62 protein-coding genes and 1 tRNA gene (1 of these 63 running past the window's edge) are annotated in these 55,628 nt (G+C 48.0%); 9 read left to right on the top strand and 54 right to left on the bottom strand.

All coding sequences use genetic code 11. The features are described from left to right. Positions 1-212: 212 nt before the first annotated feature. Positions 213-289: transfer RNA gene (locus tag IJG50_00005), tRNA-Met, on the top strand. A gap of 328 nt (positions 290-617) precedes the next feature. On the opposite strand, the gene IJG50_00010 is transcribed toward IJG50_00005, so the two are convergent. After that, positions 618-1,310, bottom strand: a complete 693-nt coding sequence (locus tag IJG50_00010) for a hypothetical protein (GenBank protein ID MBQ3378230.1) — start codon at positions 1,308-1,310, stop codon at positions 618-620. Between the two features lie 114 nt (positions 1,311-1,424). Continuing rightward, on the bottom strand, positions 1,425-1,772 hold the full coding sequence (locus IJG50_00015) for a hypothetical protein (GenBank protein MBQ3378231.1): 348 nt from the start codon (positions 1,770-1,772) through the stop codon (positions 1,425-1,427). A gap of 252 nt (positions 1,773-2,024) precedes the next feature. Here IJG50_00015 and IJG50_00020 point away from each other — a divergent pair, with 252 nt between their 5' ends. The 3 genes from IJG50_00020 to IJG50_00030 are packed head-to-tail and all read left to right on the top strand — an operon-like array spanning position 2,025 to position 4,006. Further along, positions 2,025-2,561, top strand: coding sequence for a hypothetical protein (locus IJG50_00020; GenBank protein ID MBQ3378232.1), 537 nt, complete (start codon positions 2,025-2,027; stop codon positions 2,559-2,561). Continuing rightward, positions 2,561-3,379 (top strand): hypothetical protein, encoded by an 819-nt coding sequence (locus IJG50_00025; GenBank protein MBQ3378233.1) that lies wholly within the window; start codon positions 2,561-2,563, stop codon positions 3,377-3,379. The genes IJG50_00020 and IJG50_00025 overlap by 1 nt, the downstream gene beginning before the upstream one ends. A gap of 33 nt (positions 3,380-3,412) precedes the next feature. Beyond that, a complete protein-coding gene (locus IJG50_00030) occupies positions 3,413-4,006 on the top strand; it encodes a hypothetical protein (GenBank protein MBQ3378234.1) in 594 nt (197 codons plus the stop codon). Positions 4,007-4,174: 168 nt separating this feature from the next. On the opposite strand, the gene IJG50_00035 is transcribed toward IJG50_00030, so the two are convergent. The 4 genes from IJG50_00035 to IJG50_00050 all read right to left on the bottom strand — a co-directional run bounded on the left by IJG50_00035 (position 4,175) and on the right by IJG50_00050 (position 8,498). Continuing rightward, positions 4,175-4,348 (bottom strand): hypothetical protein, encoded by a 174-nt coding sequence (locus tag IJG50_00035; GenBank protein MBQ3378235.1) that lies wholly within the window; start codon positions 4,346-4,348, stop codon positions 4,175-4,177. A 403-nt stretch (positions 4,349-4,751) separates the two neighbouring features. Beyond that, positions 4,752-5,435 (bottom strand): hypothetical protein, encoded by a 684-nt coding sequence (locus tag IJG50_00040; GenBank protein ID MBQ3378236.1) that lies wholly within the window; start codon positions 5,433-5,435, stop codon positions 4,752-4,754. A gap of 45 nt (positions 5,436-5,480) precedes the next feature. Next, on the bottom strand, positions 5,481-6,389 hold the full coding sequence (locus tag IJG50_00045; GenBank protein MBQ3378237.1) for a glycyl-radical enzyme activating protein: 909 nt from the start codon (positions 6,387-6,389) through the stop codon (positions 5,481-5,483). A gap of 15 nt (positions 6,390-6,404) precedes the next feature. After that, positions 6,405-8,498: a hypothetical protein gene (locus IJG50_00050; protein MBQ3378238.1), complete on the bottom strand. Its 2,094-nt coding sequence runs from the start codon at positions 8,496-8,498 to the stop codon at positions 6,405-6,407. 196 nt (positions 8,499-8,694) lie between these two features. Here IJG50_00050 and IJG50_00055 point away from each other — a divergent pair, with 196 nt between their 5' ends. Continuing rightward, positions 8,695-9,060 (top strand): ACT domain-containing protein, encoded by a 366-nt coding sequence (locus IJG50_00055; GenBank protein MBQ3378239.1) that lies wholly within the window; start codon positions 8,695-8,697, stop codon positions 9,058-9,060. 58 nt (positions 9,061-9,118) lie between these two features. Here IJG50_00055 and yunB read toward each other — a convergent pair whose 3' ends face one another. Further along, positions 9,119-9,838, bottom strand: a complete 720-nt coding sequence (yunB, locus tag IJG50_00060; protein MBQ3378240.1) for a sporulation protein YunB — start codon at positions 9,836-9,838, stop codon at positions 9,119-9,121. 85 nt (positions 9,839-9,923) lie between these two features. On the opposite strand from yunB, the gene IJG50_00065 reads away from it, so the two are divergent. Further along, a complete protein-coding gene (locus IJG50_00065; protein ID MBQ3378241.1) occupies positions 9,924-11,099 on the top strand; it encodes an SAM-dependent methyltransferase in 1,176 nt (391 codons plus the stop codon). 46 nt (positions 11,100-11,145) lie between these two features. Here the strand turns inward: IJG50_00065 and raiA are convergent, their stop codons facing one another. The 27 genes from raiA to hprK form a co-directional block, all read right to left on the bottom strand. Beyond that, on the bottom strand, positions 11,146-11,676 hold the full coding sequence (raiA, locus tag IJG50_00070; protein ID MBQ3378242.1) for a ribosome-associated translation inhibitor RaiA: 531 nt from the start codon (positions 11,674-11,676) through the stop codon (positions 11,146-11,148). Positions 11,677-11,806: 130 nt separating this feature from the next. Next, the gene (locus IJG50_00075) at positions 11,807-12,649 is read right to left on the bottom strand and encodes a fumarate hydratase (GenBank protein MBQ3378243.1); all 843 of its coding nucleotides are present in this window, start codon (positions 12,647-12,649) and stop codon (positions 11,807-11,809) included. 12 nt (positions 12,650-12,661) lie between these two features. Further along, positions 12,662-13,831, bottom strand: a complete 1,170-nt coding sequence (locus tag IJG50_00080; GenBank protein ID MBQ3378244.1) for an amidohydrolase — start codon at positions 13,829-13,831, stop codon at positions 12,662-12,664. Between the two features lie 9 nt (positions 13,832-13,840). Further along, the gene (trxB, locus tag IJG50_00085) at positions 13,841-14,758 is read right to left on the bottom strand and encodes a thioredoxin-disulfide reductase (protein MBQ3378245.1); all 918 of its coding nucleotides are present in this window, start codon (positions 14,756-14,758) and stop codon (positions 13,841-13,843) included. A gap of 86 nt (positions 14,759-14,844) precedes the next feature. Beyond that, entirely contained in the window at positions 14,845-15,348 is a 504-nt protein-coding gene (locus tag IJG50_00090; GenBank protein ID MBQ3378246.1) for a S1 RNA-binding domain-containing protein, read from the bottom strand. A gap of 49 nt (positions 15,349-15,397) precedes the next feature. Beyond that, entirely contained in the window at positions 15,398-15,694 is a 297-nt protein-coding gene (locus IJG50_00095; GenBank protein ID MBQ3378247.1) for a septum formation initiator family protein, read from the bottom strand. Positions 15,695-15,745: 51 nt separating this feature from the next. Beyond that, on the bottom strand, positions 15,746-16,228 hold the full coding sequence (locus IJG50_00100) for a spore cortex biosynthesis protein YabQ (GenBank protein MBQ3378248.1): 483 nt from the start codon (positions 16,226-16,228) through the stop codon (positions 15,746-15,748). A gap of 4 nt (positions 16,229-16,232) precedes the next feature. Beyond that, positions 16,233-16,526, bottom strand: a complete 294-nt coding sequence (yabP, locus tag IJG50_00105) for a sporulation protein YabP (protein ID MBQ3378249.1) — start codon at positions 16,524-16,526, stop codon at positions 16,233-16,235. A 59-nt stretch (positions 16,527-16,585) separates the two neighbouring features. Next, positions 16,586-17,821, bottom strand: coding sequence for a CCA tRNA nucleotidyltransferase (locus IJG50_00110; protein MBQ3378250.1), 1,236 nt, complete (start codon positions 17,819-17,821; stop codon positions 16,586-16,588). A gap of 94 nt (positions 17,822-17,915) precedes the next feature. After that, positions 17,916-18,941: a zinc-binding dehydrogenase gene (locus IJG50_00115; protein ID MBQ3378251.1), complete on the bottom strand. Its 1,026-nt coding sequence runs from the start codon at positions 18,939-18,941 to the stop codon at positions 17,916-17,918. 87 nt (positions 18,942-19,028) lie between these two features. Continuing rightward, positions 19,029-20,330, bottom strand: coding sequence for an MFS transporter (locus IJG50_00120; protein MBQ3378252.1), 1,302 nt, complete (start codon positions 20,328-20,330; stop codon positions 19,029-19,031). Between the two features lie 163 nt (positions 20,331-20,493). Continuing rightward, a complete protein-coding gene (locus IJG50_00125) occupies positions 20,494-21,537 on the bottom strand; it encodes a zinc-binding dehydrogenase (protein ID MBQ3378253.1) in 1,044 nt (347 codons plus the stop codon). Between the two features lie 441 nt (positions 21,538-21,978). Next, positions 21,979-23,022 carry a zinc-binding dehydrogenase gene (locus IJG50_00130; GenBank protein MBQ3378254.1) on the bottom strand — a complete coding sequence of 348 codons (1,044 nt, stop codon included), beginning with the start codon at positions 23,020-23,022 and terminating at the stop codon, positions 21,979-21,981. 121 nt (positions 23,023-23,143) lie between these two features. Then, on the bottom strand, positions 23,144-23,620 hold the full coding sequence (locus IJG50_00135; protein MBQ3378255.1) for a tryptophan-rich sensory protein: 477 nt from the start codon (positions 23,618-23,620) through the stop codon (positions 23,144-23,146). A 124-nt stretch (positions 23,621-23,744) separates the two neighbouring features. Next, the gene (locus tag IJG50_00140) at positions 23,745-24,788 is read right to left on the bottom strand and encodes an alcohol dehydrogenase catalytic domain-containing protein (GenBank protein ID MBQ3378256.1); all 1,044 of its coding nucleotides are present in this window, start codon (positions 24,786-24,788) and stop codon (positions 23,745-23,747) included. A gap of 147 nt (positions 24,789-24,935) precedes the next feature. Beyond that, positions 24,936-25,979 (bottom strand): zinc-binding dehydrogenase, encoded by a 1,044-nt coding sequence (locus tag IJG50_00145; protein MBQ3378257.1) that lies wholly within the window; start codon positions 25,977-25,979, stop codon positions 24,936-24,938. A gap of 203 nt (positions 25,980-26,182) precedes the next feature. Beyond that, positions 26,183-27,226, bottom strand: a complete 1,044-nt coding sequence (locus tag IJG50_00150) for an alcohol dehydrogenase catalytic domain-containing protein (protein MBQ3378258.1) — start codon at positions 27,224-27,226, stop codon at positions 26,183-26,185. Between the two features lie 198 nt (positions 27,227-27,424). Then, on the bottom strand, positions 27,425-28,468 hold the full coding sequence (locus IJG50_00155) for an alcohol dehydrogenase catalytic domain-containing protein (protein ID MBQ3378259.1): 1,044 nt from the start codon (positions 28,466-28,468) through the stop codon (positions 27,425-27,427). 121 nt (positions 28,469-28,589) lie between these two features. Further along, positions 28,590-29,384: a sporulation transcription factor Spo0A gene (spo0A, locus tag IJG50_00160; protein MBQ3378260.1), complete on the bottom strand. Its 795-nt coding sequence runs from the start codon at positions 29,382-29,384 to the stop codon at positions 28,590-28,592. Between the two features lie 124 nt (positions 29,385-29,508). After that, the gene (gene spoIVB, locus IJG50_00165; GenBank protein MBQ3378261.1) at positions 29,509-30,588 is read right to left on the bottom strand and encodes a SpoIVB peptidase; all 1,080 of its coding nucleotides are present in this window, start codon (positions 30,586-30,588) and stop codon (positions 29,509-29,511) included. A gap of 168 nt (positions 30,589-30,756) precedes the next feature. Continuing rightward, a complete protein-coding gene (locus IJG50_00170; protein ID MBQ3378262.1) occupies positions 30,757-31,743 on the bottom strand; it encodes a 6-phosphofructokinase in 987 nt (328 codons plus the stop codon). Positions 31,744-31,804: 61 nt separating this feature from the next. Beyond that, positions 31,805-35,326 (bottom strand): DNA polymerase III subunit alpha, encoded by a 3,522-nt coding sequence (locus IJG50_00175; GenBank protein ID MBQ3378263.1) that lies wholly within the window; start codon positions 35,324-35,326, stop codon positions 31,805-31,807. A gap of 10 nt (positions 35,327-35,336) precedes the next feature. Beyond that, on the bottom strand, positions 35,337-36,227 hold the full coding sequence (whiA, locus tag IJG50_00180; protein ID MBQ3378264.1) for a DNA-binding protein WhiA: 891 nt from the start codon (positions 36,225-36,227) through the stop codon (positions 35,337-35,339). Next, positions 36,205-36,633 carry a hypothetical protein gene (locus IJG50_00185; GenBank protein MBQ3378265.1) on the bottom strand — a complete coding sequence of 143 codons (429 nt, stop codon included), beginning with the start codon at positions 36,631-36,633 and terminating at the stop codon, positions 36,205-36,207. The genes whiA and IJG50_00185 overlap by 23 nt, the downstream gene beginning before the upstream one ends. Continuing rightward, positions 36,602-37,540, bottom strand: a complete 939-nt coding sequence (murB, locus tag IJG50_00190) for a UDP-N-acetylmuramate dehydrogenase (protein MBQ3378266.1) — start codon at positions 37,538-37,540, stop codon at positions 36,602-36,604. The genes IJG50_00185 and murB overlap by 32 nt, the downstream gene beginning before the upstream one ends. Next, positions 37,533-38,249, bottom strand: a complete 717-nt coding sequence (locus IJG50_00195) for a phosphatase (protein MBQ3378267.1) — start codon at positions 38,247-38,249, stop codon at positions 37,533-37,535. The genes murB and IJG50_00195 overlap by 8 nt, the downstream gene beginning before the upstream one ends. A 12-nt stretch (positions 38,250-38,261) precedes the next feature. Next, a complete protein-coding gene (hprK, locus tag IJG50_00200; protein ID MBQ3378268.1) occupies positions 38,262-39,218 on the bottom strand; it encodes an HPr(Ser) kinase/phosphatase in 957 nt (318 codons plus the stop codon). 214 nt (positions 39,219-39,432) lie between these two features. Here hprK and IJG50_00205 point away from each other — a divergent pair, with 214 nt between their 5' ends. After that, entirely contained in the window at positions 39,433-39,621 is a 189-nt protein-coding gene (locus IJG50_00205) for a 50S ribosomal protein L28 (protein MBQ3378269.1), read from the top strand. 115 nt (positions 39,622-39,736) lie between these two features. Here IJG50_00205 and IJG50_00210 read toward each other — a convergent pair whose 3' ends face one another. Continuing rightward, entirely contained in the window at positions 39,737-41,791 is a 2,055-nt protein-coding gene (locus IJG50_00210; protein ID MBQ3378270.1) for a bifunctional 4-hydroxy-3-methylbut-2-enyl diphosphate reductase/30S ribosomal protein S1, read from the bottom strand. Between the two features lie 201 nt (positions 41,792-41,992). Between IJG50_00210 and IJG50_00215 the strand changes: the two genes are divergently transcribed. Together IJG50_00215 and IJG50_00220 are read left to right on the top strand one after the other, a co-directional pair. Next, entirely contained in the window at positions 41,993-42,352 is a 360-nt protein-coding gene (locus IJG50_00215) for an S-layer homology domain-containing protein (GenBank protein MBQ3378271.1), read from the top strand. A gap of 33 nt (positions 42,353-42,385) precedes the next feature. Then, positions 42,386-43,837: a trypsin-like peptidase domain-containing protein gene (locus IJG50_00220; GenBank protein ID MBQ3378272.1), complete on the top strand. Its 1,452-nt coding sequence runs from the start codon at positions 42,386-42,388 to the stop codon at positions 43,835-43,837. Between the two features lie 84 nt (positions 43,838-43,921). Here the strand turns inward: IJG50_00220 and IJG50_00225 are convergent, their stop codons facing one another. The 19 genes from IJG50_00225 to rpsE all read right to left on the bottom strand — a co-directional run. Continuing rightward, positions 43,922-44,716, bottom strand: coding sequence for an ABC transporter ATP-binding protein (locus IJG50_00225; protein MBQ3378273.1), 795 nt, complete (start codon positions 44,714-44,716; stop codon positions 43,922-43,924). After that, positions 44,709-45,629, bottom strand: coding sequence for an ABC transporter permease (locus IJG50_00230; protein MBQ3378274.1), 921 nt, complete (start codon positions 45,627-45,629; stop codon positions 44,709-44,711). Before IJG50_00230 ends, IJG50_00225 begins: the two co-directional genes overlap by 8 nt. 31 nt (positions 45,630-45,660) lie before the next feature. After that, complete coding sequence (locus IJG50_00235; protein ID MBQ3378275.1) at positions 45,661-46,758, bottom strand: ABC transporter substrate-binding protein; 1,098 nt, start codon at positions 46,756-46,758, stop codon at positions 45,661-45,663. A gap of 216 nt (positions 46,759-46,974) precedes the next feature. After that, a complete protein-coding gene (locus IJG50_00240) occupies positions 46,975-47,811 on the bottom strand; it encodes a tRNA 2-thiocytidine biosynthesis protein TtcA (protein ID MBQ3378276.1) in 837 nt (278 codons plus the stop codon). A gap of 32 nt (positions 47,812-47,843) precedes the next feature. Then, the gene (locus IJG50_00245; GenBank protein MBQ3378277.1) at positions 47,844-48,485 is read right to left on the bottom strand and encodes an L-fuculose-phosphate aldolase; all 642 of its coding nucleotides are present in this window, start codon (positions 48,483-48,485) and stop codon (positions 47,844-47,846) included. Between the two features lie 90 nt (positions 48,486-48,575). Then, entirely contained in the window at positions 48,576-48,917 is a 342-nt protein-coding gene (rplQ, locus tag IJG50_00250; protein MBQ3378278.1) for a 50S ribosomal protein L17, read from the bottom strand. 38 nt (positions 48,918-48,955) lie between these two features. Next, entirely contained in the window at positions 48,956-49,912 is a 957-nt protein-coding gene (locus tag IJG50_00255; protein ID MBQ3378279.1) for a DNA-directed RNA polymerase subunit alpha, read from the bottom strand. Between the two features lie 161 nt (positions 49,913-50,073). Next, positions 50,074-50,685 (bottom strand): 30S ribosomal protein S4, encoded by a 612-nt coding sequence (rpsD, locus tag IJG50_00260; GenBank protein ID MBQ3378280.1) that lies wholly within the window; start codon positions 50,683-50,685, stop codon positions 50,074-50,076. A gap of 17 nt (positions 50,686-50,702) precedes the next feature. Beyond that, positions 50,703-51,101 (bottom strand): 30S ribosomal protein S11, encoded by a 399-nt coding sequence (rpsK, locus tag IJG50_00265; protein ID MBQ3378281.1) that lies wholly within the window; start codon positions 51,099-51,101, stop codon positions 50,703-50,705. Between the two features lie 17 nt (positions 51,102-51,118). Further along, the gene (gene rpsM / locus IJG50_00270) at positions 51,119-51,487 is read right to left on the bottom strand and encodes a 30S ribosomal protein S13 (GenBank protein ID MBQ3378282.1); all 369 of its coding nucleotides are present in this window, start codon (positions 51,485-51,487) and stop codon (positions 51,119-51,121) included. A gap of 24 nt (positions 51,488-51,511) precedes the next feature. Beyond that, the gene (gene rpmJ, locus IJG50_00275) at positions 51,512-51,625 is read right to left on the bottom strand and encodes a 50S ribosomal protein L36 (GenBank protein MBQ3378283.1); all 114 of its coding nucleotides are present in this window, start codon (positions 51,623-51,625) and stop codon (positions 51,512-51,514) included. A 60-nt stretch (positions 51,626-51,685) separates the two neighbouring features. Then, a complete protein-coding gene (infA, locus tag IJG50_00280; protein MBQ3378284.1) occupies positions 51,686-51,904 on the bottom strand; it encodes a translation initiation factor IF-1 in 219 nt (72 codons plus the stop codon). A gap of 2 nt (positions 51,905-51,906) precedes the next feature. After that, complete coding sequence (locus IJG50_00285) at positions 51,907-52,212, bottom strand: KOW domain-containing RNA-binding protein (GenBank protein ID MBQ3378285.1); 306 nt, start codon at positions 52,210-52,212, stop codon at positions 51,907-51,909. An 8-nt stretch (positions 52,213-52,220) separates the two neighbouring features. Then, positions 52,221-52,970 (bottom strand): type I methionyl aminopeptidase, encoded by a 750-nt coding sequence (gene map, locus IJG50_00290; GenBank protein ID MBQ3378286.1) that lies wholly within the window; start codon positions 52,968-52,970, stop codon positions 52,221-52,223. A gap of 6 nt (positions 52,971-52,976) precedes the next feature. Next, positions 52,977-53,609: an adenylate kinase gene (locus IJG50_00295; GenBank protein ID MBQ3378287.1), complete on the bottom strand. Its 633-nt coding sequence runs from the start codon at positions 53,607-53,609 to the stop codon at positions 52,977-52,979. A gap of 12 nt (positions 53,610-53,621) precedes the next feature. Beyond that, positions 53,622-54,905, bottom strand: coding sequence for a preprotein translocase subunit SecY (secY, locus tag IJG50_00300; GenBank protein ID MBQ3378288.1), 1,284 nt, complete (start codon positions 54,903-54,905; stop codon positions 53,622-53,624). 3 nt (positions 54,906-54,908) lie between these two features. Continuing rightward, the gene (gene rplO, locus IJG50_00305; GenBank protein MBQ3378289.1) at positions 54,909-55,349 is read right to left on the bottom strand and encodes a 50S ribosomal protein L15; all 441 of its coding nucleotides are present in this window, start codon (positions 55,347-55,349) and stop codon (positions 54,909-54,911) included. Positions 55,350-55,367: 18 nt separating this feature from the next. Further along, a complete protein-coding gene (gene rpmD, locus IJG50_00310; GenBank protein ID MBQ3378290.1) occupies positions 55,368-55,550 on the bottom strand; it encodes a 50S ribosomal protein L30 in 183 nt (60 codons plus the stop codon). Between the two features lie 13 nt (positions 55,551-55,563). Further along, a protein-coding gene (gene rpsE, locus IJG50_00315; protein ID MBQ3378291.1) for a 30S ribosomal protein S5 crosses the window boundary here: on the bottom strand, positions 55,564-55,628 show its end. The gene runs 439 nt beyond the window's last position; 65 of the gene's 504 nt are visible here — the last part of the coding sequence; its start codon lies off the right edge, out of view; it ends in the stop codon at positions 55,564-55,566.

The following is a 55,628-nucleotide window of genomic DNA, read 5'->3' on the forward strand; positions in this document are numbered from 1 at the left end:
GGCCGGACCGAGCCGCGCCGAATTTGAGAAAGCCTCGTCGCCTACGGCTCCTCGTCTTTCTCAAATTCGCACATATAACCTTCGTCATATTTTTTCGAGTGAAGTGTCACACATCATTGACGACTCTACAATAGCGTTTTAGTTTTTTGTTTTTTTCTCTTGACAAACAGGCTTGTATATTCTATACTTAATTAGTACAGAATATAATATATCGCGGAGTAGAGCAGTCCGGTAGCTCGTCGGGCTCATAACCCGGAGGTCGTAGGTTCAAATCCTGCCTCCGCAACCAAATAAAAACAGTCTGCACGAATGTGCAGGCTGTTTTGCTTTGTTGTGGATATACGACTTCGTTTTTCAACGGGTTATGAGACCGACGAGCGTTGCTCGTTGGGGCTCGCCGTGTCCCGCCTCCTGCGGAGGATGAAGGGACGCGGCGAGCACCGCAGCGGTCGAAAAATCGGGCGGATATGCTGCACCGGCAGCCCACCCGTTTTTTCGGGAACCGCAAGGCGGCGCTAAGCGATAACCCGGAGGTCGTAGGTTCGCGTTCTGCCTTTTGCAACCAGTTTGGGTGGATGTAACGGATTTCAGTTACATCCACCTGTTTTTATGCTTATTTACATATCAAAAAGCAACAATTCAAGCTCTTTTTCAAAATCAGACGTTTCTCCATCACCCTTCTCTTCATAATATGTGAGCTTGCAAGCATCAAGATTGCTAAGAGCTACGCCTTTCAAGAAAAGGAGATGTCTAACATTGAAATCCTGCGTATATGTTGCCTTGTGATATCCTGTAAATCCGTGCTTTTTTAATGCTTCGGTGCAAGCTTTGGCAACAGCATAGCAGAAATCTGCATAGCGTACAGAGTACTGAAAGTGCTTTTCGTTGTGCTCAATAGAAATTCTTAGTTCGAAATCGAGATCTTCTGTTGGATCACGTTCAAGTTCCCATACGCTTTCATTTCCTTCTTCGTCCCAAGTGAAATGAGCCTTCCAAGGAACGTCATGGAAAACACTAAAAGCTTGACATTCATTAAGACTGTCAACTATTTTGACCGTCTTATATTCTCCGTCAATATACTCATCGCAAGCCACCTTGCACTCTATATCATTCGAACCCGTCTCATCTCCAATGTTACCAGGGTACAAATGATATAATATACTCAAAAAATCATCAAACTGATCTCCCAATACATCGGAAATAATAAAGTAGTGTTTATCCCCTGCAATAGTAAGATAGACATCTGTCCAACCGGCACCGTAGGGCACAAGTCTCATATTGATGTCGCAGTTTCGCTTTTGAAGATTCATGTAAACAGCCTCCTTTCCTCGTTAGTATAATATTATCACAATCAAAGTCCAAAAAATAGTACAGTTCGCAGGTTTCATGTACCCGGAGCAGATTTTCGGCCTGCTACGTCTTTTTTATTGCTCATCCTCGACATACTCGTGATCCTCGCCCTCATCGTCTACGATTTTGCAGGCGTTGCCCGTCGAATCGCAGGAGACGTATTCCACCGCCGCGCCCTGTCGGAGATCGGTCTTGTAATTCAGCGCGGAAAGGTGCTTCAGCATGATATCCATCCGGAACCCGATTCCCGCCGTCATCGGGACACGTATCCCTTTCATATCTTTGCCGCTCAGAGTATCTGCAATAAAATCTTCATTCTCCCGGATCGTCTGCATCTTGCGCTGCACGCTCTCTTTATCCTCAAAGCCGCTGTTCTGAGGATCAATATTGCCATAATAGAATACCTCAATAAAGCTTTTCATATCGTTTCTCCTTGTACTTTCTTAGGAGAAACCCGTGCGTTTTCTGCCTGAAAACATAGGTTTTGCAGCGTTTTTCAAATGTGCTTGCTCATGTGCGTTATTCACCGCCTGACCATTGGAGACTTATGAAGATTAATGAGGACTTACGACGGGATATGACGGCATTTATTCTGCTTTGCATCAAATGCAAAAATGATTTATTCTTGATTATTCGGTCCGAATAGTTTATAATATTCACACGAGGTGATTTTCATGGAAACACGGCTCGGAAGGATTACTGCCAGCAAAGCCGGCGGCACCGCAGGGAGCGGATCGAAGACGTATAAGCTGTCTTTGCCTTCATCATGGGTTTCGGCAATGGGTTTTTCCGACGACGGCGGGCGTGTGATCCTTTCCTTTGACGGCGATGCGATCATTATTCAGCCACAGCAGAGCGTGAAACAGTACAGGGCGTCTCGACTTGCTTCGGGGCATGAGTTACTTGAGATCCGATATTATAACGGAGAGGACCTGTGTACGCTGATCTGCGCAGACCGAACGGTCAAGGATCTTCGAGCGGAGAACTATACGGACAATCTCGTAAAAACTGCATTCGGAAAAAACCTGCTGCCCTCATGGGTGGATCTGGAAGCTTTTCTTGAGGAGCGCTGTATTCCGCGTCAGCGGGCCGGGCTTCGAGAGTATTTGGAAATGCTGGGGCTGGACGAGTACGATCCTCTCGCCATCATTGCTAAAACACAGGGCCGCATGGCTGGGGACAATCAATGGATGGAGGTGCGTGAGGTCTAATGACTATTCGATTTGTAACAGACGAAAAGGTAGCTGAGACCTCCTCAAAGGGAAACCAGGAAAAATGGCAGGACGGCGGGCGCTGGTACAAGCTGGATCAGTTTGGTTATGAAGGACTCGCAGAGACCGTTATATCCCACCTACTGGAGTACAGCAATATCGAAACGCACACACCATTTTGCTTCGTTCGCTATCGGATGGAGCGTATGAACGTTCACGGAAGAGACCGAAGCGGCTGTTCCAGCGCAGATTTTCTGCAGCCGGGGGAGTCTATCATCACGCTGTCCCATCTGTATAAAAGGACTAACCGCTCCTTGAAGGAGGCATTGACGCGCCTGCCCAGCGACAAGAAAAGGATGGAGTGGCTTGCCGGGGAGACGGCAGCATTTACCGGTCTTGAAATGTTCCCGCAGTATTTGACACTGCTCTTTGAGGTGGACGCGCTGTTTTTGAACGACGACCGTCATCTGAACAACATCGCCGTGCTGGAAAAGGACGGGCAGTTCGACTATTGCCCCATCTTTGACAACGGGGCAGGGCTTTTGTCCAATATCCGGGCGGCGCTGATGGATATCGATCCTGCGGCGCTGATCCGCTCCGCCAAGGCGCGGCCGTTCAATACGACATTCAATCGACAGGTCATTCATGCGAGAAATCTTTTCGGCTCACAACTGCAAATCCCAAAACTCACAGAGGAAGCGATCCGGCGGGAGCTGGAAGAACCGCTGAGCTTCTATGCGCAGCGCGATCGGGAGTACATTGCGGATCGGGTTTGCCGAACGATCTTGACGCGGCAGAAGGCGGCCGCACAAGTATAAGAATATCAGAACGAAAGAGAGGATCACATTGCCATGGCAAACGTTTATACTATAAAAGTCATTTATCAAGGATGCGAAAACAGGATCTTTAGAGAACTGCAAATCTCCTCCAACGCGCCGCTCAGCCAGTTGGGTTATACTGTTCTTGCGACCTTTGATACTCTGGCGTATCACTTGTTCTCCATCTCCTGTGACGGAGACTCCTACGAGCTTCCCGACGAAGACATGGAGATTTCGAAAAGCGAGTGTCTGTTCTGCGTAAAACTCTCTGACTTGGATCTAAAGGTCGGAAGCATGCTGGAAATGATATACGACTTCGGATGCGAGCAAGTATTTTCCTTGGAGATCACGGATATTCAGCCAATGAAGAAGGGGGCAGGACGCTCCTATCCGAAGATCACCGCCGGCGCGGGATCAGGTATCATCGACGATATGCCGGCAGACGAATTGCTTGCGCTCATACAGGATATTGACAAAAACGGAAGCTCCTCGTTTTATTATGAGGCAAAGCGGCCGGATGTCGTATGGGATTACAGGAAGTACGACTTGATGCTTGACAATCTGCTGCTTAAGGGCAAGATCGAAGAGATCGCAGACGGATACAGCGCATTTGAGGCATATTTGTAAAATGGGCTTTTGCCATCCTCCAATAAACTTAGGAGAAACCCTTGCATTTTCTGCCTGAAAACATAGGTTTTGCAGCGTTTTTTTAATGCACTTGCTCTAGTGCGTTATTCACCGCCTGACCAAATAAAAACAGTCTGCACGAATGTGCAGGCTGTTTTGCAATTTCCCTCACTTCACCTCTACAGGGACGTCGGTGCTTGCGCGCACGATGCGCGCAAAGGCTTCGGCGTCGGCTTTATCCATGAATTTATCGCGGTCGTACTTCGACGTTCTGCCTTTTGCCGCAAATAAATCAACGATCCGTGCAAATGCGAGGACTGTTTTGTAATATATATATCGCATAGTATTGCAAAGGGCAGCAAACGTCAGTAAATAATGGTCAGATCGTCGCTGTTAAAACGACATTCGATGACGCCGTAACCGTCGGGGCCATCACCCCAATATTTGGCATAAATGTTGCATTCAGCATTATACTTCGTTACACCCGTTACAAGCACAATCGTTCCGTCCGGAATCTCCAATTCTTCGCCGTTCACATTAACGGGAGGATATTCGCTGACCTGCCTGTATTCCGCTATTAAGGCTCCATGCCTTGGCGGAATATCTATTATGTCCTGTTGTGTCCAATATGCCGTCGAGGAATAATTTTGGAAAGCGATATAGAAGCGTGATTTGTCATCCTTCCGTTCGACAAACAAATAAGAAGGCTTACTGTATCCTCTCTTAAAAACCTGATTAAGGATAACTACTTCCGTTTTATGAGGCAGCGATCCGGTTTTAATCCAACGACTACCGTTCCGCTCATAAGTCGGCGCAGTCCAAAGCTCCTTGTTTTGGAAATCGTCTGTACTTTAATCACATATTTCTCATCACTGGAAATCACAACGTAACCGCTTTCTCCGGCGTAACTCCACCGATCACGCCCTTCCGGTATCACTTCGCCAAGCACTCCGAACAAAATGGCGATGTATGTAAAGATTGCAACCAACATGATAAATATGCGGGCGCCTTCCCCCGGCTTCTTCTTCGTTGACATCACCATTGCCAGAGGTAGCGGAAAAATGAATATCCAGCCCAAAATCCAGAATATCCAAACCCACGGCCGGCGTTCCTTTTTGACCGGCTCGACCGGCTCGGCGGGCCTTTCCCGCGGCGGATTATATTTCGGGGGTTCTCTGTAATCGTCCCCCGGAGGCGGGGTATAATGCGTCTGCGAGGAGGAAGAGGCCCGATTTGCTTCCGCCTGCGCGCGCTGTCTGCCCTTTTCAAAGTTGTAGCCGACTTCCTCCGCGTCCTCAACTCTTATGGTCCGCACTTCATAGTCGATCAAAAGCACGGCGCCGCAATGCTCGCAGTGCGCTTGTGTATTCGACGGGTCGACCTTCAGCACCGCTCCGCAGCGCGGGCATGACAATTCTATCAGTTTCATAATGCCTCCTCCTTTCCGCTAAAGCGTTACGTTTTTCGCTATACTTCACTTCACCTCTACAGGGACGTCGGTGCTTGCGCGCACGATGCGCGCGAAAGCTTCGGCGTCGGCTTTATCCATGAATTTATCGCGGTCGTACTTCGACGTTCTGCCGAAGCGCAGGCTCTTCGACACGCCGAGCGGATGATACGGCTCTATCTCGATTTTTATTACTCCGGCGTGCGCCTCCGCGAGCGCGGCGATATTCTCGGCGTGCTCCGTTCGGTCGTTCTTCCCCGGTATCAACGGGCAGCGAAGCACGATCTCTTTTCCCCTGTCGGAGAGAAGCCGCAGATTCGAAAGGATCGGCGTATTGTCAACTCCGGTAAACTCAATATGGCGCTCTTTTGACGTTTCCTTTATATCAAACAAAAACAGATCGACGTATTCAAGCAGCGACTCAAAGCTTTCCTTCGACGCATAGCCGCTCGTTTCCATGCAAGTCGAAATACCACGTCTTTTTGCCTCCATGAGTATCTCTTTTGCAAAAGAAGGCTGAAACATCGGTTCTCCGCCCGAAAGCGTTATGCCTCCGCCGCTGGTTTTAAAAAACACTTCGTCCTTGTATGCCTCGTCTGCCGCTTCGTCTGCATCCATTTCCCTGCCCACAAGCTCAAGCGCGCCGAAATAACACTCCTCGACGCATTTTCCGCATGAAACGCAAGCGTCACGCATGAAGGTATGGCCTTTTTCATCCACCTTATGGCATCCGTTGGGACATACGGCCGCGCATCGCCCGCACATGGCGCACTTTTTTTCAAGATACGATATCTCAGGCATATGTTTAAGCCCCTCGGGATTGTGGCACCACAGACACCCAAGCGGACATCCCTTTAAAAAAAGATTTGTGCGGATGCCCGGCCCGTCATGTATCGAGAACCTTTGAATATCGAATATGACTCCTTTGCTGCTCATGGTCTTTTGCTCCTCTTAAAGCTTCGTGCGTTCTATTATCTCCTTCTGCTGCCACTTTGCGACATTGATAAAATACTCGGAAAAACCGAAAAGTCTTACCGTAAGCGTTCTGTACGCCTGAGGATTTTCAAGCGCCGCTTCAAGCGTCGCGCGGTCTACGACGGTGAGCGCCGTATGTATGCCGTCTATATCGAAGTAGCCCTTTGTTATCGCGCCTATCATTTCGGGCGTAACGGGATTCGAGAACGTTAGGTTTATGCCGCCGGACGCAGTGCGTGTAAGCGGAAGCTTCGCCACGGATTTTAAAAGCGCCGTTACGCCCTTTTTGTCCGCGCCGTACACGGGCGACTGATTCTCCGAAAAGGCCTCGCCTCGCTTTCTGCCGTCCGGAGTCGCCTCCATCGCCCATCCGAAGTTGTTGTGATGGTTAAGCGAATAGAACGAGCCTATCGGGATATAATCCTCGGGCCACTGCATCTCGTCTATCGCGTCTAAAACGGCGCTCATCGCCGCGTTCGCATATCTGTCGCCGTCCTCGTCGTCATTGCCGAATTTGGGGAATCTGTTTTTTATCTCAGCCCAAAGAAGCGGCTCGCCTTCAAAATTGTTCTTGAGAATATTTACGAACTGCTCAAGCGTATATCGTTTTTCTCTGAAAACAAGCTTGTCTACGGCAGTTATCGAGTCTATCACCGTAGCCGCACCGCAAAGATATACGTTCACAAGATGGCGTTTAACGCCGCCCTCAAGCGGATATCGGCAAGTTTCGGCGCAGTTTCCCATAAACATACCGTCAAACGTATGACCGAGCCTGTCCATAACGCGCCATATTGTAGAATTTCCGACTGTGAGCAGAAGATCGTTTTCAAGCGTTCTCCTTGCTTCGGCCTTAAAAAGTGAGATGAGCTCTTCTGCGGAACGTATATCGGGCACTTCTCCCCCATTTACGCCGAGCACGTTGTTCAGCCACTGAGGCATGGGCAGATACCATTCGTTTCTTATGAGCCGCCAGTTGAGATCGACGCAGCAGCATCCCGAAAACGTGTGATCCGCCGCGATCTCGGGAGGTACGCCTTTTTTCACGAGCGTATTAAACACAAGCCTGTCGTTGTATATATGCATCTTGTCGGTTACCTTTGAAATGGTGCCATATACCTGCGCGGCGAAGTCAGGATCGGCCTCCTCGTTTACTCTGTTTACAATAACGGGCTCGGGCATGTTCGATATTTCCTCGGCCCGAAGTATTGCATACGACGCCGCGTTAGACATTGGTTTGCCGTTTTCGTCAAGACCGCCAAGCGTCATATATTGTTTGCTTGCACGGGACGGTATAGGCTTCATCGGCGGGTTGTACATGCCGATGCCGCACATGAAGTTAGGCATAACGAGGAAGAACGCGATCATCGCGTCTAGCTCGTCTTGTGTTTTTCCGTTTGCGAGGTCCTTTTCGTAGAAGCGGTTCAAGTACTGGTCCGGACGACCGAAGCCGTAGTCGCGCGCGCCGACGCAGCAGCTTGCAATAAAATGGATGAACCACACGCTCTGAAGCGCGGAGAACAGATCGTATGCCGGCTCCATCGGCACTATCGAAAGCGCGCGCGCAATGCGCCCGAAGCGTTCCTTCGCTTCGCCCTCAGACGCGTCGGCCCGCTTCCTTGCGGCCTCGGAATAGCGGCGCGCAAAGCTTTCTATGCCCTCGTATATTTTTCGCGAGTTTACCGCGAACACCTTCGACTGTACGTCGCCCAGCATGGAAGCGCGCTTTTCAATATTTTCAACTATGGCGCGAACGCCCAGGGTCAAAATATCGTCGTATCTTAAATGGATATGACCCGGATTGTCTATAACGTTCGTATGCGGAACTGCGCTCCACGAGGGATCCGGATGTGCCTCCACCATACGACCCGCAAACACGTCTTCGTCAAAAAGCAGCGGCGAAAGCTCCTTTAACATAGCCGATATTATATCGGCATAGCCGGGACGCCTTATGAGGTAAGCCTTGGAAAACCGCTCAAGTATTTCTTCGCGCTCGTAAAAGCAGCACAGATTATCGGAATCAAGATATTTTTCCTTTAAAGCCTCAATAAGCCTAATATCGGTCTCTGTCATACGCTATTCCTCCTCATCGTTTTATATCTTAATTTATTATCTGTATCGCCTGTATTTGTTCAAAAACACCAATATTATCAATTATATTTTAATAAAAATATACATTTTTGTCAAGAAAATTCGCCCTCTGATTGACTTTGCGTGTGAAATATGCTATCGTATATTTGTAAATCATAAAGAAAAGGAATAAGACGAAATGGAGCTTAAAATACTGCCCTGCGAGTTTACCGTATGCAAGGTCTCTGATATGGGATCTTTTGACTTAAGGCGGAAATTTTACTTTATAGGCAAAACAGACGAGGAAATATCCATAGTTTGCCCCAAAAGCGATACGCCGCCCAATACGCTTAAGCGCAGCGACGGCTGGAGAGGCTTTCGGATCAGTGGAACGCTCGATTTCTCACTCATCGGTATCTTATCAAAGCTGTCGGGCATTCTAGCTGATAACAATATCGGCATATTCGCCGTTTCCACCTTCAATACCGACTATATCCTCGTTAAAGAGGAAGATCTTGACCGTGCCGTATCGGCTCTGAGCGCGGCCGGATATACTATAGTGTAATCATGCTTAAAACGAGAAGCGAAAAGCGAAAGTCCTTCCTCCCGGACTTTCGCTTGTTTTAATGCATCTGATAATCGTTTATTATACCTACTGTGTCGCTTTTGTCGCCTATAACGTAAGTAAAGCCGCTCGGCACCTCTCCTACTATTACGGTCTCTGCAACAGTTATGCGCGAGGCGACCTGTGTTTTTGCATGCTTCCTCGGCAGAATAACGCTTATATCCACGCTTACGTCAAGAAAAATACGGTGTCTTACCTGATTTATGCCGGCTGCCCAAAAGTCGTTCGATATTTCAATATTTACGATACTTATCGGCAAAAAGCGTATGGGGATCTTAGGCCCCCGCTCAAGAAGCATCTCATTTCCAAGCACCGTACCAAGCCTTATTGATATATCGGAGGGTTTTATCTCATTTACCGCCCGAAGGACGTTCTGCGATACGCGCGACTTTAATCTGTTTATTCTCACAGTATCCACCTGCATCGCGCTTATCTTTTTGTTTTCGTCATAAGAAAACGTGACGAGGTCGTTATAGTCTATTCCCTCCTCTGACAGCGTTTCGGATATAGCCTCAAATATCGCTTCTGAGAAAACGTAGTTGATCTTTGATAAAGCTTCCGCTTCCACCACGGGAGCAAAACGCTTCTCTGCCGCAAACAAAAGCGCGACAATAAGAGCGCTTGTCATTATAAATACAGTTATCCTGTACGCCGTATTGCGCGCGCCTGTTTTTGATCTTACGCGCGCCGGGCGTTTCTTAAATCCCGCACGCCGCATTTTGCCACCTCCGATATATCATACTATGTTGTTTTTCATAAAAACGTGATATAATTTTTAAAAAAGCGGGAAAGGAACAAAAAAAGTGGAAGATATAAAAAGCGCGCTTGAGCGCCTTTTTTCGAAAGATATAATACTTATAACGGTGAGCAACTGCAGAAAAAAAGACGAAAGCGTAAGAAAAGTTTCTGTGCGCCCGTTTATTCTTCGCGAAAAGACACATTTTCAGTTTGAACGCATAGTAAATGATCAGGCGTTTCATGAAAACATGCCTAAGGAAGCCGCCATGCATGAGCTTGAAGAAATGCTTATGCGTGATTACCGTCAGCTTGACGCGCGCACCGTCGGATGTGACGTTTTAATAAAGCTTTCAAAAAAAGAAAAGCTCCTTTATTCGGAGCATAAAAACGACAATAAAAGCAATGAGTACAGACATAACAGAACAAAGAAGTATATTTTAAGCGAAGGCGAGTTTTCGCCCGTATTGTGCGAGCTTGGCGTTCAGACGAAGGACGGCCGCATATCTGCGCCGATGTATGATAAATTCAAGCAGATAAACCGTTTTTTAGAGTTTATCGACGATATCGTATCAAAGGATGCTGCCGAAGAATATAAAATAATCGATTTCGGCTGCGGCAAGTCATACCTTACGTTTCTTGTATATGAATACTTTATGAAGCGCGGGCGCAAGGTGCGTATAGTAGGCCTTGACCTTAAGCGCGAAGTCATCGAAAAATGCCGCAATATCGCCGCGCGATATAATTACACCGGGCTAACCTTTGAAGTGGGAGACATAAAGGATCATTCCCCTTCTTTTATCCCCGATATGGTGATCTCGCTCCACGCGTGCGATACGGCTACCGATTTTGCGATATTTAACGCGATAAGCTGGGGTGCTCGCTGCATTTTAGCCATTCCGTGTTGTCAGCACGAGCTTAATCTCCAGGTGAAAAAATCCTACGGACTCATGTCGTCCTACGGCTTGTTGAAAGAACGCTTTTTGGCGCTTTCGACCGATGCGATACGCGCAAAGCTTTTGGAATACTCCGACTACGACGTTTCCGTTATGGAATTTATCGACATGGAGCACTCGCCTAAGAATATAATGATACGCGCAAAAAAGAGACGCCTTGGGCAAAGCAAGGAAAAAAAGGCAAAACTTTTAAACGAAGTGGTGACCTTCTTAAATGAATACAATCTCACTCAGACTCTCCATACGCTTATAACGAAGAACCATCACATAAAAAACGGCGGCGCATAAGCGCCGCCGTTTTTTATGTATCAAATCATGTTATAAGCCGAATATTTTATTCAACAGCCTCTATAACAGCATAGTTTCCGTCTTTTCTTCTATATACGATCGAATAAACTCCGGAAATGCTCTTGAAAGTAAAGAAGTTGTGGTTCAGCATGTTCATCTGAAGTATCGCTTCTTCGGTCGTCATGGGCTTTAAGGGGAATTTCTTCACCTTCACCACATTAAACTCGCCTTCCTCTTCGACAGGCTCGGCGGGTGCGACGTCTATCTCAGTCTTGTCAAATCCGCTTCTTAATTTTTTCTCAAGGCGCGTTTTGTTCTTGCGGATCTGACGCTCTACAATATCGATATCCTCCGCTAAGGATTCCATCATATCTTTTGTAGTGCTCTGCGCCCGGAAAATGAGTGAGCCTTGGTAGATGGTGAGCTCGACAGTTTCCCTGTCTCTTTCCCGCGTGATAGTTACGTTTGCCTTTGACTCATTGGCAAAGTACTTGTCGAGCTTCTTTAACTTTTTCTCGACCTTCTCCCTAAGCGAATCGCCCAGTTCAAACTTTCTTGCTGTGATTGTAATGTTCATAATCTCACTCCTTTGCATCTTTTATGCAACTATATTATACAACATTCAGGAGAAAATGCAAGGTGTTTTTGTTGCTTTTCACATGAAATTCACAAAAAATATATCTCAAACTATATAAAATGCCTATATCTCATATCACCGCTGTTTTATGACGCGTTACATGACAGCTTATGTTTACTGCTACGGGGAGTCCCGCTATATGAGTGGCATACGTTTTTATCTTTACGCCCAGCGCAGTATTCTTTCCTCCTATGCCCTGAGGGCCGACGCCTGTTTTATTTATGCTTTCAAGCATTCGCTTCTCAAGGGCCGCGTAACGCGGGCTTTCATTTTCAATGTCAAGCGGTATCTGAAGCGCCTCCTTGGCAAGCCGCGCGCACACCTCGAACGTGCCTCCAACGCCTACCCCCACCACAACGGGCGGACAGGGATTGCTTCCTGCCGAAACAACACACTGTGTCACAAAATCTATTATATCGTCCTCTGATGCGGCAGGCGTAAACATTTTAAGCCTGCTCATATTTTCACTTCCAAAGCCCTTCGGAGCCGCCGTTATCTTCACCTTGTCGCCGGCGACTATCGAAAAATGCACGACTGCCGGCGTGTTGTCATCGGTGTTTACGCGTTCAAGCGGATCGGATACAACGCTTTTTCGAAGATATCCGCCCACATATGCGCGCCTTACGCCTTCGTTTATCGCCTCGTTCAGATCGCCGCCCGTAAAATGGACGTCCTGCCCTATCTCCATAAATACCACCGCCATGCCCGTGTCTTGACATATCGGTACGTTAAGCTCCTTTGCGGCGTCTAAGTTCTTCAAAAGATCGCCTAAAATGTTTTTCCCCGCCGGAGATATCTCGCTGTCTTTTGCACGGCATATCGACTGCTCCACATCTTCCGGCAAAAAAAGATTTGCCTCAACGAAAAGTCTCTCCAGCGTATCGCGCACAACGCCAACGTCAATTTCCCTCATTTATATACCCCCTTAGATCGGCATTCCCCATGAAAGCCTGCCGTCAGAAAATACATATCTTATCTTTGAACCAAAGTCCAAAGGCTCCCCTTCGATTATTACGATATCGGCGTCTTTGCCGCAAGAGAGCGACCCTACGCGGTCGTCTATATTAAGGATGCGCGCGGGCGTTATCGTTATGGCCCGAAGCGCTTCGTTGCGTGAAAGCCCTGCCTTAACATACATCATTGCGCACAGGCGCAGATAATCTATCGGCGTTTCGGGATGATCCGTTATAATCGAAAATGGAACTTTGTTTTTAAGCATGGCCTGCGCCGCCTCAAACGACAGATTTTTAAGCTCCGGCTTCGACCTTCCCGCCATGACAGGCCCAAGCATCACGCGCGCTTCAGCCTCTTTAAGCTCGTCTGCTATAAGAGCGGCGTCTGTCGCGTGTACTACTACTGCGTCCAGCGAGAATTCGCGCGCTATACGTATCGCCGTAAATATATCGTCGGCGCGGTGCGCGTGGAAATGCGCCTGTATCTCACGCTTTAAAAGCGGTATAAGGCTTTCGCATTTCATATCGAACTCCGGCTCGTCAAGCTCGCTGTCCTCTGCCGCCCGCTCTTTATCCTCAAGATATCTTTTCGCCTTGAATAGATTTTCGCGTATTATCGCCGCAGTAGCCATTCGCGTAGTTGGCGTCTGGCCTTTCGCATTGTACGCGCCCTTCGGATTCTCACCAAGCGCGAACTTTATTGCAATAGGACCGCGCAGTATCATTTTGTCGATGACGCGCCCATACGTCTTTATTGCCGCAAGCTGTCCGCCTATCGGATTTGCGCTGCCCGGTCCTGTTACTACTGTAGTAACACCGCCCGAAAGCGCCTCTAAAAAGCCGCGGTCAAGCGGGTTTATGGCGTCTATCGCCCTAAGCTGCGGCGTTGCGGGATCGGTGTCCTCGTTTCCGTCGTCGCCCTCAAAGCCGAGCGAATCCTCCCACATGCCGAGATGACAGTGCGAATCCACAAAACCGGGACATGCGCAAAGGCCGCTCATATCACGCGTATCGTCGTCGCCAAAATCAAGCTCGTCCATAGCGCCGACTGAGACGATTTTCCCGTCTTCTCCTATATGTATGAAGCCGTTTTCCACGGCTTTGCCTTCCATAGTATATATTTTTAAATTTGTAAGGAGCATATTGACCTCTTATATCGAAAGCTCTTCGTTTATATATCTGCCCGCCATATGCGCGGCAATAGCGCCGTCTGCTGCGGCAGTTACAACTTGACGTAATTCTTTCTTTCTTATATCTCCGGCCGCAAAAATGCCCGGGATATTTGTTTTTAGCGTCTCGTCTGTTATGATATAGCCCGCTTCATCAAGCGTTATGAGCCCCTTTACTATGCCCGTTTCGGGAACGGTGCCAACGGCGATGAATACACCGTCCATCGGAAGCTCTTTTTTCTCTTTTGTTTTTACGTTTTCGGCAGTTACTGCGTTTACGTTGAATTTTCCTGATATCTCCGTTAATACCGTATCGTACATTACGTTTATCTTATCGTTGGCTAAAACGAGCCGAGACAGGTGGCGCGCTCCTCTGAATTCATCGCGGCGGTGAACAAGCGTCACGCCGCTCGCAAAATTCGACAGATACAGCGCATCTTCAAGAGCAGTATTTCCTCCGCCGACAACTGTCACGTTCTTATTCTTAAAAAAGCTTCCGTCGCACGTTGCGCAGTAGGAAACACCGCTTCCCGTGAAGCGTTCTTCTCCGTTTATACCGAGCTTTCTTCTGTAAGCTCCCATAGCAAGCACTATTACCTTGGCTTCAAGCTTTTCTGCTTCTAAAAGCACTTCCTTTACGGCGCCTTTGTCGCTTATCTTTAACACATCGGCCTCCATAAATTCGCATCCGAGCGCTTCGGCGCTTTCCCTCATGGCTTCGGCAAGGTCAAATCCGCTTATCTGTTTTATGCCGGGATAATTTTCTATAGAATAAGTCGTTGTCATCTGCCCGCCGATAAAGCCGCGTTCAACGACAACGCAGGAAAGGCCGGCGCGCCTGGCATAAATGGCGCATGAAAGCCCTGCCGGTCCTCCGCCTATTATAATAATATCGTACATAATGATCCCCTCCATATCGTAGTATAGCCTTTACCGAAAAAAATATAAAACAGGGACGCAAACAAAGCCTTGCGTCCCTGCATATTTTAATATCTTCCCGACGTTCCGCGTCTTGACGCAGCTCCGCGTTTTGATTCCATATACTTCTTGAGGTCGTGCATCTTTTCGTCGCTGTCCTGCTTAAAGCGGCTCATTTTTTCCTCAAAAGTAAGATTTTCCGGATCCTTTCGGAGTGGTTCAAAGTCTATTTGAATAGGAGTATTATTCGCGGTACTCTGTCTGTGCTTTGATTTGCTGCGAGACTGGCCCTTTTCACCCGAAGCAGGTTTCTTTGCCGCCTGATTTGCGTCTTCCGACTGCGGGACCTGTTTCATAGACAAACTTATCTTTCCGTCTTCGCTTATGTTAATGATTTTTACCTTAACGATTTGGTTGTCGCTTACGTGGTCACGAATATCCTTGACAAAGGTATGCGTTATCTCCGATATATGTACCATACCGGCCTTACCGCCGCCCAAGGCAACAAACGCGCCGAACTTTGTAATGCCCGTGACACGGCCCTCCAAAACAGAGCCTACCTCCAGATTCATAAGTAAACAAATCCCCCTTAATTTGATAAATGTAAGCCTTTATTTAAAGTTAATTGCTGTCAACATTTACAAATACTCGCTCGTTCGGATAAGCCAGTCCAAGTTTTTCACGTGCCACACGTTCAACATATTCAGCGTCGATCGGCTGTTCAAGTGTGCGTTCAAGCTGCTCGTTAATTATCTTTTGTTCTTCCACCTGTGTACGCAGCGACTCTAAGTCCCGTGTCTTTTTTTCTATCATGGAGCCGAGCGTTGCCATCTGGTATATAATATATACTATAAAGACTGCCAATATAATTATAAGAATTATACGTCTGCGTCCCCTCGTTTTGGTAGCACCTTCCATGATATTTTTCCTCCGAAGCGGTACATATATTATCTTCCGCAGGATATGCTTTCATTTTTTGCATATACCCAAATTCATTCTAACAGACTTTAACTTGAATTTAAAGACTTTTTTCAACTTTATCAAAAAATTCCTTGACTTTTTCTCTCTTTTTTTAATTCTTTTGATAAAAAGGCGACATATTATCATAAAAGGGCGCAGTAAAACCTTTATGATTTTTTCCAAAATCATAAAAACTGCGCCCATTACTGCCGAAACGGGACGGCTTAAAGCGGCAAAATATAAAAATGCTCCCATTATCGCCCCTATCGCCAAGAAGGCTCTCAGCTCGCCCGAATTTGTATTATAAACAAACACAAAGATCGAAGCGCATGCAACAAGCCAGAATATAACGTCTTCTATCATTACCGCAAAATCAAGATGACGCAGCCGTTTTCTTATCACTCTGAAAAAATCATAAAAAAAAGCAATAGCCGCGCCCAGCAGTATCGACCACAAAAAAACAACGGTCTGATGAGCAACCGATATACCCATGACGCTACTTAAAGAGACGCGAAATAAATCCTCCGCCGTCGCGCTCGGCTGATGCGTCGGAATATTCAAAGCTGTCGATATCTCCCTCTATCATGACCTCTCCCGTTTCAATACTAAGCTTGTTTATCCTAATGCCCATGCCTCGTACCGTGAGAGCGCCCATCGCCGTTATAAGCGTCACCGTCGATTCGTCGAAATTATCGACGTCTTCAACGCCGGAAACGCTCAGCTTTCTGCGATTTTCCATGATAACGTTGTGCGCCGATTCCGGCCTTTTAAAATTTTTCCTTTCATCCATCGCGTGTCCCGCCTTTCATCATTTTGTAAAAATATATGACGCGGCGAGACTTGTTATGTTTATATTTGAAGTTTTTTTGCGTATGCCAAAAGAGCCTTTCGCTCATTTGGAATTTTTCCTTCTATGACTGCCGAAAGCAATTCGTCAAGTATTGCTCCCAAATGCGGCGAAGGCTTAAATCCCAGCTTTATCAGATCTTTTCCGTCTATTGAAAGCGCGCCCAACGTAAAGCACTCGCCCGAATCGATTATCGCATCCGTCTTCTTTTGCGCCTCTGTATACAGCGTTATGCTTTTTTCATCATTCGAAACCTTTGCCGCAGCCGTTCTTATACGGATGGCGTCCTTTACGGCGCGTTCTCCCGCGCGCGACAGCGCTTTTTTAAGCGTCACGTCCGACGTGTCGACAAGCGCCCAAAACGCCGCAATAATATTATCTGTACGCGTTCTGTCCTCACGGCTGCTTTTAAGTGAACAAAAAAGGCCGCGCGCGCGCGCCGCTGCGTCGTCGATCCCGCCGCAGACGTAAAGCGCGGCAAGGCGCGTATAAAAATCCGGCGGCAAATATGATATGACCGCGCAGGCAAACGAAAGGCTTCGCGCCCTGCTTATATCGGGCGCAAAAACGGCTATGACTTCGGCATATTCGCTTATGACATGCGAAGCGCCGCCGCCCGTTACAAGCTTTTTAAACTCGTCGTATATGCGCTCGCGTGCGACGCGCTCAAGAAGTCCGCGGCAGCGAAATACGGCCGCGCGCGTCTCTTTTTCCAGTGAAAAGCCGAGTACGCCACAAAATCTTATCGCGCGCATTATCCGAAGCGCATCCTCGTGAAAGCGCGCCTCTGCGTCTCCCACGGCGCGAAGGAGCCCGCGCTCAAGGTCGCTGCATCCGCCGAAGCAGTCGATTACTTCGCCGCTTTCGTCAAAGGCGAGCGCGTTTACGGTAAAATCACGGCGCGAAAGGTCCTCCTTTAGATCGTCGGAGAAATATACGCGGTCGGGGCGGCGCAGATCGGAATAAACATCCTCGCGCCGAAACGTCGTTATCTCTATCTTTTCGCCGCCTGCCATAACTGCCACCGTACCGAATTTTTGGCCCTCGTCAAAGCATGTTAAGTCGGCAAAAACTCGCTTTATATCGTCGGGACGCGCCGACGACGCAATATCCCAGTCGTGTACGGCGCGTCCGAGCAGCGTATCGCGCACGCATCCTCCGACAGGGTACGCCTTAAATCCGTTTTCGTTTAAACGGCGCAATACGAAGCGCACGCTTTGGGGAATATAGTGTCCCATAAAACGCCTCCGCTTATAAAGAAAACCGGCCGGAACAACGCCGGACGGTATATCTTTAAACTAAATCTCTTGTTATAACGCGTAAAACTAAGCGTTAAAACTTGTTTACAACTACCTTCTCATACTTATGGTCGTCGCTTTTAAGCTCTTCAAATACGCGCTGAAGGTCGCCCAAGCCAACTGACGCCGAATAATATCTCTTTAAGTTTAGCTTCCTCGGATTTTCAGTAACAAGGCGCACCACTTCATCGAAATCGGCCGGAGTATGCGCGTTGAACGGGCGGATACGGATAAGCTTAGTACCCAGCATAAAAAAGTTTATCGGCGCGCTCTTATTATACATGGCAAGGGTAGCGATAGTCGAATTGCGCCTGAGCGTTAGAATGCCGGTGTTCAAAAATCTTGCGTTGCCGGAGCATTCAAAATGAGCGTTTAGGCCGCGCGAATCCGAAAGGAGTATATCGATTATTTCGGGATCTTCGGGGTCAAGCACCTTCGTTACCTCTCCGTAATCCATTACATTCAAAGCGCGAGTTTTGTTCTTCTCAAACATGGCAATGTATTTCGCGCCGAAGAATTTGCACCACATGGCGACGAGAGCGCCCATGACGCCGCCTCCGCTTATGAGCACCTTCCAGCCGGGCCGAACGCCCATCTCGCGCACCATATGATACGCCGTAGCCGCAGGCGAAAGCATAAGCGCCTCAAAATCGGAAAACTTGTCCGGTATCTTTTTTACAAATTCGGGGCGAGCCTCGAAATACTCCGAAAAGGTGCCTTGTGCAAGCTTGCTCTTTCCGGGGGTGTTGCGGTTTTTATAGCAGAGGTTTTCCTGCCCGCTTTTGCAGAAATCGCACTCAAGACAGGCGGCAAGCGGCAAAACGGTCACCCTGTCGCCTTCTTTTAAATCATCGCGCGGGCCGGCGTCCGCTACCGTTCCCACGATCTCGTGGCCCGGCACAGTTTCGCCCGTTATATCGCCCAATCCCCAAAGCGTAGTATCATATCCCGTTACACCGGCCAGCTTTGTTTTTATTATAACCTGTTTGCCGTTCGGCTCGGGGTCGTGTACCTGAGTCACTTCGATTTTTTCCTTGCCCATTATCATAGCTGCGCGCATGAGAAGACCTCCAAACTAAAAATAAAGACGGTACATAGAGTACCGTCTTTATAATAACTTATATTACCGTGAAAATCAAGCCAAAGCTTAGATAGCTTCGCCAACTTCTCTCCAGTACTTAGCTCTTGCCTTCTTACCTGCAGCAAATACAATGATAACAAATACTATACCGATTACGTTGCAGACTGCGTTGAAGATGTAGGAGCCCATGTAGGAGCCAACAGCCTCAAGGAATACTGCGTTAAGAGAGTAAGTAAGACCGGTACCTGCGGACATACCCATGAATACGATAGGATAAAGCAGACCATAGTCTCTCATACCGAATATCTCACGGATGATAACCGGGCCCTGCATGGTGGTCAGCGATACGGTAGTACCGTAGAGAACTGCGCAGAGAGCGATTACGCCCAAGGAAGGATTGCTGTGCTGGATCATCATGATGATCATTGCAACAGTACCGATTATCGAGAAGATGATGAACGTGTTTCTCGGACCGATCTTCTTGGAGTCGTTCATTGCGCCGCCGATGATCTTAAATGCTGCAGCTGCAAGCATTGCTGCGGTAGCGAGGAACGATGCGGATACGAGGTCGAAGCCGTAGGTTACGCCTGCGTTTACCCAGTGCTGGTTGAAGCCGGTGCAGAAGCCGCTGAACATGATCGTTACGAGAGCGAGCCAGAGAGCAGCGGACTTGTAAGCGTATTTCTTCGGGATACCGGGGAACTCTTTTATCTCGACCTGATCCTTAATGTCCTTCATTTCCTCGGACTCTTCGATACCGTAGGGCTTTAAGCCCATATCAGCCGGCTTACTTCTTAAGAAGATAAGCGTTACGATAGGGAAGATAAGTGCGATGATACCTGCTACTCTGTAGCCGTATCTCCAGTCGTGGTTAACGATGATGGTTGCAAAAATCGGGTTGTAAAGCGCGCCGCCGATACCGGTCATCATGTAAGAGATACCCATAACGAGCGCTCTGTGCTTTATAAACCAGTTGTTGATAAGAACCGGAACAACGTTTAACGCTGCGAATGCGCCCATAGCGCCGCAAAGAGCAGCGGTTAAATAGAAGTGCCAGATCTGAGTGGAAGATGCGTAAAGGAACATGCAGGCAGCAATTACAAAGCCGCCGATCGTGGTAACCTTTCTCGGACCCCACTTAGCGAATGCCTTACCACCGAGCCAATAGAATGCAACGGTGATCCAAGATGCGATCGTCATTATAAGCGAAACCTGCGAGGTCTGGAAGCCGAGGTCTATAGCAATCGGGCCCATAAACAGACCGTACGTATTACTGATAAGACCAACGCCGCAAAGACCGGCTAAGCAGCAAATAATGAAGATTACCCAACAATACCTGTTCTTTTTTACCGGTTGTTGTTCTGCCATAGTAAAAAAACCTCCTATAAAATAAATTTAATAAATAAACCTGTTCCCTTTTCCCCGAACCTAAATGCAATCTGTGTTTTTTAGAGCGAGAGCAAATTAGGCAAAAATAGGGGAACAATTGTTTATACAAAGTATGATAACACCAAGTTCACAATTTGTCAAACTATTTGTCAAACTTTATCATTATTTTTATGTCTGTGCCGTTCGGGTTCTCAAGATCTTCAAACGCCTGCTGAACCTCTTCGAGCTTTATATCTCTCGAATACTGCTTCAGAACGTTGAATTCCTTGTTAGCGATTATCTGCATAACTTCCTTGAACTCGGGTGCGGTATAGCCGAGGATGCCTATAACCGTAAGTCTGTAAAGCATCGTGTGGAAAATTGAGAACGGCTTCGGCTGAAGCTGTACGCCGATGAGGGCAACCTTGCCGCGCATCTTCATAGCTGCAAGACCGGTGTTCGTACCGTTTATGTTGCCGGAGCACTCGATGAAGTAATCGAAGCCCTTGCCGCCCGTTGCAACGCGGAGCTTTTCAACTATCTTTTCATCCTTGCCGTCAAACAGCTCGTCTATGTAGCCGTCGGCCTTTACCTTATTACCGCGGAACTCGTTTACCTCGGTCATTGCAACATATTTTGCACCGAAATACTTTGCCCACTGTGCGGCGCAGGAACCTATGATGCCGCCGCCGGAAACGAGGACGGTCGCGCCTCTCGAAATACCGAGCTGCTTGCATGCCGAATACGGCGTGGAAGCGGGCTCTATCATAGCAGCCTCTTCGTCGCTCATTGTGTCTGGAAGCTTAACTACCAGATGCGGAGCCGCAGCCATAAGGTCTGCATACGAGCCTCTTGCAGCTTCCTGCGGATAGTTGCCGGGAGCGGGAATTTTAGCGGTACAGTTGTCGAAATCGCCTCTGAGACATGCTTCGCAGCGGCCGCAGTAGGTCGTCAGCGGGATAGTGGTTATTCTGTCGCCTACCTTCAGGTCGGTCCTGCAGCCGGGATCGGCAACAACGCCTGCGTGCTCGTGTCCGGGAACGGTGCTGTTATACATGGCACCCGAGCCAACCTGCCAGAAATGCACGTCGGATCCGCAGATACCTACAGCCGTAGGCTTCATAAGTACCTTGTAACCGTCCGCCTTGGGAGCGTCGATCTGAACTATTTCTATTTTCTTGTCCGCGGTAATCATTGCAGCTTTCATAATACATACACCTCTCTTGATTATTTTTCGATATGCTTTCTCGTATTATTGAAAATCAGCAAAAATGCATATTTTCAATGATACTATTTTATCATTATTGCATAAAAAACCCAATCGGAAAATTTGCCTATTTTTTTGTTTACACTTTGTTTACATTTTATTAGGATTTTATTATTGAATGATAAAAAATCACCTTTTTTGACTATGTTTATAATACATTTCCTCATTTTTTACATTATACAGGCAAGTTTTTTCTTCAAATTAGCTTGCTTAATATAAAAAACACTTCTTAATACTTAAAAAATCAGTGATTTTATAATTCTTTTTTCTTATCTGATTTATTTTTACAGCACAGATCCTGCATCATAAGCTTTCTTAATAACAAACGCGGTGCAGACTAAAACTGCCTGCACCGCAAGTATTTATACTGTTATGCTATTATCAGCCGCGCGGGAACTGTACCATGATCTTTACTTTGTCGCTGTCGGGCTTCTTTAATTCTTCATATGCAGCCTGGATGTCCTCTAACTTCCAGTCGCAGCTGTAGTGACGCATTACGTCTATCTTCTTGTCTGCGATGAGCTGTATAACTTCGTCGAACTCATCGAACGAATAGCAAAGGTGGAACTTGAGCGTAGGACGCTTGTAAAGCGCGGGAATAAGATTGAGCTGCGCCGGCTTGTCGGACGAACCGATCATAGTGATTGTCGCGCCGATCTTGCAGGCAAGAACAGCCGTATTTATCGGGACGGACTGACCGGTGCACTCGAAAGCAAAGTCAAAGCCCTTGCCGCCCGTCGCCTTTAAAAGCTTCTGTACAAGCTCGGGATCAGCGCCGTCGAACAGCTCGTCTATGTTGCCGTCCTTTAAGTTCTTTTCTCCTCTGAACTTATTTACCTCTACCATTGCAACGTAGCCTGCGCCGAAATATTTTGCCCACTGTGCAGCAAACGAACCGATTATGCCGCCGCCGAATACCAAAACCTTCTCGCCTGTCAGTATTCTTTGACGCTTAACAGCCGAATAGAGCGTTGCGCACGGCTCAACCATTGCTGCCTCTTCGTTAGACATGCTGTCGGGGATCTTTCTTACAAGCGAGGGAGCCGTTGCGAAATACTCGGCCATGGAGCCAGCGGGACCGTTCGGGAAGTTGCCTACGCCCGTTTCTCTGTTTTCGCAGCGGTCAAACTTATGTTCAAGGCAGGGGCCGCACTTTCCGCACGGAGCGGGAAGCGGTATGGACGTAACTCTGTCGCCCGGCTTTAAGTCGGTGCGTGCTCCGGGGTCAACGACTACGAGCGAATGCTCGTGTCCCACACGGGTGAATTTATGAGCGGGAAGGTCTCCAAGATCCCAGAAATGAAGGTCGGATCCACAGATACCTACGGTCTCAACTCTCGTTATTACGTGATAGCCGTCAGACTCGGGCATCGGGAAATCCTGTACTTCGATCTTTTTTGCGCCTGTGATTATTGCACCTTTCATGTTATGTATTCCTCCTATGATTATTTGGTTTGCTTAATAAGTATTGTTATCATATCATATCTTTACAAAAAAGAAAATAGTTTTTTGAATTTTTTTGTTTAAATTTATCCATAGCAACCTTCTAATTCATAACTGCAACAAAAAAATTCAAAACTGCGGCGAATATTATCCACAAAAGATAAGGAATAAAAAGATAAAAAGAGACTTTATCAGCATCGCACATCTTGAAAAATGATGCGCCCGCCGTACCGATAAGCAAAAGGAGCCAAAAAAACGCCGCCCAGAAATTGTTTAAAAGAAAAAATATCGGCGTCCACAAAAGGTTTATAACAAGCTGCACAGTAAAATAATTAAGCGCATCCGCAACTTTTTCCGAGTCATTCTTTTCGGGCAGGTAAAAACGCAAACGATAAAGAACTACGCCCAAAACACCGTATAGTATCGGCCACACGACCCCAAACACACCGGCGTGAGGCGCAAATGCGGGAAGCCTAAGGCTTTCGTATACTTCGGCCGCTCCCATCGCCGCCAGTCCCGATATGAATCCCAGCGCCTGAACAGCAGCAAGCGAAAGGATAAGTCTGCCGACTTGTTTCATATGGATATCCTCCGAATTTCTTTTTTATAAGTATATCGCGGATATCACAATATTATTCCGATCATAAAAGAACGCATAAAAGAACGCGGCTCGCTTGAGCCGCGTTCTATAAGCATTATAATTATCAGTCGCGCGGGAACTGTATCATTATCTTTACCTTATTGCAATCGGGCGACTGAAGTTCTCTGTAGCAGTCCTCTACATCCTCAAGTTTGCAGTCTGCGGAGTAGTATCTTGAAACGTCAAACTTCTTCGAAGCGATAAGATCCATTACCTCGCCGAACTCAGCGTCGGTGTAGCAAAGATATGCCTGAAGGCGTGCGCGCTTAAAGAGAGCAACAACGTTGTTGAACTGTATCGGCTGTGCTGCTACGCCGATTATAGCGATGCGCGCATACATCTTGCTTGCGAGCATTGCCGTGTTGAGCGGTCCTGCCTGACCGGTACATTCGAGCACGAAGTCGAAGCCCTTGCCGCCGGAAGCCTTTATGAGCTTTTGTAAAAGCTCGGGGTCCTTGCCGTCGAACAGCTCGTCTATGTTGCCTACCTCGAGGTTTCGGTTGCCTCTGAACTTGTTTACCTCTACCATTGCAACATAATCTGCGCCGAAGTATTTAGCCCACTGTGCGGCAAACGATCCGATAATGCCGCCGCCGAATACGAGTACCTTGTGGCCGCGCTTTATGCCCATATCCTTAACTGCGGAATAGGGGGTCGCACAGGGCTCTACCATCGACGCTTCTTCATTAGTCATGCCGTCCGGTATCTTTCTTACGAGATTGGGAGCAGTGATAAAATATTCAGCATACGTTCCCGCAGGGCCGTCGGCAAAGTTTCCTACGCCCTTTATTCTGTTCGTGCATTCGTCATAGCGATGCTCCATGCACGCCGTGCATTTTCCGCAGGGAGCGCTTACAGGAAGCGAAGTGATCCTGTCGCCCACTTTAAGGTCGGTACGCGATCCGGGGTCAACTACTATGCCGGCATGCTCATGACCGGGGCGTATGCCCTGATAGCCCGGCAGATTGCCCATCTCCCACATATGTATGTCGGAGCCGCAGATGCCGCAGGTCTGCACCTTCATAATTACGTTTCTACCGTCCGGCTCGGGATTCGGGAAATCCTTGATCTCAAGCTTCTTATAATCGGTAATTATTGCGCCTTTCATTTTACACATTCCTCCTGTTTATATATTTTTTAATGGCCTGTTTCAAGTTATATATATTATATCACTTTGTTTAAAAAATCCAATACCTTTTTTGTGTTTTTTGTATGTTTTTTCAAAATAAAGTCATACCGTGAAAAACACATCGGTCTAATCTCTCGGGAACTGTATCATTATCTTTATCTTATTGCAGTCAGGAGACTGAAGCTCCCTATAGCAATCCTCTACCTCTTCTAACTTGCAGTCCGCCGAGTAGTATTTTAAAACGTCGAACTTCTTTTCGGCGATCAGCCTCATTACCTCGTCGAACTCGGCGTCGGTATAGGTAAAATATGCCTGAAGGCGGGCGCGTTTGAAAAGTGCTGCGACGCTGTTGAAGGTAAGCGGAGCGGACGCCGAGCCTATCAGCGCTATGCGGGCGCGCATCTTGCTAGCCATGATCGCCATATTCAAGGGGTCGGACTGGCCCGTGCATTCAACTACATAGTCAAATCCGCGTCCTCCCGTCGCCTTTAAAAGCTTACCTAAAAGCTCGGGGTCTTTCCCGTTGAACAGCTCGTCTATATTGCCTAATTCAAGGTTCTTTTTTCCTCTGAATTCATTTACCTCAACCATCGCAACATAGCTTGCGCCGAAGTATTTCGACCACTGCGCTGCAAACGAACCGATTATGCCGCCGCCGAATACCAAGACCTTATCTTGGCGCTTTATGCCCATATCCTTGACTGCGGAGTACGGAGTCGCGCACGGTTCTATCATCGCCGCTTCCTCGTTCGTCATGGTGTCTGGTATCTTTCTTACGAGAAACGGCGGTGTGATAAAATATTCCGCGTACGTTCCGGCCGGGCCGTCGGAATAGCATCCCACGCCCTTCGTTCTGTTCACGCAGTCGTCATAGCGATGCTCAAGACATGCGGTACACACGCCGCACTCGGTATTTCTCGGGATCGAGGTTATCCTGTCCCCCACTTTAAGGTCGGTGCGCGATCCGGGATCTATAACTATGCCCGCATGCTCATGTCCCGGGCGCACGTTATGAAATCCGGGCTGATCGCCCAGCTCCCATATATGTATGTCGGAACCGCAAATTCCGCAGGTCTGCACTTTCATGATAACGTTTTTGCCGTCCGGCTCGGGCTTAGGAAAGTCTCTTATCTCAAGCTTCTTATGATCGGTGATTATTGCGCCCTTCATTTCACAGTTCTCCTCATATGGTTTTTTAAAACTATTGTCCTGATTTATGTTTATTATATCATATTATCACAAAAATCCAAGCCATTTTTTATGACTTTTTGTGTATTGTTATTATTGGACGATTTCTGATTAGCTCATTCGTTTTTCCGGCAAAAATTAAGCGCGGTGTTTTAAACCGCGCTTAAAATGTATTTCGCTGTAATTTAATCTCTCGGGAACTGGATCATTATCTTTATCTTATCGCAGTTGGGAGACTGAAGCTCATGATAGCAATCCTGTACTTCCTCAAGCTTGCAGTCTGCGGAGTAATATCTTAAAACGTCGAACTTCTTCGCCGCAATAAGGTTCATTACCTCGTTAAATTCAGCGTCCGTGTAGGTAAGGTATGCCTGAAGACGTGCGCGCTTAAAGAGAGCAACAACGTTGTTGAAGAGTATCGGCGTTGCCGATACGCCGATTATTGCAACGCGTGCGCGCATCTTGCTTGCGAGCATTGCCGTGTTGAGCGGTCCTGCCTGGCCTGTGCATTCAAGCACGTAATCGAAGCCCTTGCCGTCCGTAACCTTTAAAAGCTTATTGAGAAGCTCGGGGTCCTTTCCGTCGAACAACTCGTCGATATTGCCCATCTCGAGGTTTTTCTTGCCTCTGAATTCGTTTACCTCTACCATTGCAACGTAATCAGCGCCGAAGAATTTTGCCCACTGTGCGGAAACGGAACCGATTATGCCGCCGCCGAATACCAAAACCTTATCTCCGCGTTTTATACCCATATCCTTGACTGCGGAATACGGAGTTGCGCAGGGTTCTATCATTGCAGCCTCTTCGTTCGTCATGGTGTCGGGTATCTTTCTTACGAGGTTGGGCGCCGTGCTGAAATACTCAGCATAAGTTCCGGCGGGACCGTCCGGGAAGTTGCCTACGCCTTTTATTATATGAGTACAATCGTCGAAACGGCGCTCCATGCACGCCGTACACTCGCCGCACGCGGTTCTGTTCGGAAGCGAAGTGATCCTGTCGCCTACTTTAAGGTCGGTACGCGATCCGGGGTCAACTACTATGCCGGCATGCTCGTGTCCGGGACGTATGCCTTTATTGCGCGCATCTCCGCCTCCCTCCCACATATGTATGTCGGAGCCGCAAATACCGCAGGTCTGTACCTTCATGATAACGTTTTTGCCGTCCGGCTCGGGTTTTGGAAAATCCCTGATCTCAAGCTTCTTGTAATCGGTAATTATTGCACCTTTCATTTCACGTTCCTCCTTAATATATAATGTTTATAAGATTTGCTCGTATAAGTATATAATTGTTATATCATATTATTACAAAAATCCAAGCCCCTTTTTTATATTTTTTGTGTATTTTATTTATTAGTCTAAAAGAGCATTTTTGCGCATATAAAAAGGGGCGCGGCAAGAATACCGCGCTCCCCCAAAAATCGGCGTTTTTTAATCCCTCGGGAACTGTATCATCATCTTGACCTTTTGCGACGTCGGCGAGTGCAGCTCCTCAAATACCTCGTTTAAACTTTCAAGGCTGCAGCCTCCTGAATAATGGCGCGATACGTCAAATTTCTTTTCGGCTATAAGCTTCATCACCTCGTCGAATTCTTCGTTCGAATATCCCAGATATGCCTGAAGACGGGCGCGTTTAAACAGCGCTACTACATTATTAAAAGCTATCGGCTTTACCGACACTCCTATCACTGCGATGCGCGCATACATTTTACTTGCCATCATCGCCGTGTTCAGCGGTTCGGCATGTCCCGTGCATTCAAGCACATAGTCAAATCCCTTGCCGCCGGAAGCCTTTAAAAGCTTTCCTAACAGCTCGGGGTCCTTGCCGTCGAACAACTCGTCAATATTGCCGTCCGCCAGGTTTTTCTTGCCGCGGAACTCATTGACCTCAACCATAGCGACGTAGTCCGCGCCGAAATATTTTGACCACTGAGCCGAGAAAGATCCTATAATACCGCCGCCGAATACCAAAACCTTATCTCCACGCTTTATGCCCATATCCTTTACTACGGAATACGGCGTTGCGCACGGCTCGACCATCGCGGCTTCTTCGTTTGTCATATTGTCCGGTATCTTTCTTACGAGCGACGGATCGGCTGTGAAATACTCCGCATATGAGCCGGGCAGTCCGGCCGCCGAAAGGCCCATGCCCGATACTCTGTGCTCGCACTCCAAAAACCTGTGCTCAAGACATGCGGTGCACACGCCGCAGCCAACGCTTACAGGGATGGTCGTTACTCTGTCGCCCGGCCTTAGGTCGCTTCGCGCGCCGGGATCAACCACTATTCCGGCGTGCTCGTGCCCCATAACGGTGCCCTTATACGTCGGCTGGTCGCCCATCTCCCAAACATGGATATCGCCGCCGCATATGCCCACCGTCTGCGTTTTTACAATAACGTTTCTCCCATCGGATTCGGGTTTGTTTACATCCCTGACTTCAATATTTTTTGCGTCCGTTACAACTGCCGCTTTCATAATATGGCTCCTCCCGTTTTTATTTTATAATATCATACTTTGTGCTTTTAAACAACATAAAATAAAAACTCTTACATTATTATGCAAAAAACAAAGGGCGCTTTTCGCGCCCCTTGTTTCATCATATTATTTTTATTCCGGCAGCTTTTCTGTCCATTTTTATCTTCAGTCTCAGCTTGTCCGCTATCATCGCTATAAACTCCGAGTTGGTCGGCTTGCCCTTTTCGTTTTGTATCGTATAGCCGAATATGCTGTCCAACGCGTCGATGTCGCCTCTGTCCCACGCCACCTCTATCGCATGGCGTATTGCTCTTTCAACACGCGAGGGAGTCGTCTGAAACCGTTTGGCCACCGATGGATACAAAAGCTTTGTGATAGAGTTTATAACTTCCATATCCTCTACAGCCATCATTATGGCCTCTCTCATATATTGATACCCCTTTATATGCGCAGGGACGCCCAGCTCATGCATTATCTTTGTTATCTGTGCCTCGAGCGAAAGCTCCCCTTCATCGGAGAATATAAGCATTGCATCGCGCCTTTTCGTGCCTTTTGTGCCGAAACTTACGATCCTGTCCTCAAGCGCTCCGAAATCAAGAGGCTTGCGCATATAATAATCCGCGCCAAGCTCAATGGCTTCCTCCATCACTCTGTCGCTTCTTATTGCCGTTATGACAATGAATACAGGCCTTTTAGTCAATATTTCGGCATTTTTAAGGATCTGCAGTCCATCAAGCCCCGAGAGCACGATATCCATAAGCACCACATGCGGCGAAAGCTTTTCTACAGCGTCTATAACCTCCACGCCATTGGAAGCCGTGCCTATTATCTCAACTTTCTCCTTCGATAAATTTTCCTTGAGCGCACTGATAAAATCAGGACTGTCGTCAGCGACGAATACTTTAATTTTCTGCATCATATTTCTCTGTCCTTTCTTAAATTGTATCTTTATTTTCGGCCGCAACAGTATATTACCATATATTTACAACAATTTCAAGTGTTAATTTACAGAAAATGTAAATATTTTGGTAGTTTTACGCTCAGGCTGCGTATGCCGAATTTGAAAACGATTCTTTATCCGCCAGCATGTTCTCTATTGATATGGCATATCCGCGCGTCGGGTCGTGAACGAGAACATGAGTTACGGCGCCGACAAGCTTTCCGTTCTGTATTATGGGGCTTCCGCTCATCCCCTGTATTATGCCTCCGGTCGCATTTAGAAGCCTTTTATCAACTATTCTTATAAGCATATTCTTAGAATTGTTTGTTCTCGAATTGTACACCTTTTCAATCTCGATTTCAAACTTTTCGACATTATCCGACAGAATATTCGATAAAATTTCGGCTTTGCCGACAGTTATCTCATCATTTTGCGCTGTTTTAAACGATTCAAGCTTTAAAAGCGGCGAATCAGGCGCTACTTTTCCGTATACGCCGTTTTCAGTATTCAGATATACGTCTCCTGTTTTTTCGCCGTCTTCCAAAAACATACCTGTGATCTCTCCGGGCTCATCCTTATATCCCTTAATAATGCCGGTTATAATAACATTGGAAGCATCTCCCCTTGCCATATCGAAAAGCCTTCCTGTATTCGGATCCTGTATCCCGTGTCCGAGGCCGCCGAACGCGCCTGTAAGCGGATTGAGATACGTAAGCGTTCCTATTCCCGCTTCGCTGTCGCGTATTGTCAGCCCCAGCTTATACTTGCCGCTTTCCCGCGAGAGCGCCGGAAGTATAGACGCAGTTTTTTCCACGTTCCCGCGCATAAAGCCTATTTTCAGTTCCTCTCCCGTACACTCCTCCATAAAAGCGATAACATCGTCGATACCGCCGATACTTACGCCGTTAATAGAGGTGATTATATCGCCCGGCTTTATTCCGGCGTCTTTAGCCGGTTTTTCCCTTTTTTTGTCTGTTTCAACTTCATTTATTCCGACTACGGCCGCACCTTGGCAAAAAAGGCGAATCCCCGACGCTATTCCAAGAGGTATAAGCTCTTTCGCAGGTTCCATATCTGCCGAGACCTCGATATAATTCTCATGCGCGCCGCTGTAAAGTGCAAATAAACCCGCTGTAAGCGCACATGCCGCAAAAAGACATATTATTCTTTTTCTTAGCATTATCTACCCCTATTCCTGATTTTTTGTACGCGCAGTTCTTGTCGCGTACATATTGTATTTTCACCTTTAAGTAGATAAACAAACGTGGGAATAACTTAAGCGACGTTTACATAAATAAAAAGTGCGCTGTTTACGCGCACATTTTATTTATATTAGGCAATTTTTAAATCATAATGATACCTCTATAGACGTTTCATAAAAATCATGGCTTACCTCTTTTTTCATTTGAAGACCCTCCTCCAAAGAATAATCGCATATGAGTCCGCCGCTTACGGCCACGATCCTGCCGTGCTTTCCTTCTGTCAAAAGCTTCACTGCGCGCACTCCCATCTGAGTCGCGCGTATCCTGTCAAGCGCCGACGGCACTCCTCCGCGCTGGATATGACCGAGGATGGTCACTCTGAGATCAACGTCTGTAAGCGCGCGTAAGACCTCCGCTATGCGTGCGGCGCCGCCGTCGATGCCCTCGGCCACTATTATTATATTATGGCTCTTTCCCGACGCTTTGGCGCTTTTTAACATCTCCACGACGTCGCGCATTATATCGTACTTTTTTTCGGGGATCATAACTATCGCCGCGCCCGCAGCTATGCCACACGAAAGGGCAAGCTGGCCGCTCGTGTGCCCCATCACCTCGACTACGCTCGTGCGTTCGTGCGATGTGGTCGTGTCTCTTAATCTGTCCACGGCCTCGACCGCCGTATTCAGCGCGCTGTCAAAGCCTATCGAATATTCGCTGCAGCCAACGTCGTTGTCTATCGTCGCCGGTATGCAGACGACTTTTACGCCCTCGCGGGAAAGCTTCTCGGCGCCCCGAAACGACCCGTCACCGCCTATTATCAAAACGGCGTCAAGCCCAAGCGCCCTTACATTCGCGGCCGCTTTTTTTACGCCCTCCGGCGTCATAAGCTCTTTGCATCTCGCCGTTTTTAATATAGTCCCGCCTCTGTTTATGATATTCGACACGGATTTAAAATCGAGCCTCACGGCGTCTCCCTCGACGAGGCCGTTATATCCGCGCTGCACACCGTAAACGTCCATGCCGTTCTTTATCGCCGTGCGGCACGCCGCGCGTATTGCCGCATTCATGCCGGGCGCGTCGCCGCCTGAAGTAAGTATGCCTATCGTCCTTACGACGCCGTTACTTTCATACATAGATACCATCCCAATTTATATTCTTGTCATGCCGTTCTGCCGGAAGTTTTTTGACACGCTGTTATTTTATTTTTACGTGTTCTTTCGGCAGTATCCCACAGAGCTCCTCTATAAGCTCGTTGGTTATCTCTACCCAAAGGTCGCTTCTCAGCGCGAAAAGCTTTCCTACGTCTTCAAAATAAATAAGTACCTTGGAGTTCCCCGGATGCTCTTTAAGGATTTTGCGTGTTTTTATCATTTCAAAGCTTCGCTCTGACGGAAGCTTTATATAGAGCTTTGACGCGGCCGCTTCTTTCGGCGCGCTCACGTTCTCAATCGGATCGACGCTGTCAGCTATAAGCGTAGGCGTCGGCGCTCCCTCGGAAGCGGCGTCGCGCACGCCGCTTTTTGCAAATCTGCCGTCGCTTTCGCGAAACTGCACCTTTGCCCTCATATATATTACCCTTCCGGGCTTTAAAATATGGCTGCACGTTTCATACAGATTGGGAAATATCACGGCCTCCGCCGATCCGTATTGGTCCTCCAGCTCTAAAAAGGCCATCATTTTATCGTTTCGCGTCGTTTTGTTCTTGCGCGTACTGATAACGCCTATGACCTTAACGCTGTCTCCGTCTCTGAGCTTTGCGCCGTGTTCCGAAGCTGCGCTTATTATATCGCCTATAGTTATTGCTCCAAGTGTGCGCACGAGCGGCTCGTATTCATTCATAGGATGACTTGAAAGATAAAGGCCCGTGACCTCTTTTTCCATTTCAAGGCGCTTCATAAGCGGCAGCTCCTCCACGTCGGGAAGCTCGACCTCATCTTTCTTCTTTTCCTGCCCTTCCGAAAGAATGTCAAACATGCTTAGCTGTCCGCTCACTGTTGAAGCGTTTTTTCTCGCCGTATCGTCCATAAGCTGTTCAAACACCAAAAGAAGCTGTGCCCGCTTTAGCCCCAGGCTGTCGAATGCGCCGCATTTTATAAGGCTTTCAACGGCGCGCTTATTTATCTCGCGCCCGCTCATACGCTCGCAAAAATCGGAAAAAGTAGTGAAAACGCCGTTTTTTTCGCGTTCGTTTATAAGTGTGTCTATCAGCGACACGCCTATATTTTTAACAGCAACCAGGCCGAATCGCACGTTATCGCCGTCTATGGAAAATCCCGACTGGCTCTTGTTTATATCCGGCGGAAGCACGGCAACACCCAGTCTCTTTGCCTCAGCGGTATATTGGCTCACCTTGTCGCTGCTTTGCAGGGATGCGGTAAGCAGCGCCGCCATAAATTCCTTTGTATGGTGGCATTTAAGATATGCCGTCTGATAAGCTATAAAAGCGTATGCCGCCGCGTGAGACTTGTTAAAGGCATACGACGCGAAATCCATAAGCTCGTCAAATATGGATATGGCGGCGTCCTTTGGCACTCCCCGCCTTATCGCGCCTTCCACGACTGTTTTCCCGTTTTCATCTACTACGCCGTTTAAAAAAGCATCGCGCTCTTTGGCCATTACGTCAGCCTTTTTTTTACTCATCGCGCGGCGCACCATGTCGGCGCGTCCCAGTGAATATCCGCCGAGCTTTCTTACTATCTGCATTACCTGCTCCTGATATACAACGCAGCCGTAAGTCACGTCGAGAATATCGCGGAGGCTCTCATGCTTATATCTCACCTTTGAAGGATCGTTTTTCCATTCGATATAGCGCGGTATGGATTCCATGGGGCCGGGGCGGTAAAGCGAAATAACGGCTATGATATCCTCGATGCTTTTGGGTTTTAATCCCTTTAAGACCTGCTTCATGCCGCCGCTCTCAAGCTGAAATACGCCGTCGGTATTGGCGCTCGTAATAAAATCGTATACGGCTTTGTCGTCATAATCTATTTTATCCAAATCAAAATCGGGATCGCTTTCCCTTATCATTTTAACGGCGTCGTAAATAATTGTAAGCGTGCGAAGACCGAGAAAGTCCATTTTTAAAAGTCCCAGGTTCTCTATGGTCTTCATCGGGAACTGTGTGACCACCGATTCGTCGTTCAATGCGAGCGGCACGAATTCGTCAAGCGGGCTGCTTGCTATAACTATGCCTGCCGCGTGAGTCGAAGCGTGACGAGGCATGCCCTCAAGACGGCGCGACATATCTATTATACGCTTCACATTTATATCGTTCTTATACCTTTCTGCAAGCTCCGGCGACTTTACAAGCGCCTTTTCTATCGTTATGCCGAGGTCTGTGGGTACAAGCTTCGCCACGGCGTCCGTTTCGGCATATGATATATTGAGCGCGCGTCCCACGTCTCTTATCGCCGCCCTGGCCGCCATCGTACCAAATGTTATTATCTGCGCAACGTGATCTGCGCCGTATTTATGCACCACATAATCTATTACCCGCTGTCTCTTTTCATAACAGAAGTCTATATCTATATCAGGCATCGTTATTCTTTCGGGATTTAAAAATCGCTCGAAAAGCAGGTTATATTTTATAGGATCTATCGATGTTATATAAAGGCAGTAAGACACTATACTGCCCGCTGCGCTGCCTCTTCCCGGGCCTACGGGAATATCGTTTTCGCGCGCGAAGCGCACGAAGTCGTGCACTATTAAAAAATAGTCGACGAATCCCATGCTTTTTATCGTCGAAAGCTCATATTCCAAACGCTCGGCGTGCGTATTATCGTCTCCGTACCTCTTTTTAAGCCCGTCGTAACACAGCTCTTTAAGCGTGATATAATTTATCTCTTCGTTTCCGTCTCCGAATTTGGGCAGATGTCTTTTGGAAAAGTCAAATTCCACATTGCACATATCGGCGATCTTTTTTGTATTTTCTATCGCCTCGGGCGCATATGAAAAAAGCTCGGCCATTTCCTCAGAGCTTTTTACATAAAACTCATTGTTGTCAAAGCCCATTTTCCCCGGGTCGTCAACAGTTTTGCCCATTTGTATGCACATCAGCACATTATGCGCTTCAAAGTCCCGTGCCGATATATAATGAGCGTCATTTGTGGCTACGAGCGGTATGCCCGTCTCGCGCGACATACGCAAAAGCGCCTCGTTTACCGTCTTTTGCTCCTCGATACGGTGATCCTGCATCTCCAAAAAGAAGTTGCCGCTTCCGAATATTTCATTATAAGTTAGCGCCGCAGCCTTTGCCGCCTCGTAATCTCCCGCCGTTATCGTGCGCGCTATTTTTCCCGCAAGGCAGGCCGAGAGAGCCACGATACCCTCGCTGTGGGCGCGAAGCAACTCCTCATCGGCGCGCGGCCTGCGGTAAAACCCTTCCGTATATGCTGCAGAAACGATCTTTATAAGGTTTTTATAGCCCGTTTCGTTTTTCGCAAGCAGTATAAAATGATAATTCTCCGAATCATATTCGCTCATTTTATCAAAACGGGTCCTCTTCGCAAGATAGACCTCGCAGCCTATTATAGGCTTTATGCCCTCGGCCTTGGCCGCGTTATAAAAATCTATAACGCCGTACATATTTCCGTGATCCGTTATAGCAACGGCGGACTGCCCAAGCGCCTTTACGCGCTTCATAAGCTCGCCGATCTTGCACGCGCCGTCAAGCAGGCTGTATTCGGTATGAAGATGCAGATGTACAAAATCAGTCATTGATACCACCTCACGATCTGGAAAGCTCAACTAGTTTTTTAAGCCGGTGATTTACTCCGCTTCGTGAAAGCGGAGGGCTTAAACGTTCGCCAAGCTGTGCAAGCGACATGTCCGGATTTTCAAGCCTCAGTTCAGCCAGCTCCTTAAGATGCGCCGGCAAAAACTCAAATCCTTTTTCGCGCTTTATCTTTTCTATCGCCTCTATCTGTTCGGCCGAAGCAGAAGCCGTTTTTAAAAGATTTGCCGTTTCAAAATTAACTCGGCGGTTTATGTTGTTGCGCACTTCCTTTATGACCTTCGCTTCCATAAGGCGAAGCGACGCCGATGATGCGCCCAGCATATTTAAAAATGCAAATACTTCATCGGCGTTTTTCATATAAGCGCGCGTTTTTTTGCCCCTTTGCGGCGCCGTTTTAAGCTCTGCTCCAAGCGAGGCCGAAACCTGCGTAATAAGTAAGCACAGCTTTTCGTCGGGCGCGTCTATCTCAAGATGATACGATGACTCCGGCTCCGACACGTATCCGGCCGCGCAAAAAGCCCCTCTTAAAAAAGCTGCCCTGTCGCATTTTTTTATAAGCGCGCCCTCTTCCAAAGAAAGCGGCATAGAATGAGCCGCTTCATAAAGATGTAAGACAGTGCTGCCCGTAAGTTCGATTTTATAAAGAATGCGCCCCGCGCGCGAAAACTCGGCAATATCCGATACTTCGATCCCCACAAGCTTGCGAAGAGAAGCCACAGTTCTGTCGAGAAATTCCTTGCAATCGGACGAAAGCACGATTCTTTCCTCTGTAAAAACCTGCGAAAAAAGCAGCACCCCCGTAAGGAACGCATCGGCGCAGCACGGCTTTTTAGTATATTTGAAGTTGCAAAGCTCGTCCTTAACCTTTGTTGAAAAGCTCATTTTCTCCTCCGAGTTCACGATGATAAACGCGCGCATCATATCCGTTTCTTTTGCAGTCAAGGAAAAACCGGTGCGCAAAATATACCGATCGGTGTCTGCCGCCCGTACATCCGAACGCAACGGATACGCTTTTATCCGCCTTTTTGCTTTCTTCTATATAATAAAAGGCAAAACGCGACATTTTTTCGTAAAAATCATTGCATTCGCCGTGCTCCTCCATAAACTTTCGTATCGGCTCATCCATGCCGCAGAAATCCCGCAGGCTTTCGTCATAATACGGATTCGGCATAATACGCACGTCAAAAAGCAGATTTACATTTGCAGGCGCGCCGTATTTATATCCGAAAGAGCTGATATCTATTGTAAATGTCTCGTTATTCTCCACTTTTACACCCGTCTTTCGCATATGAAAAATCGCCTATGAGCTTCACCTCTGTCTGAAGCTCGACTCCCTTATGCTTTTTTACTTCATTTTGTACATGGCGTATAAGCTCGTAAACATCGCGCGCACTTGCGCTGCCCGTATTTATTATAAATCCGGCGTGCTTCTCGCTGACCTGCGCGCCGCCGCACGACGCGCCCTTTAATCCGCTCGCCTCTATAAGGCGGCCGGCAAAGTCGCCTGTCGGGCGCTTGAAAGTACTTCCCGCGCTGGGAAACGATAGTGGCTGCTTATCGGCGCGGCGCTTGTTCATATCTTTCATAAGCGCCGTTATCTCGGCGCGTTCGCCGTGCTTCAGTTTGATATACGAGCCCGTGATTATCTTATCCGAGTCGCAAAACGAGCTGCTGCGATAAGAAAAGCCATGTTCATTTCCTGTCGTTTCTCCCGTTTTACCGTCAAAAGTCACATATTTCGTGCGTATAACTACATCCTTGATCTCGCCGCCGTACGCTCCTGCATTCATATATACCGCGCCCCCCAGCGTTCCCGGTATCCCGCTTGCAAATTCAAGCCCCGAGAGCGCGCAGTCTCTCGCAAACGCCGCAATACGTGACATTCTTACGCCTGCGCCCGCAAATATCGTATCGTCGGAAACGAGCGAAAGCTCCGAAAAGCCCTCCATATTTATTACCATGCCTCTTAGACCATCGTCAGACACGAGTATATTTGAGCCGCCGCCGAGTATAAATACGGGCAGCCTGCTTTTTTTTGCAAACGCGAGCGCCGCTTTTAGCGCATCGTCGTCATATGCAGTCACCATTGCGTCGGCCGGACCGCCTATCTTGAAAGAAGTATACTCTTTAAGCGGCACGTCGAACTCTGTCTTTAAATTATACTTGTCAAGAATAGAAAAACTGCTTTTATCCATTTGTACCTCTCTTTTGAGAAACGATCTCCATTATTAGCTCTGGAGAATAATTAAGCACGAGATCTTTATCGTAACCCATATCTTCTATCAGCCGCTGCGCGTCGGACACCTCTCCCACGTCAAAGCATACGTGCGCGTCGGAGTTTATCGCGAGAAGTACGCCGTATTTTTTGCATACGCGCACGATATCCTCGATGTCGCGCGTGCTTCCGCGCTTCATTCTGAAGGAGTGGTTGTTTATCTCTACGACTTTCCCATATTCGCGGCAGGCCTTTATGACCGTCTCATGGTCGAACTCGAACGGCAGCCTGTCGGGGTGTCCCAACATATTTACGTGCGGATTCTTAATAATATTCAGCCAAGTCTTCGTATTCGTGCTTATATCCGCGCCACGGTATGCGTCGTCGTGAAACGATGCTATCACCCAGTCAAGAGAAGAAAGAAGCTTTTCCGGCATATCGAGAGTGCCGTTCTCATCCGTTATATTGGCTTCGACTCCGCGCAATATCCTTATTCCCTCGTATTCGTCGGGCAGAGTTCTCAAATTTCTGAAATGCCATATATTCGGCGAATCCGGAAGCGCCGGCGCGTGATCCGTCATTGCCAAAACTTCAAGGCCTTTCTTTTTTGCAAAGGTCAAAAGCTCCAAAAGCGTGCTGTACGCATGCGCGCTTGCAAGCGTATGGCAATGTAAATCCGCTTTTATCATACGTCTGCCTCCTTACATTCCCTTCGCCTTATCTATGCGTTCCTTCAGCTCCTGCTGCTTCATACGCTGGTCAAGCTCGTCGAGCGCATTGTATCCCATGCGCTTCTGACGGTTGTTCATTGCCGCCGTTTCGATAATAACTGCCAGGTTTCGTCCGGGCTTTACGGGTATCGTCACCGAGGGGATCTTAACGTCGAAAAACTGAGAATACTCACCGTCTGTTCCGAGCCTGTCGTAATATTTATTATCGTCCCACGTCTCTAAATTTATAACGAGATCGATAACTGTCGAATCCTTTACGGCGCCTATACCGAACAAGTTCTTTATGTCTATTATTCCTATGCCTCGTATTTCCATAAGGTGCTTTATAAGGTCCGGCGCCATGCCGAGTATTTCCCTGTCGGATATCTTGCGGATGAGCACCGCGTCGTCGGCTATCAGAATGTGTCCGCGCTTTATAAGCTCTATTGCCGTCTCACTTTTACCAACGCCGCTTTCTCCCATAAAAAGCACGCCCTCGCCGTATACCTCAACAAGCACTCCGTGGCACGAGATCACCTTTGACAGGCGGCGGTTCAGGTAGTATACAAGCTCACTCACAAACTGGGATGTCTTTGCGCTTGTGCGAAGTATAGGAGTATTGTACTTGTGCGCAAGCGGCGCCATCTCGGTAAATACGGGCAGATTGCGCGCTATCACCACAACGGAAAGCTCCTTTTGAAAGTATGCCTCAAGCGCCTTTGAGCGTTCCTGCGCCGAAAGCTTTTCAAGATAACTCATCTCCACCCTGCCGAAGATCTGTACTCGTCCGGGGTCAAAGTGGTCGAAATATCCGGCAAGCTGAAGTCCCGGACGCATCATATCCGAGGAGTATATCCTCTTGTTTTCAAATCCGTCGGGGGCGATTATCACTTCAAGATTAAAGTCGTCTATCAAATCTTTTACTAAAATATAAGCGCGTTCTTCCATTGCAATACACCTCGTTTTCGTGATAATATAATTATATATCTATTCGCTGCTTTTGGCTATGCTTTTTTAATGCGCACAGGCGTTTAAGTAAATTTTTTTGAAAATACGAAAAAAAGGCTTGCATTTAGCCGATTTCTCTGATAAACTATACAAGTTGAAATATGTATGTATCCGTTTTCGGATTTTTCTGATCAATCAAGGGGAGGTGTAGATCGTGGCAAAATGTGATATCTGCGGAAAGGGCGTTACTTTCGGCATCGCTGTATCCCACTCGCACAGAAGAAGCAACCGCAGTTGGAAGCCGAATGTAAAGAAGGTCAATGCAATCGTAAACGGCAGCAAAAAGAAAATAAATGTTTGCACCAGATGCTTAAGATCTAATAAGGTTGAACGTGCGGTTTAATCAGAAGTCGGTTTAAAAAGTACGCAATAAAAGAACGTGCCGTGGCACGTTCTTTTTTCGTATCAAAAAACGGGGGCGGACTCATACCGATCCCGTTTTTTACATTTTTTGTTTCTTACTCTGCGTCTGCCGGAGCCTCTGCGGGAGCCGCTTCGCTCTCTGCAGTCTCTTCAGTCTGAGCTGCCTGTGCTTCAGCGTTCTCTGAAACTTCCTTTGATGCTGCGTCGAGAAGCGCGCGTATGCTCAGGTTGACCTTCTTCTTCTCGAAGTCGATAGCCGTTATCTTCGCGTCGACTACCTGATCGATAGAAAGCTCGCTTTCGGGGCTCGGAATATGCTTCTGAGCGATCTGCGATACATGGATAAGACCGTCCACTCCGGGCACTATCTGTGCAAATGCACCGAAAGGCATAAGCTTGATTATACGGCAGGAAACAACGTCACCTACGTTGTACTTGGACTTGAAGATCTCCCACGGATTGTCCTCGGGCTTTTTGTGACCAAGCGATATCTTCTTCTTCTCACCTTCCGTGTCAAGCTTTAAAATGAATACGTCGATCTCATCGCCTACTGCCATGATCTCAGACGGATTCTTTATGCGCTGCCATGACATCTCGGAAATATGTAACATACCGTCAACGCCGCCAATATCAACAAAAGCGCCGTAGGGCATTATAGACTTAACTATACCCTTGTAAGCCTTGCCTACTTCGATCTCGTCCCAGATCTTCTTAGCGGCTTCCGCCTTGCGCTCAACAAGAACGCTCTTTATAGAGCCGATAACTCTTTTTCTCTGGCGATTGATCTCAAGTATGCGTAAATCAACATTTGTGCCTACAAGGCCGGAAAGATCTTCGGTGTAGCGCTCTGCCGCAAGTGACGCCGGCACGAATACTCTTACGCCGTTTACCATAACTACAACGCCGCCTCTTACGGCCTCTGTAACAACGCCGGAAAGTACTCTCTGATCTTCTACAGCCGCTTCTACTTCTTTCCACATCTTCATAGAGTCGATCTTCTTCTTTGAGAGCATGATAACGCCTTCAACGTCAGATACTCTCACAACAAACGCTTCGACCTCGTCGCCGACCTTAACAAGATCGTTTAAGTTAGCGTTGGGATCGGAAGTGAACTCATCCGCCGGAATGTAGCCGTCCTGCTTAGTGCCCAGGTCCAGTCTTATCTCTCCGGGTAAAATCTTGCTTACAATACCGGTTACAACGTCTCCTGTATGTAAAGATTTGATGGATTGTTCAACAGCCTCCGCAAAGCTTAACTCCTCGTTGTTGTCCATGATTATTTTTTCGTCTTCCATTCTTTCAATAACCTCCCTAATTATAAAGGCGGGTGTAGACGCGCCGGCAGTTATACCTACCTTGTCGTCTCTCCCAATCGTGATGCTCTTAAGCTCTTTTGGCGTTTCAATATGAAACACGTTCTTGCAATGCTCACGGCATACTTCAACAAGCTTCAATGTATTGGAGCTTTTTCTGCCGCCGATAACTATCACGGTATCGGAAACCTTTGATATCTCGGCCGCATCATTCTGCCGTTCTTCAGTTGCAAGGCAGATCGTGTCGTGCGTTTTCGCATTCGGTATGTTTGCTTTAACGTATGACAGACATCTGCGCCAGTTTGCTTTATTGATAGTCGTCTGAGCTACCAAGCATACGTTAGTATTCATTATATCAAATGCGACAGAATTTTCAAGCCCTGTTTGCAATTCATTTAAAGTTTTATAAATATTTGCGCTGTCTTCGCACCATCCGTTGATGCCTATCACCTCCGGATGCGCCTTGTCGCCTATTATTATTATCTCATCGCCCGCTTCGTGGTGCTTTTCGACTATGCGATGTATCTTTCTTACGAACGGGCAGGTCGTATCGATGCACTCTACTCCCAGCTCGCCCAGTCTGTCGTAGATTTTTTTTGCCTCGCCGTGAGCGCGGATTATAACGCGGGCATTCTCTCCCTTTATCTCGTCGGGCGAATGTATAAGCTTGACCCCTTTTTTTATGAGCTCGTTTACTACAAGGTCGTTATGTATTATCTCACCCAGCATATATAGATTCTGCGAGTTCTGCTCCACTGCACCGTAGGCCATTTCCACCGAACGCTTTACGCCGAAGCAAAATCCGGCGTGCGGCGAGAGGATTATTTTACGCGGCATAAAAGAAACTCCTTAAAATTTATTTTTTCATAAAACGTCGTATTTTTTTATTATACACTATTTTGCTTTGATGTGAAGTCTTTTATAAAAAAACAGTTTTTATATATATAAATAAGTTGCGCTTTCATGTTTTATGCTGTATATTAGAAATATAAGTCAATATTTATGTACTATATTTACTTAATAACGGGAGGTGTTGACGTGAAAAAACGGATAATATGTGTTTTTGTTTGCGTCGTTATTTTATTAGGTATGATGTCTACGGGCGCGTTGGCCGCGCAGGCGCGCGACACCTCGTTTGAAGCCGGTCTTGCCGTTTCTTTAAAGTCGCTCGGCCTCTTTCGCGGCGTTTCCGACAGCGATTTCGACTTGGAGAGAGCGCCGACGCGCACGGAAGCGCTCGTCATGCTCATACGAACGCTCGGGCGTGAGAGCGAAGCTCTTGACTGCACGTATTCTCACCCGTTCACCGACGTGCCGTCATGGGCTGACAGATACGTGGCGTATGGATACGAAAACGGACTGACAAACGGCATTTCTTCCACGCGATTCGGCGGCTAGGCTGCGGCAAATTCAAATATTTATCTCACCTTTATGCTTCGCGCGCTCGGTTATTCCGATGAGAACGGCGCCGATTTTGATTGGACTTCACCCTTTGCGCTTTCAAAAACCGTCGGGATACTCCCCTCTTACGTTGATACGCAAGATTTCATTCGCGCCGACGTCGTAAGCGTGTCGTATGCCGCGCTTTCGGCCTACCTCAAAAATTCCAGTCAGACGCTTGCGCAGAAGCTCATTTCAATGGGCGTATTCACGGAAGGACAGTTCGACTCCGTTTACGACGTTTCGCTTATAAATGCAAAGACATCATCGGGCGAAAACGCAAAACAGGAGCTTACGGCGGAACAGATATACGCAGATTGCGCTCCCGCAGTTTTCTACATCGAGACGTATGATTCTCACGGAAACGCACTTATGAGCGGAAGCGGATTCTTTATAGGCTCCGACGGTACGGCAATAACAAATTATCATGTGATCGAGAATGCAAAAAGTGCAAAAATAGCGCTCTCGGAAACGGGACGCACACTTGACGTTGAGGGCGTTTACGGCTATAACGAATCGGAAGACTGGGCCGTTATAAAGATAAGCGGCACCGGCTTCCCTGTCCTCGCAATGAATACCACCCCCTCGACAGGCGGTGCGACAGTCTACGCCATAGGAAGTCCTCTGGGCCTTCAGAACACCATATCCCAGGGCATCATATCAAATCCCTCCCGCCTGATCGAGGGACAGTATTATATACAGACGAGCGCGGCTATCTCAAGCGGTTCTAGCGGCGGAGCGCTCATAAATAAATACGGCGAAGCGATAGGCATAACGTGCGGCTCGTACGTTGACGGCCAGCTATTAAATCTTGCCGTGCCTCTCTCTTACGTTACCGGATATAGTAAAGCATCTCTTACACCGCTTTCAAAAGCGACCGTCTTGCAGACGGGAGGCGCATCCGCAGCACAGTCGCCCGAAAGGCAGAAGGCGGCCTTCGGCGCGCTCAAATCGTGGATAATGCAGAACGGAAGCCTTGATACGGTCGAGGACGGTACGAAGGCCTATATGTTCAGTGCGTCCGACAACGACGAATACGGCGGCGCATCGCTTTATCTTATAGGATATTACCCCTCTAGCGGAAATATCGCCATTACCACTTCATACGTGTCTTCCGATATGGGGATAATGATGCTGACGACCGTTTTATTCGAAGAGACTCCGCCGTATATATACGGATATGAATATTTGCCTAACGCATACTCCTCCGATAAGCTTGAGGCTGCTGGATTTTTCTACGCGCCCACGCTCGATGAATCGACCGAGCTGAGCTTTTACAGCACAGGCGGCGCATTGAGCCAAGATGAAGACGTTGTTTACACGCACGAGGCGATCGCCCAGGTCTTGCTTCTTGAAGCGTTTGAACTGACCGATTATATTTTCCAAACGGAGATCCCCGCATACTCCATAGCCGATTTCGGATTTGCAATGCTTGCCCGTTAAGTTTGAACTCTCTCACGGAAAAGAAAACAAAAACGTGATGGTCTTCTCATGAAGATCATCACGTTTATTCTTTTTATAAAGCTTTTACGAAAGCAGGGCTTTATCGTTCGCAAATTCCTCGCCGCTTTTTGCGCTGAATTTTTCAAGCAGGTCTTCGACCGTAAGATTTTTCTTGTCGTCGCCCGAAATGTCGAACATGATCTTTCCTTCGTTCATCATGACAAGACGGTTGCCGTAGGCAATGGCGTCGCGCATATTATGCGTTATCATGAGCGTCGTAAGATTGTGATCGGAGATTATCTTGTCCGAAAGCGCAAGCACCTTCTGCGCCGTTTTCGGGTCAAGCGCCGCCGTATGCTCATCTAAGAGCAGCACCTTCGGCTTCTTTATCGAAGCCATGAGCAGCGTAATTGCCTGGCGCTGACCGCCCGATAAAAGACCTACCTTCGTGGTGAGTCTGTCCTCAAGGCCAAGGTCGAGCGTTTTAAGCATCTCTCGATACTCCGTCTTTTCGGCGGTCGTTATGCCCCAGCCGAGACCGCGCATCTGTCCGCGCCTTGCGGCAAGCGCAAGATTCTCAAGTATGCTCATCGTCGCGGCAGTACCCATCATCGGGTCCTGGAACACTCGTCCCAGATACTTTGCTCTTTTAAACTCTGGCATCGAAGTAACATTGGTGCTGTCTATCATTATAGTGCCGCGGTCGGGCTTCCATACGCCTGCTATGGCGTTGAGCATGGTGCTCTTGCCGGCGCCGTTGCCGCCTATGACCGTTACGAAGTCGCCCTCGTTCAATACCAGGTCAACGCCGGCAAGCGCAGTCTTTGCGTTGACAGTGCCGGGATTGAACGTCTTGTGTATATCTTTAAGCTCAAGCATTCTTCTTTCCCCCTTTTGACCCCGAACCGTAATGCGATTTCCAGTAAGGTATTCCGAGGAAAAGCGCTACCACTATCGCCGAGAGCATTTTCAAAAGGTCGGTGTCTATTCCGCACCAGATAACTATCTGATAAACTATGTAATAAACGACGCCGCCGAGGGCGACAGCCAAAAGCTGTACCGCAAAATTTGAGAAAAATCTGCCGATGATCGCCTCACCTATGATAACTGCGGCTAGGCCTATAACTATTGCGCCGCGTCCCATCTGAACGTCGGCGAAGCCCTGATACTGTGCAAGAAGCGCGCCTGACAGCGCAACGATGCCGTTTGAAAGCATAAGCGCAAACACGGTGTTGAAGTTCGTATTTATGCCCTGCGCGCGGCTCATATTCAGGTTGCATCCGGTTGCCCTTATCGAACTGCCGAATTCCGTACCGAAGAACCAATACAGTACAGCGATGAGCACGATCACGATAACTGCAATAACGAATATCGAGTTTTTATAAAACGGCACATCCCTTAAATACTGCAGCGAAACGAGCAGGTCATAATTTCGGACGCTCAGCGCCTGATTTGCCTTGCCCATTATCTTCAGATTGACAGAATACAGCGCAAGCTGTGACAAAATACCTGCAAGTATTGCCGGTATGCCCATAAACGTATGGAACAGGCCCGTAACGAGACCGGTTATCATACCGACGATGACGGCCACGAGGAACGATACGAATATGCTGTGACCGCTTATCATCATCATTACGCATACCGCGCCGCCCGTACACATCGAGCCGTCGACGGTAAGGTCGGCAAAATCAAGTATTTTGAAAGTTATGTAAACGCCTATCGCCATTATGCCCCAGATAAAGCCCTGGGCCACGGCGCCCGGCATACTGCCTAACAAGCTTAGAATGTTCATTAAAAGGCCTCCGAACTATACTTGGCGAAAATTAAGCTTCCGGTTCAGTTTCAGCTTCTGCCTCAGCCTCAGCCTCCACCTCTGCCTCTGCCTCTGCATCAGCGTCAGCTTCTGCTTCCGCATCTGCTTCGGTTGCGATAGCAACGTAATCTTCGGGTACTGCTACGCCAAGCTCTGCGCATATTTCAGCATTGTACTTCTTGGTAACCTGCGGAGCGTATTCGATGGGCATCGTGGAGATGTCAGCGCCCTCTGCAAGGATCTTTGCAGCCATAAGACCGGTTGCATAGCCAAGGTCATAGTAGTCTATCGACAGGGTAACGGTGCCGCATACAGAGCAGATGCCCTCTTCGCCTGCAACTACCGGAACCTTTGCCGGACGGCAGATACCGTCAACTATACCTGCGGAGGAAGCAACGGTGTTGTCAGTGGGAACGTAGATAAGGTCGCACTCGGAAACTGCGGTGGTGCATACAGCCGCGATGTCGTTAGCGTCGGAGAAGGAGTAAAGCTTAACGGTCTTGCCCTGTGCCGTAAGCTCTGCGGATACAACGTCGATCTGATACTGCGAGTTCGGCTCAGCCGAGCAGTAGAGAAGGCCGATGTTCTGTGCATCGGGGAATAATTCCACGATCATAGCTGCCTGCTGATCAAGCGGAGCAAGGTCGGACGTACCGGAGATGTTGCCGCCTACGGTGCCGTTAAAGTCGGCGATCTCAAGAGCTACGCCATACTCAGTGATGGAGGTACCAAGGATCGGGATATCAGCGGTAGCCGATGCAGCGGCCTGGAGTGCAGGCGTTGCGTTGGCCATGATAAGGTCGTATTTCTTGGAAACGAAGTTGTTTACGATAGTCGAGCAAGCGTTCGAGTCGCCGGAAGCGTTCTGAACGTCAATGTTCACGCTGTCTTCGCCGAGCGTCGCAACGAGCGCGTCGCAGAAGCCCTGAGTTGCAGCGTCAAGTGCAACGTGCTGAATGAGCTGGCATACGCCTACGTTGTAAACAACAGCTTCGCCCGCGCCGTCATCGGTAGCAGGCTCTTCGGTTTTGCTCTGGTTGCTGCATGCTGCGAATGCAAACGCAAATATAATCGCAAGCACGAGAGCCAGAATTCTTTTTGCATTCATTTTTCTTTACCCCTTTTATTTTATTTTTATATACAATAAGCAGTCGGAAAATACCGGCCGCGTATCGCTTTTGTTTTTGCCTTGCGGCTACTTCGCTAAACCGCCGTTTTTCGGCGTCAATACTTTAATCATCTAAATAAATACTATTTAATTATATATTCAGCCATTATAAAAGTCAACCGAAATTCATAATATCAACGCAAAAGCGGTCGGGCGTCAATATTTTTCCAAAAAAACGTGCGTCTCACCTTTCGTCTTATACGCAGGAAACGTATCAAGCACGACGGAATGGATACTGTTGAAAATGCACTTTTCTATATCGGGATTATTCTTCTTTAACTCCTTTAAGAGCATTTTCACTTCCTGCCGCTTCGACGTCTCTCCCGCGCCGCCCGCTTCGTCGATCTTCTCCGTAAAGCGGCATGCGCATCTTATGAATTCAAGGCCGTTATAATTCTTCCAGCGTATTATGCTGTCCTCGTGGACGCAGTAGAGCGGACGGATAAGCTCCATACCTTCGAAGTTCGTGCTGTGCAGCTTCGGCATCATGCCCTGAAGCTGCGCGCCGTAGAACATACCCATCACGGTTGTTTCGATAACGTCGTTAAAATGATGTCCCAACGCTATCTTATTGCAGCCGAGAGACTTTGCCTTGCTGTACAGGTGGCCGCGACGCATACGTGCGCAAAGGTAGCAAGGCGATTTTTCCGTATTGTTCGCAACGTCGAAAATATCAGTCTCAAAAACTGTTATGGGTATATTCAAAAGCTTCGCGTTGTACTCGATCTTTTCCCGGTTCTCTTTGTTATATCCCGGATCCATCACGAGAAACACAAGCTCAAACGGAAATTCGCTGAATCGCAAAAGAAGCTGAAGAAGCTTTGCCATTGCCATCGAATCCTTGCCTCCGGAAATGCACACGGCTATGCGGTCGCCCTCGCTGATAAGCTCATATCGCTTTACCGCAGCAATAAAGGGATTCCACAGCTCCTTACGGAATTTTTTCGATATGCTGCGTTCCACAAGCTGATATTTTTCAAGCTCTCTGCTCATTTTAAGCTCCTTTTAAATACTCGCGCACCGCGTTACTGGCCGTATGATTTGAACTTCTCCATAAGGCGCCGCATCTCGTCCTCGGGGAGAATGAGCGGCTTTCCCATGCTTCTCGCAAGCTGATAAGTGCGGCAGCATTCCTCTATCGTCATGGCGATATGAAATGCGCTTTTTATATCGCCCGCGCCGGCCACAAGGCCGTGATTTGCAAGAAGCACGCAGTTTCGCCCTTCCATATATTCACATGCGGCCGAAGCAAGCTCCGCCGTGCCGTATGTGCGATACGGAGCGCAGCGCACGTCCGGCCCCGCGAACGCCACGAGATAGCTAGAAGCGGGAAGCCCCTCGCCAAGCGTCGCAAGCGCCGTCGCGTAAGGCGAATGAGTATGCACGACGGCTCGTACGTCAGGCCTGTTCTGATAAAAGATGCTGTGGAGCCTGTATTCGCTTGAGGGCTTCATATCTCCGTCAAGCTTTTCATGGTCGGCCGCACGCATCACGACTACGTCGGCGGGAGTCGTCTCAAAATAATCGACTCCGCTCGGGCTTATCGCCATAAGCCCCGTTGAGGAATCGAAAATGCTTATATTTCCTCCCGTGCCGGTAGTCAGCCCGTTAGTTATAAGCTTTTTCCCGTATTCTACTACGAGACTGCGCTCTTTTTCCATTAACATAAGACCGTCTCCGTTCCAAAAATCCATGCTGCTTTCAATGAAACGGGCGGAAACATCGCTGCTTCCGCCCGTTTATTAACTTATACTCGATTATACAAGCTCGATAATCGCCATCTCTGCTGCGTCGCCGCGGCGGGGACCGATTTTAACTATGCGCGTATAACCGCCGTTGCGGCCTTCATAACCGGGAGCTATCTCAGTAAAGAGCTTGTGTACAACTTCCTCCTTAGTGATATAAGCCATTGCGCGGCGGCGCGCATGAAGCGTATTCTTCTTTCCGAGCGTTATCATTTTTTCGGCAATGGGGCCAACCTCCATCGCTCTGGTAACGGTCGTCTCTATTTTGCCATTCTCAAGCAGATAAGTAACCATTGCGCGAAGCATCGCACGGCGATGGTCGGTAGGTCTGCCGAGCTTACGTGCTTTAGACATTGTTCGTGAACCTCCTTATTAAAAATCTCAGAGAGGCTTTATTCTTCCTCTTTCTTTAAGTTAAGTCCTAATGCGATAAGCTTGTTGACTACTTCGTCAAGTGATTTTCTACCGAGATTACGAACTTTCATCATGTCGTCCTCAGTTCGGTTTGTCAAATCCTCAACCGTATTTATTCCCGCGCGCTTCAGACAGTTGAAGGAGCGAACGGAAAGATCCAGCTCTTCAATAGTCATTTCGAGCACCTTTTCCTTGTTGACTTCTTCCTTGCCGACCATGATCTCAGCGTTCATGGCGTCATCGGAAAGCTCAACAAAGAGCGACAGGTGTTCATTTAATATCTTAGCGCCCAGAGAAACGCTCTCATTCGGAGATATCGTACCGTCGGTCCATATTTCTATCGTAAGACGGTCGTAGTCTGTTATCTGACCTACGCGGTGAGCTTCAACGTAATAATTTACCTTGAGCACAGGCGTATAAATCGAATCTACCGGGATCGTGTCAACGGCAGGAAACTGGTACAACGTCTTGTTGCGTTCTGCGGAAATGTATCCTCGTCCCTTGTTTATGGTTATCTCCATATGAAGCTTGGCATCAGGTCCAAGTGTCGCTATGTGCAAATCCGGATTTAATATTTCAACATCGGAATCTTCCTTTATGCTGCCCGCAGTGACTTCGCATTCGCCCTGCGCAGAGATATAAAGGGTCTTCATGCCTTCCGAGTGAAGCTTTGCCGTAAGCTGCTTTAAATTAAGTATTATCTCGCTTACGTCCTCTTTAACTCCCGGGATTGTTGTGAATTCATGCTGTACGCCGTCTATCTTTACGCTCGTAACGGCAACGCCCGGAAGCGAAGAAAGCAGCACGCGGCGAAGTGAATTGCCGAGTGTCGTTCCGTATCCGCGCTCTAAAGGCGCAATAACGAATTTACCGTAGCACGGGTCTTTATCAGCGGCGTTCTCGTGTGTTATATTAGGCTTTTGAATCTCGATCACAAAAATAACCCTCCTTGGAATCATCTGTTTTAATGGATAATGTCATGTATGTTTCGCAGTACACACATCACACAATCTGGTTCGTTGCCTTTCGAGGGTAATATATAGGACTTGCAGCCTTCGCCGAAAAGGTAAACAACTGCAAGCGCCGTACCCGAATTTTACTTGGAGTACAACTCAACGATAAGATGTTCTTGAACATCAAAGTCAATATCTTCTCTAAGAGGCAGTCTCGTTATTGTAGCTTTAAGCTCCGTCTTCTCACGCTCTATCCATGCGGGGATGGTGAACTTGGGCGCATCCTCGCCGAGCAGGCGCTTGAAAGCAACAGACTCGCGGCTTCTGTCCTTTATAGTTATAACGTCGCCGGAATTGATAAGATAGGACGGGATGTTCACAGATTTTCCGTTTACTAAGAAATGGCCGTGATTTACGAGCTGGCGAGCTTCTCTTCTCGTCATAGCGAAGCCTGCGCGGTAAACGACGTTATCAAGGCGTCTTTCAATAGTCGTAAGCAAAACCTCACCGGTGATGCCGCGCGCTCTAACTGCCTTCTCGTAATACATACGGAACTGCTTCTCCAGAATACCGTATATGAACTTTACCTTCTGCTTTTCCTTTAACTGAATGCCATATTCGCTGGACTTTCTGCGTCTGTCCTTTTTGGGATCGCGGATGGATTCACTCTTCGAAGCAGACGTATAGCCCATAACTGACGGCGAAATACCAAGCTCTCTGCAGCGCTTTACTATAGGTTGCATATTCTTTGCCATGATTTTTCCTCCTTTAATTAGACACGTCTGCGCTTAGGCGGTCTGCATCCGTTGTGCGGGATGAGAGTAACGTCCTTTATCATGCTTACTTCAAGACCGGCAGTCTGTAATGCACGTATTGCCGCTTCTCTGCCCGAACCGGGGCCCTTTACAAAAACCTCAACATACTTGAGTCCATGCTCCATTGCTGCCTTGGCTGCGGTCTCCGCTGCCGTCTGAGCTGCGAACGGAGTGGATTTTCTCGAACCTCTGAAGCCCAGTCCGCCTGCCGACGCCCAGGAAATAGCATTGCCCTGCGTATCGGTTATCGTTACTATCGTATTGTTAAACGAGGAGCGGATATGAGCTGCGCCGCGCTCGATATTCTTTCTTACGATGCGCTTTCTTCCGCCCTTCTTCTGCGTTGCTTTAGCCAAATCTGTCCCTCCCCTTCTTACTTCTTCTTATTGGCGATTGTCTTCTTGGGACCTTTTCTCGTGCGAGCGTTAGTCTTTGTACGCTGTCCGCGAACGGGAAGGCCTCTTCTGTGTCTTATACCGCGATAGCAGCCTATTTCGGTAAGGCGCTTTATGTCAAGCGCAACAGTACGTCTAAGGTCGCCCTCAACCTCAAAGTGCTTATCTATATAATCTCTTATAAGCGCTACTTCATCCTCGCTCAGATCCTTTACTCTCGTATCGGGATTGATACCGGAGTTCTTTAATATCTCCTGAGCATGGCTTCTGCCTATTCCGTAGATATACGTGAGTCCTATTTCAACTCTCTTATCTCTGGGAAGGTCAATGCCTGCTATTCTAGCCATTAAACTTTCACCTCCATTAAAATTTTAGCCCTGCTTCTGCTTGTGCTTCGGGTTTTCGCAAATTACCATAACCTTGCCTTTACGCTTTATGATTTTGCATTTTTCGCAAATCGGTTTTACCGACGGTCTAACTTTCATCGTTTTCTCCTCCGTTTCGCATCTTTCGGCGTAAATACGCCGTCTGTTTTCGTATGCGGTTTATTTCGCGCGCCACGTTATCCTGCCGCGCGTAAGATCATACGGGCTCATCTCGAGGGTCACCTTGTCGCCGGGCAGAATCCTTATGAAATTCAATCTGAGTTTTCCGGAAATGTGCGACAAAACCTTGTGACCGTTGGGAAGCTCAACCATGAATGTAGCATTAGGAAGCGCTTCAACTACTTTACCCTCTACTTCAATTACATCATCCTTAGCCATGATTAAATACCCCCTGTCATAGAATCTGAAGCTTCGTCGGAACAGTTTTCCACTCCGGCGATCTCTCTTCGCAATTCGGCATTTGTGACCTTATCGCCTGTGCGCAGCTTCTGCGCCGTGCGCGTGCTGCTTTGCGTTACAAGCTCAATATGCTTGAGCTTCTTTATCTTAGGCGATTCGATCTTACGCTGTCTGCCGTTAGCAATCGATACATGATTTTCTTTCGGAAAACCTATGACCACGAACAACCTTCCCTCGTCGCGTCCGTTGAGTGAACGGACGATGCTGGAAATAATGATGTCATCCATGACGTACCTCATTCCACAAGAGTCGTTATTATAGGTTCATCTCCCGTAATAACCACCGTGTTCTCATAATGCGCCGACAGCCTTGCGTCAGCCGTGTGAACCGTCCATTTATCATCGTCAACGTATACGTCGCGCGTGCCGGCGTTTATCATTGGCTCTATTGCCAGCGCCAGGCCTTCTCTTAGGCGTATACCGTGACCTGCCCTTCCGAAATTCGGTACAGGCGGATCCTCGTGAAGCTCTCTGCCGATACCGTGGCCCACGTACTTGTCAACAACGCCGTATCCAAAGCTTTCGGCATACGTGCCGATTGCGTTTGAAATGTCGCCCAGGCGATTGCCCTCTTTCGCCATTTTCAACCCTTCAAAGAAAGATTGCCTTGTCACTTCGATAAGCTTTTTTGCCTCATCGGAAACATCTCCCACGGGTATCGTATCGGCACAGTCTCCGTGAAAGCCCTTATAAAGCGCACCCACGTCGATGCTCACGATATCTCCCTCTTTCAGTTTTCTTTCCGAGGGTATGCCGTGTATTACAACGTCGTTGATCGAAATGCATACGCTGTTAGGGAAACCACCGTAGTTTAAAAACGACGGCGTCGCCTTGTGGCGCGTGATGTAGGCATGGACCTTTCTGTCGATGTCGAGCATGGAAACGCCCGGCTTGCACAGCGAGGCCGCCAGCGCCCTGGCGCCTCCGGCTATCTTCCCCGCTTCGCGCATACACTCAATCTCCAAACGGGATTTGATGTAGATCATATCCCTCTAACCTTTCAGGGCGGCTAAAATATCAGCGGTAACTGCTTTAAGTTCGCGCTTACCGTCGATATTTATCAGCTTATCCTTTTTAGCATAAAAATCTTCAAGCGGCTGAGTCTGTTCGTGGTAAATCTTCAGACGGTTTACAACGGTCTCGGGTTCGTCGTCTTTTCTTAAAATAAGCTTCTTACCGCATTTGTCGCAGTGAACGTTGTCCTTTGACGGCAAGCTTATAAGATGATAAGTCGCTCCGCAGCCTTCGCACACGCGTCTGTTCGTAAGGCGGTCGATTATTACGTCGTCGCCTAAAACGATGTTTACCACACGGTCTATATCTATTCCCATGCTCTCAAGAGCCTCAGCCTGTACGACAGTGCGCGGAAATCCGTCTAAAAGAAAACCGTTCTTGCAGTCGTCCTCTCCGAGACGTTCCTTGATGATCTCGATAACTACCTCATCGGGAACGAGCGCGCCGGACTTCATGTAGGACTCAGCCTTACGACCGAGCTCAGTCTGATTTTTCAGCGCCGCTCTGATTATAGCTCCCGTAGATATTGCGGGAATGTTAAGCTCCTTGCAAACAAATTCCGCCTGAGTTCCTTTGCCTGCGCCGGGAGCGCCCAAAAATATAAGTTTCATCTGAGTTTCCTCCTATTCCAAGAAGCCCTTGTAATGTCTCATAAGCATCTGGGACTCCATCTGCTTTACGGTATCAAGTGCAACGCCTACTACTATGAGGAGCGAGGTGCCGCCGAAGTAGAGGTTCATGCCGAGCGCTCTCGAGAAGAATATCGGAAGCACTGCGATAAGGCCTAAGAAGATAGCGCCTATAACTATGACCTTCGACAGTATCTTGGAAATATAGTCGCTGGTGGGCTTGCCGGGGCGAATGCCCGGTACAAATCCGCCGTTTTTCTTTAAATTGTTTGCAACTTCTATCGGGTTGAACTGGATCGACACGTAGAAGAAGTTGAAGAATATGATAAGCAGGAAGTAAATGACCGCATAGAGCCACGAAGACGAGCTTATCAGGTTCAGTACGAGATATCCGAAGCTTCCTACTTCGGGAGCGGGCAAAAATCTTGCTATAAGCTCAGGCAAGCTTACGATGGACGATGCAAAGATTATCGGAAGCACGCCGGACATATTGACCTTTAACGGAATATGCGTGGACTGACCGCCGTACATCTTGCGTCCTACAACGCGCTTTGCGTACTGTACAGGTATTCTTCTTTCGGCATTTGTCATAAATACAACAAATGCAACGATGAGTACTGCAACGATAATAAGGATTATCGTAGTCAGAACGTTAAGCTGGCCGGACTCATTCATTGCGATGACCGACTTCACCATAGCGGGGCCTCTCGAAATAATACCTGCAAAAAGGATTATCGATATGCCGTTGCCTATGCCGTATTCGGTTATCTGCTCGCCGAGCCACATGATGAATGCCGTGCCCGCCGTAAACGTCAGTATAATTACGAACGCCACAAAAACATTGCTGGGATAAAGCACTGCGTTGAACTGGTTTCTGAGCACCATATAATAGGCAAATCCCATGAGAAGACCAATAAGCACGGTGAGGTATCTCGTGTACTTTGCGATCTTCTTTCTTCCCTCAACGCCTTCTTTTGCAAGTCTTTCGAGTGCCGGGATCGCCACAGTCAAAAGCTGCATAATGATCGATGCGTTGATATACGGGGTTATAGACAGAGCGAATATCGTTGCCGAGGCAAACGCACCGCCGGTCAAAGTATCTAAAAATCCGAATATTGTTCCGCCTGTCGCTTCCATAAAAGCGTTCATCGCAACGGGGTCTATATAGGGCACCGGGATTACCGATCCTATTCTGAATATCACGATCATCAGGATCGTAAACAGGATCTTTTTACGAAGCTCCGGTATCGCCCATGCGTTCTTTATGGTCTCTACCATAGGCTATATCACCTCAGTTTGGCCGCCGGCGTTCGTAATTTTCTCCTGAGCGGTTTTTGAGAACTTAGCTGCTTTGACCGTAAGCTTCTTGGTAAGCTCGCCGCCTCCGAGGATCTTTATGCCGTCGCACTCCTTTTTGATGATACCTGCTTCAAGCAAAGCAGCGCTGTCAACAGTTGCGCCCGACTCGAAAGCTTCAAGCGCAGATACGTTAACGCTTACATAAGTTTTAGCAAAGATGTTGTTAAAACCTCTCTTGGGGAGGCGTCTCTGCAGCGGCATCTGACCGCCTTCAAAGCCTATTCTTACACCGCCGCCGCTTCTTGCGTTCTGGCCCTTATGACCTCTGCCGGCCGTCTTGCCGTTGCCGGAGCCGGGACCTCTGCCCTTTCTGTACGCGGGCTTTACGGAGCCGGCCTGGGGAGCAAGTTCATGTAAATTCATCTCGCAATACACCTCCTTTTAATTTTCCTCTTGTACTTCTACCAAGTGTATAATGCGTTTTATTTTTCCCTGAGTCTGAGCGTTATCGGGCTGTAAGGTCACATCGTTTATCTTCCTCAAGCCTAAAGAGTGAGCGGTCAATATCTGCTTTTCGCCTCTTCCGATAAGGCTCTTTTTGAGCGTAATCTTTAATTTCGCCATGATGTTTGACCTCCTATCCAATAATCTCCTCAACAGTCCTGCCGCGAGTGGAAGCTACCTTTTCGGCGTCTCTCATGC

This window comes from Clostridia bacterium (genome assembly GCA_017405765.1).
Lineage (GTDB): Bacteria > Bacillota > Clostridia > Oscillospirales > RGIG577 > RGIG577.

Bases quoted from the DNA above. Each gene is read 5' to 3' on its own strand.
- IJG50_00010 (MBQ3378230.1), bottom strand. From the start codon at position 1,310: ATGAATCTTCAAAAGCGAAACTGCGACATCAATATGAGACTTGTGCCC.
- IJG50_00015 (MBQ3378231.1), bottom strand. From the start codon at position 1,772: ATGAAAAGCTTTATTGAGGTATTCTATTATGGCAATATTGATCCTCAG.
- IJG50_00020 (MBQ3378232.1), top strand. From the start codon at position 2,025: ATGGAAACACGGCTCGGAAGGATTACTGCCAGCAAAGCCGGCGGCACC.
- IJG50_00025 (MBQ3378233.1), top strand. From the start codon at position 2,561: ATGACTATTCGATTTGTAACAGACGAAAAGGTAGCTGAGACCTCCTCA.
- IJG50_00030 (MBQ3378234.1), top strand. From the start codon at position 3,413: ATGGCAAACGTTTATACTATAAAAGTCATTTATCAAGGATGCGAAAAC.
- IJG50_00035 (MBQ3378235.1), bottom strand. From the start codon at position 4,348: ATGCGATATATATATTACAAAACAGTCCTCGCATTTGCACGGATCGTT.
- IJG50_00040 (MBQ3378236.1), bottom strand. From the start codon at position 5,435: ATGAAACTGATAGAATTGTCATGCCCGCGCTGCGGAGCGGTGCTGAAG.
- IJG50_00045 (MBQ3378237.1), bottom strand. From the start codon at position 6,389: ATGAGCAGCAAAGGAGTCATATTCGATATTCAAAGGTTCTCGATACAT.
- IJG50_00050 (MBQ3378238.1), bottom strand. From the start codon at position 8,498: ATGACAGAGACCGATATTAGGCTTATTGAGGCTTTAAAGGAAAAATAT.
- IJG50_00055 (MBQ3378239.1), top strand. From the start codon at position 8,695: ATGGAGCTTAAAATACTGCCCTGCGAGTTTACCGTATGCAAGGTCTCT.
- yunB (MBQ3378240.1), bottom strand. From the start codon at position 9,838: ATGCGGCGTGCGGGATTTAAGAAACGCCCGGCGCGCGTAAGATCAAAA.
- raiA (MBQ3378242.1), bottom strand. From the start codon at position 11,676: ATGAACATTACAATCACAGCAAGAAAGTTTGAACTGGGCGATTCGCTT.
- IJG50_00075 (MBQ3378243.1), bottom strand. From the start codon at position 12,649: ATGAGGGAAATTGACGTTGGCGTTGTGCGCGATACGCTGGAGAGACTT.
- IJG50_00080 (MBQ3378244.1), bottom strand. From the start codon at position 13,831: ATGCTCCTTACAAATTTAAAAATATATACTATGGAAGGCAAAGCCGTG.
- trxB (MBQ3378245.1), bottom strand. From the start codon at position 14,758: ATGTACGATATTATTATAATAGGCGGAGGACCGGCAGGGCTTTCATGC.
- IJG50_00090 (MBQ3378246.1), bottom strand. From the start codon at position 15,348: ATGAATCTGGAGGTAGGCTCTGTTTTGGAGGGCCGTGTCACGGGCATT.
- IJG50_00095 (MBQ3378247.1), bottom strand. From the start codon at position 15,694: ATGGAAGGTGCTACCAAAACGAGGGGACGCAGACGTATAATTCTTATA.
- IJG50_00100 (MBQ3378248.1), bottom strand. From the start codon at position 16,228: ATGGGTATATCGGTTGCTCATCAGACCGTTGTTTTTTTGTGGTCGATA.
- yabP (MBQ3378249.1), bottom strand. From the start codon at position 16,526: ATGGATGAAAGGAAAAATTTTAAAAGGCCGGAATCGGCGCACAACGTT.
- IJG50_00110 (MBQ3378250.1), bottom strand. From the start codon at position 17,821: ATGGGACACTATATTCCCCAAAGCGTGCGCTTCGTATTGCGCCGTTTA.
- IJG50_00115 (MBQ3378251.1), bottom strand. From the start codon at position 18,941: ATGCGCGCAGCTATGATAATGGGCAAGGAAAAAATCGAAGTGACTCAG.
- IJG50_00120 (MBQ3378252.1), bottom strand. From the start codon at position 20,330: ATGGCAGAACAACAACCGGTAAAAAAGAACAGGTATTGTTGGGTAATC.
- IJG50_00125 (MBQ3378253.1), bottom strand. From the start codon at position 21,537: ATGAAAGCTGCAATGATTACCGCGGACAAGAAAATAGAAATAGTTCAG.
- IJG50_00130 (MBQ3378254.1), bottom strand. From the start codon at position 23,022: ATGAAAGGTGCAATAATCACAGGCGCAAAAAAGATCGAAGTACAGGAT.
- IJG50_00135 (MBQ3378255.1), bottom strand. From the start codon at position 23,620: ATGAAACAAGTCGGCAGACTTATCCTTTCGCTTGCTGCTGTTCAGGCG.
- IJG50_00140 (MBQ3378256.1), bottom strand. From the start codon at position 24,788: ATGAAAGGCGCAATAATTACCGATTATAAGAAGCTTGAGATCAAGGAT.
- IJG50_00145 (MBQ3378257.1), bottom strand. From the start codon at position 25,979: ATGAAGGGCGCAATAATCACCGATCATAAGAAGCTTGAGATAAGAGAC.
- IJG50_00150 (MBQ3378258.1), bottom strand. From the start codon at position 27,226: ATGAAAGGTGCAATAATTACCGATTACAAGAAGCTTGAGATCAGGGAT.
- IJG50_00155 (MBQ3378259.1), bottom strand. From the start codon at position 28,468: ATGAAAGCGGCAGTTGTAACGGACGCAAAAAATATTGAAGTCAGGGAT.
- spo0A (MBQ3378260.1), bottom strand. From the start codon at position 29,384: ATGCAGAAAATTAAAGTATTCGTCGCTGACGACAGTCCTGATTTTATC.
- spoIVB (MBQ3378261.1), bottom strand. From the start codon at position 30,588: ATGCTAAGAAAAAGAATAATATGTCTTTTTGCGGCATGTGCGCTTACA.
- IJG50_00170 (MBQ3378262.1), bottom strand. From the start codon at position 31,743: ATGTATGAAAGTAACGGCGTCGTAAGGACGATAGGCATACTTACTTCA.
- IJG50_00175 (MBQ3378263.1), bottom strand. From the start codon at position 35,326: ATGACTGATTTTGTACATCTGCATCTTCATACCGAATACAGCCTGCTT.
- whiA (MBQ3378264.1), bottom strand. From the start codon at position 36,227: ATGAGCTTTTCAACAAAGGTTAAGGACGAGCTTTGCAACTTCAAATAT.
- IJG50_00185 (MBQ3378265.1), bottom strand. From the start codon at position 36,633: ATGCGAAAGACGGGTGTAAAAGTGGAGAATAACGAGACATTTACAATA.
- murB (MBQ3378266.1), bottom strand. From the start codon at position 37,540: ATGGATAAAAGCAGTTTTTCTATTCTTGACAAGTATAATTTAAAGACA.
- IJG50_00195 (MBQ3378267.1), bottom strand. From the start codon at position 38,249: ATGATAAAAGCGGATTTACATTGCCATACGCTTGCAAGCGCGCATGCG.
- hprK (MBQ3378268.1), bottom strand. From the start codon at position 39,218: ATGGAAGAACGCGCTTATATTTTAGTAAAAGATTTGATAGACGACTTT.
- IJG50_00210 (MBQ3378270.1), bottom strand. From the start codon at position 41,791: ATGCCGCGTAAAATAATCCTCTCGCCGCACGCCGGATTTTGCTTCGGC.
- IJG50_00220 (MBQ3378272.1), top strand. From the start codon at position 42,386: ATGCTTCGCGCGCTCGGTTATTCCGATGAGAACGGCGCCGATTTTGAT.
- IJG50_00225 (MBQ3378273.1), bottom strand. From the start codon at position 44,716: ATGCTTGAGCTTAAAGATATACACAAGACGTTCAATCCCGGCACTGTC.
- IJG50_00230 (MBQ3378274.1), bottom strand. From the start codon at position 45,629: ATGAACATTCTAAGCTTGTTAGGCAGTATGCCGGGCGCCGTGGCCCAG.
- IJG50_00235 (MBQ3378275.1), bottom strand. From the start codon at position 46,758: ATGAATGCAAAAAGAATTCTGGCTCTCGTGCTTGCGATTATATTTGCG.
- IJG50_00240 (MBQ3378276.1), bottom strand. From the start codon at position 47,811: ATGAGCAGAGAGCTTGAAAAATATCAGCTTGTGGAACGCAGCATATCG.
- IJG50_00245 (MBQ3378277.1), bottom strand. From the start codon at position 48,485: ATGTTAATGGAAAAAGAGCGCAGTCTCGTAGTAGAATACGGGAAAAAG.
- rplQ (MBQ3378278.1), bottom strand. From the start codon at position 48,917: ATGTCTAAAGCACGTAAGCTCGGCAGACCTACCGACCATCGCCGTGCG.
- rpsD (MBQ3378280.1), bottom strand. From the start codon at position 50,685: ATGGCAAAGAATATGCAACCTATAGTAAAGCGCTGCAGAGAGCTTGGT.
- rpsM (MBQ3378282.1), bottom strand. From the start codon at position 51,487: ATGGCTAGAATAGCAGGCATTGACCTTCCCAGAGATAAGAGAGTTGAA.
- rpmJ (MBQ3378283.1), bottom strand. From the start codon at position 51,625: ATGAAAGTTAGACCGTCGGTAAAACCGATTTGCGAAAAATGCAAAATC.
- infA (MBQ3378284.1), bottom strand. From the start codon at position 51,904: ATGGCTAAGGATGATGTAATTGAAGTAGAGGGTAAAGTAGTTGAAGCG.
- IJG50_00285 (MBQ3378285.1), bottom strand. From the start codon at position 52,212: ATGGATGACATCATTATTTCCAGCATCGTCCGTTCACTCAACGGACGC.
- map (MBQ3378286.1), bottom strand. From the start codon at position 52,970: ATGATCTACATCAAATCCCGTTTGGAGATTGAGTGTATGCGCGAAGCG.
- IJG50_00295 (MBQ3378287.1), bottom strand. From the start codon at position 53,609: ATGAAACTTATATTTTTGGGCGCTCCCGGCGCAGGCAAAGGAACTCAG.
- secY (MBQ3378288.1), bottom strand. From the start codon at position 54,905: ATGGTAGAGACCATAAAGAACGCATGGGCGATACCGGAGCTTCGTAAA.
- rplO (MBQ3378289.1), bottom strand. From the start codon at position 55,349: ATGAATTTACATGAACTTGCTCCCCAGGCCGGCTCCGTAAAGCCCGCG.
- rpmD (MBQ3378290.1), bottom strand. From the start codon at position 55,550: ATGGCGAAATTAAAGATTACGCTCAAAAAGAGCCTTATCGGAAGAGGC.